Source organism: Luteibaculum oceani, assembly GCF_007995015.1.
In the GTDB taxonomy this organism is placed as follows: Bacteria; Bacteroidota; Bacteroidia; order Flavobacteriales_D; family Luteibaculaceae; genus Luteibaculum; species Luteibaculum oceani.
On record NZ_VORB01000001.1, the window covers coordinates 1 to 57671 of the forward strand.

47 protein-coding genes (1 of these 47 running past the window's edge) are annotated in these 57671 nt (G+C 40.2%); 10 read left to right on the forward strand and 37 right to left on the reverse strand.

The genetic code is table 11. The annotated features are described in order from the left end of the window. The first annotated feature begins 161 nt into the window (after nucleotides 1-161). Nucleotides 162-1868 carry a restriction endonuclease gene (locus tag FRX97_RS00005; RefSeq protein ID WP_147012085.1) on the forward strand — a complete coding sequence of 569 codons (1707 nt, stop codon included), beginning with the start codon at nucleotides 162-164 and terminating at the stop codon, nucleotides 1866-1868. A 24-nt stretch (nucleotides 1869-1892) separates the two neighbouring features. On the opposite strand, the gene FRX97_RS00010 is transcribed toward FRX97_RS00005, so the two are convergent. The 18 genes from FRX97_RS00010 to FRX97_RS00095 form a co-directional block, all read right to left on the reverse strand. Beyond that, nucleotides 1893-2135, reverse strand: coding sequence for a hypothetical protein (locus FRX97_RS00010; RefSeq protein ID WP_223266525.1), 243 nt, complete (start codon nucleotides 2133-2135; stop codon nucleotides 1893-1895). Nucleotides 2136-2151: 16 nt separating this feature from the next. After that, nucleotides 2152-2682 (reverse strand): DUF420 domain-containing protein, encoded by a 531-nt coding sequence (locus FRX97_RS00015; protein WP_147012089.1) that lies wholly within the window; start codon nucleotides 2680-2682, stop codon nucleotides 2152-2154. Then, a complete protein-coding gene (locus FRX97_RS00020) occupies nucleotides 2645-3304 on the reverse strand; it encodes an SCO family protein (RefSeq protein WP_170226950.1) in 660 nt (219 codons plus the stop codon). Before FRX97_RS00020 ends, FRX97_RS00015 begins: the two co-directional genes overlap by 38 nt. A 61-nt stretch (nucleotides 3305-3365) precedes the next feature. Further along, entirely contained in the window at nucleotides 3366-3740 is a 375-nt protein-coding gene (locus FRX97_RS00025) for a cytochrome C oxidase subunit IV family protein (protein ID WP_147012092.1), read from the reverse strand. Between the two features lie 22 nt (nucleotides 3741-3762). Beyond that, nucleotides 3763-4602, reverse strand: a complete 840-nt coding sequence (locus FRX97_RS00030) for a cytochrome c oxidase subunit 3 (protein ID WP_147012094.1) — start codon at nucleotides 4600-4602, stop codon at nucleotides 3763-3765. Between the two features lie 32 nt (nucleotides 4603-4634). Beyond that, nucleotides 4635-5357 (reverse strand): cytochrome c oxidase subunit 3, encoded by a 723-nt coding sequence (locus tag FRX97_RS00035; protein WP_147012096.1) that lies wholly within the window; start codon nucleotides 5355-5357, stop codon nucleotides 4635-4637. A gap of 9 nt (nucleotides 5358-5366) precedes the next feature. Continuing rightward, nucleotides 5367-6239, reverse strand: coding sequence for a heme o synthase (cyoE, locus tag FRX97_RS00040; RefSeq protein WP_147012098.1), 873 nt, complete (start codon nucleotides 6237-6239; stop codon nucleotides 5367-5369). Nucleotides 6240-6283: 44 nt separating this feature from the next. Further along, nucleotides 6284-7648, reverse strand: coding sequence for a capsule assembly Wzi family protein (locus FRX97_RS00045; RefSeq protein ID WP_147012100.1), 1365 nt, complete (start codon nucleotides 7646-7648; stop codon nucleotides 6284-6286). Between the two features lie 3 nt (nucleotides 7649-7651). Continuing rightward, nucleotides 7652-8656: an MraY family glycosyltransferase gene (locus FRX97_RS00050; protein ID WP_170226951.1), complete on the reverse strand. Its 1005-nt coding sequence runs from the start codon at nucleotides 8654-8656 to the stop codon at nucleotides 7652-7654. Between the two features lie 42 nt (nucleotides 8657-8698). After that, a complete protein-coding gene (locus tag FRX97_RS00055) occupies nucleotides 8699-10105 on the reverse strand; it encodes a hypothetical protein (protein WP_147012104.1) in 1407 nt (468 codons plus the stop codon). Continuing rightward, nucleotides 10074-11006: a GDP-L-fucose synthase gene (gene fcl, locus FRX97_RS00060; protein ID WP_147012106.1), complete on the reverse strand. Its 933-nt coding sequence runs from the start codon at nucleotides 11004-11006 to the stop codon at nucleotides 10074-10076. Before fcl ends, FRX97_RS00055 begins: the two co-directional genes overlap by 32 nt. Next, nucleotides 10999-12087 carry a GDP-mannose 4,6-dehydratase gene (gene gmd / locus FRX97_RS00065; RefSeq protein WP_147012108.1) on the reverse strand — a complete coding sequence of 363 codons (1089 nt, stop codon included), beginning with the start codon at nucleotides 12085-12087 and terminating at the stop codon, nucleotides 10999-11001. Before gmd ends, fcl begins: the two co-directional genes overlap by 8 nt. 157 nt (nucleotides 12088-12244) lie before the next feature. Next, nucleotides 12245-12913, reverse strand: a complete 669-nt coding sequence (locus FRX97_RS00070) for an energy transducer TonB (protein WP_147012110.1) — start codon at nucleotides 12911-12913, stop codon at nucleotides 12245-12247. Nucleotides 12914-12998: 85 nt separating this feature from the next. Beyond that, complete coding sequence (locus FRX97_RS00075; protein WP_170226952.1) at nucleotides 12999-13382, reverse strand: VanZ family protein; 384 nt, start codon at nucleotides 13380-13382, stop codon at nucleotides 12999-13001. Nucleotides 13383-13391: 9 nt separating this feature from the next. Beyond that, on the reverse strand, nucleotides 13392-13763 hold the full coding sequence (gcvH, locus tag FRX97_RS00080) for a glycine cleavage system protein GcvH (protein ID WP_147012115.1): 372 nt from the start codon (nucleotides 13761-13763) through the stop codon (nucleotides 13392-13394). A gap of 50 nt (nucleotides 13764-13813) precedes the next feature. After that, the gene (gene sov / locus FRX97_RS00085; RefSeq protein WP_170226953.1) at nucleotides 13814-20977 is read right to left on the reverse strand and encodes a T9SS outer membrane translocon Sov/SprA; all 7164 of its coding nucleotides are present in this window, start codon (nucleotides 20975-20977) and stop codon (nucleotides 13814-13816) included. Between the two features lie 42 nt (nucleotides 20978-21019). Then, the gene (ruvA, locus tag FRX97_RS00090; RefSeq protein WP_147012119.1) at nucleotides 21020-21598 is read right to left on the reverse strand and encodes a Holliday junction branch migration protein RuvA; all 579 of its coding nucleotides are present in this window, start codon (nucleotides 21596-21598) and stop codon (nucleotides 21020-21022) included. A 1-nt stretch (nucleotide 21599) separates the two neighbouring features. Further along, nucleotides 21600-23870 (reverse strand): NADP-dependent malic enzyme, encoded by a 2271-nt coding sequence (locus FRX97_RS00095; RefSeq protein WP_147012121.1) that lies wholly within the window; start codon nucleotides 23868-23870, stop codon nucleotides 21600-21602. Nucleotides 23871-23920: 50 nt separating this feature from the next. Here FRX97_RS00095 and FRX97_RS00100 point away from each other — a divergent pair, with 50 nt between their 5' ends. Further along, nucleotides 23921-24625: a Sir2 family NAD-dependent protein deacetylase gene (locus tag FRX97_RS00100; RefSeq protein WP_147012122.1), complete on the forward strand. Its 705-nt coding sequence runs from the start codon at nucleotides 23921-23923 to the stop codon at nucleotides 24623-24625. Then, nucleotides 24622-25230: an outer membrane beta-barrel protein gene (locus FRX97_RS00105; protein WP_147012124.1), complete on the forward strand. Its 609-nt coding sequence runs from the start codon at nucleotides 24622-24624 to the stop codon at nucleotides 25228-25230. The genes FRX97_RS00100 and FRX97_RS00105 overlap by 4 nt, the downstream gene beginning before the upstream one ends. Nucleotides 25231-25499: 269 nt before the next feature. Here FRX97_RS00105 and FRX97_RS00115 read toward each other — a convergent pair whose 3' ends face one another. Then, nucleotides 25500-26201, reverse strand: coding sequence for a T9SS type A sorting domain-containing protein (locus FRX97_RS00115; protein ID WP_147012128.1), 702 nt, complete (start codon nucleotides 26199-26201; stop codon nucleotides 25500-25502). A 354-nt stretch (nucleotides 26202-26555) separates the two neighbouring features. Between FRX97_RS00115 and FRX97_RS00120 the strand changes: the two genes are divergently transcribed. The 4 genes from FRX97_RS00120 (at nucleotide 26556) to FRX97_RS00135 (ending at nucleotide 31542) form a co-directional block, all read left to right on the forward strand. Continuing rightward, complete coding sequence (locus tag FRX97_RS00120) at nucleotides 26556-28466, forward strand: T9SS type A sorting domain-containing protein (protein WP_147012130.1); 1911 nt, start codon at nucleotides 26556-26558, stop codon at nucleotides 28464-28466. A 68-nt stretch (nucleotides 28467-28534) separates the two neighbouring features. Further along, nucleotides 28535-29035: a TlpA family protein disulfide reductase gene (locus FRX97_RS00125; protein ID WP_147012132.1), complete on the forward strand. Its 501-nt coding sequence runs from the start codon at nucleotides 28535-28537 to the stop codon at nucleotides 29033-29035. Next, nucleotides 29022-30662 (forward strand): DUF6029 family protein, encoded by a 1641-nt coding sequence (locus tag FRX97_RS00130; protein ID WP_147012134.1) that lies wholly within the window; start codon nucleotides 29022-29024, stop codon nucleotides 30660-30662. Before FRX97_RS00125 ends, FRX97_RS00130 begins: the two co-directional genes overlap by 14 nt. Nucleotides 30663-30672: 10 nt before the next feature. Further along, entirely contained in the window at nucleotides 30673-31542 is an 870-nt protein-coding gene (locus FRX97_RS00135; RefSeq protein WP_147012136.1) for an Omp28-related outer membrane protein, read from the forward strand. Between the two features lie 7 nt (nucleotides 31543-31549). Here FRX97_RS00135 and queG read toward each other — a convergent pair whose 3' ends face one another. From queG to FRX97_RS00190, 11 genes are read right to left on the reverse strand one after another with little or no spacing between them, the layout of a single operon-like run. After that, nucleotides 31550-32482, reverse strand: a complete 933-nt coding sequence (gene queG / locus FRX97_RS00140) for a tRNA epoxyqueuosine(34) reductase QueG (protein WP_147012138.1) — start codon at nucleotides 32480-32482, stop codon at nucleotides 31550-31552. Then, the gene (gene ruvB, locus FRX97_RS00145; protein WP_147012140.1) at nucleotides 32482-33507 is read right to left on the reverse strand and encodes a Holliday junction branch migration DNA helicase RuvB; all 1026 of its coding nucleotides are present in this window, start codon (nucleotides 33505-33507) and stop codon (nucleotides 32482-32484) included. Before ruvB ends, queG begins: the two co-directional genes overlap by 1 nt. Then, nucleotides 33491-34147 (reverse strand): hypothetical protein, encoded by a 657-nt coding sequence (locus tag FRX97_RS00150; RefSeq protein ID WP_147012142.1) that lies wholly within the window; start codon nucleotides 34145-34147, stop codon nucleotides 33491-33493. Before FRX97_RS00150 ends, ruvB begins: the two co-directional genes overlap by 17 nt. 13 nt (nucleotides 34148-34160) lie before the next feature. Continuing rightward, nucleotides 34161-35936 carry a cytochrome c oxidase subunit I gene (locus FRX97_RS00155; RefSeq protein WP_147012144.1) on the reverse strand — a complete coding sequence of 592 codons (1776 nt, stop codon included), beginning with the start codon at nucleotides 35934-35936 and terminating at the stop codon, nucleotides 34161-34163. Between the two features lie 3 nt (nucleotides 35937-35939). Further along, nucleotides 35940-37127 carry a cytochrome c oxidase subunit II gene (locus FRX97_RS00160; RefSeq protein ID WP_147012146.1) on the reverse strand — a complete coding sequence of 396 codons (1188 nt, stop codon included), beginning with the start codon at nucleotides 37125-37127 and terminating at the stop codon, nucleotides 35940-35942. Nucleotides 37128-37163: 36 nt separating this feature from the next. Next, the gene (locus FRX97_RS00165) at nucleotides 37164-38354 is read right to left on the reverse strand and encodes a quinol:cytochrome C oxidoreductase (protein WP_223266527.1); all 1191 of its coding nucleotides are present in this window, start codon (nucleotides 38352-38354) and stop codon (nucleotides 37164-37166) included. Between the two features lie 18 nt (nucleotides 38355-38372). Next, nucleotides 38373-39005 (reverse strand): c-type cytochrome, encoded by a 633-nt coding sequence (locus FRX97_RS00170; protein ID WP_147012148.1) that lies wholly within the window; start codon nucleotides 39003-39005, stop codon nucleotides 38373-38375. Nucleotides 39006-39024: 19 nt separating this feature from the next. After that, nucleotides 39025-39588 carry a DUF3341 domain-containing protein gene (locus FRX97_RS00175; RefSeq protein ID WP_147012150.1) on the reverse strand — a complete coding sequence of 188 codons (564 nt, stop codon included), beginning with the start codon at nucleotides 39586-39588 and terminating at the stop codon, nucleotides 39025-39027. 11 nt (nucleotides 39589-39599) lie between these two features. After that, nucleotides 39600-40976 carry an NrfD/PsrC family molybdoenzyme membrane anchor subunit gene (gene nrfD, locus FRX97_RS00180; protein WP_147012152.1) on the reverse strand — a complete coding sequence of 459 codons (1377 nt, stop codon included), beginning with the start codon at nucleotides 40974-40976 and terminating at the stop codon, nucleotides 39600-39602. Nucleotides 40977-40987: 11 nt separating this feature from the next. Further along, nucleotides 40988-44170: a TAT-variant-translocated molybdopterin oxidoreductase gene (locus FRX97_RS00185; RefSeq protein WP_223266528.1), complete on the reverse strand. Its 3183-nt coding sequence runs from the start codon at nucleotides 44168-44170 to the stop codon at nucleotides 40988-40990. A 30-nt stretch (nucleotides 44171-44200) separates the two neighbouring features. Further along, a complete protein-coding gene (locus FRX97_RS00190) occupies nucleotides 44201-45559 on the reverse strand; it encodes a c-type cytochrome (RefSeq protein ID WP_147012156.1) in 1359 nt (452 codons plus the stop codon). A 198-nt stretch (nucleotides 45560-45757) separates the two neighbouring features. On the opposite strand from FRX97_RS00190, the gene FRX97_RS00195 reads away from it, so the two are divergent. Beyond that, complete coding sequence (locus tag FRX97_RS00195) at nucleotides 45758-46213, forward strand: SPOR domain-containing protein (RefSeq protein WP_147012158.1); 456 nt, start codon at nucleotides 45758-45760, stop codon at nucleotides 46211-46213. A 226-nt stretch (nucleotides 46214-46439) separates the two neighbouring features. Here FRX97_RS00195 and infB read toward each other — a convergent pair whose 3' ends face one another. The 4 genes from infB to FRX97_RS00215 all read right to left on the reverse strand — a co-directional run bounded on the left by infB (nucleotide 46440) and on the right by FRX97_RS00215 (nucleotide 52921). Next, on the reverse strand, nucleotides 46440-49463 hold the full coding sequence (infB, locus tag FRX97_RS00200; protein ID WP_147012160.1) for a translation initiation factor IF-2: 3024 nt from the start codon (nucleotides 49461-49463) through the stop codon (nucleotides 46440-46442). Nucleotides 49464-49549: 86 nt separating this feature from the next. Then, nucleotides 49550-50779 carry a transcription termination factor NusA gene (gene nusA, locus FRX97_RS00205; protein WP_147012162.1) on the reverse strand — a complete coding sequence of 410 codons (1230 nt, stop codon included), beginning with the start codon at nucleotides 50777-50779 and terminating at the stop codon, nucleotides 49550-49552. An 11-nt stretch (nucleotides 50780-50790) separates the two neighbouring features. After that, nucleotides 50791-51255, reverse strand: coding sequence for a ribosome assembly cofactor RimP (gene rimP, locus FRX97_RS00210; RefSeq protein ID WP_147012164.1), 465 nt, complete (start codon nucleotides 51253-51255; stop codon nucleotides 50791-50793). A gap of 73 nt (nucleotides 51256-51328) precedes the next feature. Continuing rightward, a complete protein-coding gene (locus FRX97_RS00215) occupies nucleotides 51329-52921 on the reverse strand; it encodes a toxin-antitoxin system YwqK family antitoxin (RefSeq protein ID WP_170226954.1) in 1593 nt (530 codons plus the stop codon). A gap of 131 nt (nucleotides 52922-53052) precedes the next feature. Between FRX97_RS00215 and FRX97_RS00220 the strand changes: the two genes are divergently transcribed. Beyond that, nucleotides 53053-54897 carry a M61 family metallopeptidase gene (locus FRX97_RS00220; RefSeq protein WP_147012168.1) on the forward strand — a complete coding sequence of 615 codons (1845 nt, stop codon included), beginning with the start codon at nucleotides 53053-53055 and terminating at the stop codon, nucleotides 54895-54897. A 75-nt stretch (nucleotides 54898-54972) separates the two neighbouring features. Here the strand turns inward: FRX97_RS00220 and FRX97_RS00225 are convergent, their stop codons facing one another. Next, entirely contained in the window at nucleotides 54973-55779 is an 807-nt protein-coding gene (locus FRX97_RS00225) for a M48 family metalloprotease (protein ID WP_147012170.1), read from the reverse strand. Between the two features lie 154 nt (nucleotides 55780-55933). Between FRX97_RS00225 and FRX97_RS00230 the strand changes: the two genes are divergently transcribed. After that, nucleotides 55934-56482: a C40 family peptidase gene (locus FRX97_RS00230; RefSeq protein ID WP_147012172.1), complete on the forward strand. Its 549-nt coding sequence runs from the start codon at nucleotides 55934-55936 to the stop codon at nucleotides 56480-56482. Nucleotides 56483-56488: 6 nt separating this feature from the next. Here FRX97_RS00230 and FRX97_RS00235 read toward each other — a convergent pair whose 3' ends face one another. Together FRX97_RS00235 and FRX97_RS00240 are read right to left on the reverse strand one after the other, a co-directional pair. Continuing rightward, nucleotides 56489-57355 carry a hypothetical protein gene (locus FRX97_RS00235; RefSeq protein WP_147012174.1) on the reverse strand — a complete coding sequence of 289 codons (867 nt, stop codon included), beginning with the start codon at nucleotides 57353-57355 and terminating at the stop codon, nucleotides 56489-56491. Between the two features lie 68 nt (nucleotides 57356-57423). Next, nucleotides 57424-57671 carry the 3' end of a peptidoglycan DD-metalloendopeptidase family protein gene (locus FRX97_RS00240; RefSeq protein WP_147012176.1) on the reverse strand. The gene runs 1036 nt beyond the window's last position, so the window shows 248 of its 1284 coding nt (coding positions 1037-1284); the start codon falls outside the window, past its right edge; it ends in the stop codon at nucleotides 57424-57426.

Genomic DNA, 57671 nt, shown 5'->3' on the forward strand with positions numbered 1-57671 from the left:
TAGCGCTTCTATTGCTACCATTGCCTTAAATTTAGCTGTGAATTTCCTTTTTGTTCGTGCCATTTCTAACGGTTTTTTTAAATGTAAATAAACTTAACCGCTGGTCCACTTTTTAGGGAGTATTACATATATTATCCGAATCAGATTCGAATATCAAAAATGTGGATAGCAGAAATATTGCTAGAATATTTAACCTGGTACAAAACGAGTTTGCAGATTGCATTAAAGCTGAGTTTGTTCATACGACATCGCAATTAGACATACTTATTGATATTCTCATAAAAGATGGAAATTCAATCCTGAAAAGAGATTGGTTAAACAAGCTTTACGAAAAGGAATTGGATAGCCTACGACAAAAAACCAAAGAATTAAACAAGGAATTAATTTCAGAAAAACCAACTCTTGACGTAAGCCGAATTAGAGATTATAAAATTTACAAATCCTGTGTTCATGAGGCATATTTCAATGATGACGAAAATAATAGAGATGCCAAAATTACAGATGACGAACTATCCATTCTAGTTACCCTCACTAAGGCCCTGAACCTTTCCCAAGAGGAGGTGAAACTAATTAACTACCTAATTATCCCTCCAATAAAAAGTGATATTGACGAAGTAATCAACTTTCTGAAGAACATTGGAGTGATTTTTTACTCTAAAAAGATCAATACAGTTTATGTTGCTGATGAAATGGTTATGCTATTAAGGCGAATTCGCAAAAAAGATGTAGCGGACAAGTACTTTAAGCGAGTTCTAAGGCTTTTAAAAGACTCTCAAATCAATCAATTATGTAGGAATCACAATATCTCATATCGCGATATTGATACTGAAACTAAGATTAAACAGCTAATCAAAGAAGGTATCTCCTTCTCCGATGTGCTTTTTGATGAGATGTACAAACCAGGAACTACTTTAACTGAGAAAAAGAAGGTTCTAAATGAGTTATGGACCGACAAATTGAAGTTTGAGGGATCACTAAAAGGAAGTACCCTAGAGGAGAAAGTGGAAAACCTAATTAGTCATTTCAATGAATTGGAAAAAGACGAAAAGGTTGGAATTTCTATTGAAGGTTACGAAAGATTAATAACTGACCTAAAAAGTTTCAGCACTAGCTTTGATAGAGATATTCGTGCGGCATTTGAAATAGAAGATCGAATTGAAATCGAAAGTGATTTTCTATTGGACCTAAATATTAAGCCAAGAGATTTGCTGGACAACCTTTCTAAAGAAGATTTAAAGCGCTTCGCCGAAGGTGCAAATATCAAATCCAGGGGGGATATTGCCTTAAATATTCTGGAGGCATATACAGACATTGAAAATCTTTTTATTGAAAATTACACTCTTATAGGAACAAGAGATTTAGCAAGCCTAAAAGAAAATGGCATAAACATTAAGGAAAGTGAACTAGGGTTAAAATTTGAGGATATAACGGGTGAAATTTTTAAGCAGCTTGGATTTAATGTTGATTATGATCTTAAAAATCAAATAAGCACCAATAAGAACAAAATTGATCTGATTTTAAACTTGGGGAACCAAGACCTAATGATTGTGGAATGTAAGACATCAAAAGACAGTAGCTTTAATAAGTTTAGCACAGTCTCTAGACAAATCAAATCTTACATTAATACAGCAGAAAAATCAGGCTACAACGTGGTTAAGTCCCTATTGATTGCACCCGAATTTAGCGACGATTTCATTAACGAATGTGGTTTAGAATTTGAGATTAACCTATCCCTAATAACAGCAGAATCATTGTCAAAAATTCTGGAATATTTCAGAGAATCTAAGCACGAAAAACTTCCCTATCAACTATTTATGAAGGATGTCTTAATTAGAGAGGATAGAATTCAAAAAGCCCTAAAGAAATAAACTAGTTGGTGGGTAGTTAAAAGATTACCCGCCAATTACTCCCATATCCAACAAAAATCCCTTTATTCTATCTTTAAAAAAGTGCCAGAATAAAAAGCCCAATAATAGATAGGGGATGAACATGATGTAGATAATCCCTTTATTGATTCCTGCTCCAGTATTTAACTGGTTGGGATCTGCTTGGGAAGAAGATTCGGTAACCGCTTTACACATAGCACACTGCGCATTCGCTTCTTCTACAAAAAGCAGTAACAAGGCAATCGACACTATGTAAAAAGCGATTTTACGCATAGTAAGGCGATATCATCAGGTAAACAATAACTCCAGTTGCCGCAACGTAAATCCACAATGGAAATGCATAACGAACCAACTTTTTATGACGGGTTACCAGGTTATTAATACCATAGGCATAGCTAAATAGCACAAGGGGTATGATACCCACGCTTAGGACTATGTGAGAGATTAATACAAAGTAATAAATGGTTCTAATTGTACCTTCGCCACCGAAAGCTGTGGAGTCTGATGTTATGTGATAGGCCACGTAACACAACAAGAAGAACAGCGACAGTACCAATGAGAATTGAATGAACAGACGATGTAAATCTATGTTCTTCTTTTTTATAGCTACTAATGCCATTAGGAGTGTAACCACGGTTACCGCATTAATACCGGCATAAATTGGAGGTAAAAATGAAAGATCAACCCCGTCGATTTTAACTTTAAATAAAATGGCAACGGCCAGGGGAATGACTACAGAAACTGCTGTAATTAATTTCTTAGTCTGTGGACTTAGCTTTTCTTCGGTTGTATGCATCGATATCTTCCTCTTTAAGCAGGAGTTTTATTTCATCTCCCAAACGGTCAACCTCCTCGGAATTGGTTCCATCGTAAAAGCCTCTAATTCTACCCTTACGATCTACCAATACAAACTTTTCGCTATGTAAAAACCCACCTGGCGCCGAAACGTCTTCCTGGGCAGCCAATAAGTAACTGCTCGCGCCCAGCGTGTATATTTCGCTTTTATCACCAGTTAATAGTACGGTTCTATCGTCTTGTAAATGATACTTTTCTGCAAAAGCCAGAAGGACTTCTGAGCTATCGTGTTTTGGATCTACGCTATGAAGTAAAAACTTGATTTCATCAAAGGCCTCGTTATCCAATTTAAGTTGTAAACGCGCCATTTGTTGGGTCATCCTCGGACAAATAGAAGGACAACGGGTAAAAACAAACCCAGCCACGTATATGGTACTATCGATATCTTTTGAACCAAAAGCCCTGCCGTGTTCATCTATAAAGTTGAACTCCGCAATGCGGTGGTCCAGGGTATCGATAGTTCCCGTAGCCTCGTTATACACTTCTACCTTAGGACCAAAGACAGGTAACCTTTTAAAATTATGGGTTCCCATGTTGAGAAACCACAATAAAAAAACAGGCATGAGCAACATGAGTGCTATGCCTGTCCATTTTAAATATTTAGGTGCTGGTTTCAGAGCTTATCTAAAAGAATTTAACTAACATATCGTGCACGTAGCTAGACTCTGTTAGTGCAATGAAAATTAAATAACAGATAAATAAAGCGTATGGATAAAGAATTACGTTTCTCGCATTCTTTCTTTCATCACCAAGGTGCATGAAAGACATTACAATGTATCCTGCTTTTACCAAGGTTAGGATGATATAGAATAACTTAATCCAAAACCAAGTTGTATCTGATACTGTTCCTCTTCCGTAAAATACACCAACAAGAACTTCTACAGCAGTAATTACCGTTAATAACAAGGTAACTTTGATGATGTTCTTACGAATTTTTCTTCCCGCTTCTTCTCCGTGAACCTGATCGGGAGCGTATTCAATAATATCGTCTCTTTCCATTTCCTTAAATCAATGTTTGGGATTACAGTAGGTAGAAGAAGGTAAATACAAATACCCACACTAAATCTACAAAGTGCCAGTAAAGACCAACTTTCTCAACCATTTCGAAGTGACCTCTAGAGTCGTAAACGCCTCTTGCCACTTGAATAAGAACCAATAGGTTTATCACTACTCCAGAGAATACGTGGAAACCGTGGAAACCAGTGATAAAGAAGAAAAAGTTTGCATATAACTGAGGTCCGTATTCGTTTTCTTTAAGGTTAGCACCTTGAACGTGCTTGTACATGGTAGAAAGTGCTTGATCTTTCTCTGTTCCGCTTAATACGGTTCCGTCTTCTAATACAAGATCCGCTTCGGCATAAAGCTCCTCGGTGCTATGGAAATGGTGTCCGTGCGTTTCGAAGGTTGCTTTTTCTCCGTTTTCAAGAAGAACATACCCACTAGAACCGTGGATAAAGTGAGACCACTCCCAAGCCTGAGACCCTAAGAAGAAGAATCCACCAACTACAGTTGCTGCCAACCACTTGATAACACCTTTTTTATCTAGTCTATGACCCGCTTCTACTGCTAACACCATGGTTACCGAAGAAACAATAAGTAAAAAGGTCATTAATGCCACATAAGCCAAAGGCAAATAAGCATCTGTACCTGGGAAAGAGTGGAATACATCTTCCGCTATAGGCCATTCGCCTGTATACTTGTGTCTTGCATATCCGTATGCTACTAGTAATCCTCCAAAGGTTAGTGCATCGGAAACTAAAAAGAACCACATCATGAGCTTTCCGTAGCTCATAGAAAATGGTGACATTTTACCGCCCCATAAGGTGGCTGTGTCTATCTGCTGTTTAGCATGTCCTGCCATAAACCGCTCCTCGCTTTAAAAGTTGTGCAATTTTAATGAATAAAAAGTAAAAACAGGAACAAATATAGCCACAAGCCGTCTAGAAAATGCCAATATGTTCCACAAAGTTCTAAGCGTAAAGTATTTCCGCCCTGATATTTCCCTTTTTTAGATTCAATATAAACAACCAACAAGTAGATTAATCCCCCTAATAAATGCAGTAAATGCACCGCACTAAGAATGAAAATGTAGCTACTTGCGCTGTTGCGAGAACCCAAAATCTTATCTTTTAATGGGTTTTCGTAGTACTTATCATCTGGGCTGTAAAATTCTCCATCTACCTCAACCAGCTTTTGCCCTTTGTAAATAAAAGTGTAATCCTCGCCGTGGGTACCTTTTAAATCGTTAAGGCTCCCAATAAAATAACTCCCCTTCTCGGTGAGTTGATTCCAGCTTTCGAATTGAATTAAAGCAAATGCTATCCCCAGTAACAGGGTAACCATCACCAAAGCCGTTGGGTTTTGATTGTTTCTGGCTTTTTGTAGCGCTTTCCAAATGGTAAAGCTACTTAGTAATAAGACTGCTGAAGAAATATAAAATCCGCTTGGAAGGGTAATATCTACCCAAAATCCATCGGCTTGCGAAACGATGTAAGCTGAGGTTAATCCCCCAAACAACATCACTATGCTGAATATACCTATGTATAACAACATTTTCTTTGAACGCGCTTTAACCTCGGGGCTATCGGCATTGGTTTGATTTTCTATCTGACTCATAAAATGATTTTAGATTTTATCTACCACTATGGCTATTAGCGCCACCGGCAAATAGAAGAAACTGCTAAACATTACTTTCCTTGCCATAGAAACCGACAATCCAGTGTAAAGTTTTCCGCTGTAATACGCTATAGGCAATGCCGCGATAGCTGCAATTATCCCTCCATATAATCCAGAGAAATTGAATGCATATGGCAACAATCCACATGGAATTAAAAACAACGAATACATATAGATCTGGAATGCACTAGATTGATCTCTACCTCCAGCAGATGGTAATAATTTAAACCCACCCAAGCTATAATCGTCTTCTAATACCCATGCAATAGCCCAAAAGTGAGGGAACTGCCAAATAAATTGTATGATAAACAAAATACCGCCTCCTAAACCAAAGCTATTAGCCGCTGCTACCCAACCTAATAGGGGCGGAATTGCACCCGGAAAAGCTCCGATAAACACGGCGAATGGTGTTTTAGATTTTAAGGGCGTGTATATAAAGGCGTAAGAAACTAATGCCGATAAACTAAGTAAAGCGGTTAACCAGCCAAACGCGAAATAAAGTGTCCCTAAACCAAGAATGGCAGTAATAACACACAGAACCCATGCCTGGTTGGGTGTCATTTTCCCAGCGGGCAATGGACGTTCTTTGGTTCGCGACATTTTCTTATCGCTCTCTATTTCAATAATCTGATTAATTCCGTTACTAGCCCCAGTCACTAACATACCCCCAATTAGCAGCCAAAGTAGATTTAGCCACTCCTTTCCTTCCGGCATATGATGGAACATATATCCAAATAAGGCGGAAAAAATCACCAAGGAGGATAATCGGAGCTTAAAAAGCGCCGGTAGTGAGGAAAACGGATTGTGTTTCTTTTCTACCACGTGGGAAATTTGTGCAAAAATAGAGCTTTAGTCGGGTTAGAAAATTAGTATTGATAGTAATTCTTAAAGATCCCTCTTCTAATTCCTACTTCTAACCAATAATCATTGTCATTTTTATAGCCAGTTCGCGAAGAAAAAGCCAACTGTAACCAGTATGGATTACCATTTACCTCAACCTTTCGATCTAACCAAAAAGAATAAAAAAGGTAGTTGTCCGGAATTTCTACCGCCTGATATCCGTAATCCGACTTTCTGTTGTTGCTGCTGCTATATATATCTCCACCATCTTGTGCCAGCCTGCTGCCAAGTTCTATGGCCGACAGATGAAAACCATACTTAAAAGATTGATTTTCAACCTGACCCCGCAAAATGGATTCGGAAAAATTATTTCCAAGAGGATGACCAATAGCCCGCCCCCTATGATGCCAACCTTGAGCCACAAAATTATGTCCAAAAGTAAAAGGACGAGTTCGGTTGTGCTCCAATCTAAGCTTTAAGGTACCGTTTCCTATTACAAACGACTTTTCCAATCCTAATTGTAAAGACCATTTATTGGCCCACCAACCATCGCCAGCTTTTAACTCTCTCAGAAGAAACTCATCGAAAATCAACTTTCCGTAAGCGGTAAAGCCGTTCTTGTTTAATTGTAATTCTCCTCCCAGCAAGGCGTTATCCGAAGATCCAGATTGAAATTCAACCGGCCTATATGGAACAAAGGGTATTAGATACTGAGCTTCAATATATCTCTGGTTGGATGAATCGTTGGCCGCCCATGTTATGGCCTCGAAAACAGCGATGCGCAACCAATGATTCTGATACCCAAACTTATGGTGCACTATGCCCTTATGCTTACTGTAAAACTCATTATCGGGATACTCACCCTTTGGATTCTGCGCAATTTGATATCGATAATTGAAAAAGAATTTTTTGCCTGTCCAGCTAAAACCCAAAAATGGAATGGGAGCAGATAAAGAATTATGTAAAAGTCCTCTATACCCAATATCTTCACTAAAGGTTGCTTTTCCTGTGGCCAAAACACTGCGATCAGATAACTTATAGCTTAAAACATAATTTCCAGCTAATAGTGGTCCGCTTTCTCCTACATAATTTAGTGGTGCGCCGCTTTTGCGCAGCAAAATTTGGTCTTCACCAAAGTTCCCCATAAATAACTGGGGTTGCAATAAGAATTGAAGACGGTTAACCTGAAACCTGGCCTGATAGCGAAATTCGACATAGCCATTTAACAGATTCTTTTGCTTGGAAGCATTGAGTGAATTAATTCCCCTTAGCTGCATGGAAAACCCAGCACTTACATCCTTAATGGAATCAATTTTGTTGATGGAAATAGACTGGGCAAATATTTGAGAAAAACTCAATGCTAAGCCTAATATCAACAAGGAAATTCTCATCGATTAACGCAATCTTTTAATCCAAACCAGTGCTTGCAATAAAAGGGCAGCCGAAAATAACATGGCCACAAAATACCAGGTTACAGGTAGTTGATCCCAAACCAAATTCAATAGAATTACTGCAATACAATAGCCGTATAAAATTACAGCTACAGGACCATGACGCCTTTTATTATCGTCGATTAAGATGTGATGCACGTGATTCTTATCCGGGGAAAATGGGGAAACTCCATTTAAGGCTCGAATTGCAAAAACTCTTAGCGTGTCTATGAGTGGATAAGACAAAATAGACATTGCCAAAACAGGCTTGGAAACGGGTCTTAAAAACTCCCAATCTGGTTGGGTAGGGTAATTTATAAGCTTCATTGCCAAAATGGCCAAAACGAAACCAATAACCAAACTCCCAGAGTCGCCCATAAATATTTTGGCTGGAGAAAAATTAAAGACTAAGAAGCCACTAAGCGCACCCGCTAATGATATAGCTAGGGTAGTCCAAAACAGGTCGCCACACTGATAGAAGTAAAAAGCAAAAAACAAGGAGGCCAAACACCCAATACCTGCTGCCAAACCATCTATACCGTCTATTAAATTCATTGAATTTATTATGACGATATAAGTAAAAATACTGAGGCTGTACGAAACGATATCGGGTAATTGATGTAGCCCAAATATCCCCCCCATACTTACTATTCTAATATCAGCTAGATAAACCAGAATGTACCCAACAATAAGATGAGCAATCAGCTTTTTAAGTGCGGATAAGCCAGTTATATCGTCTTTTAACCCAACGTAAAAGAGGATAAGCAAACAGCAAATGAGGTATCTAAATTCGTTACCCGTGTTAACATCAGTAACTGGGGCGAACAAGCAAAATGTAATTAAAAAACAAGCGAATATCGAAACACCACCAATGGTTGGAGTAGAATACACATGTACCTTCCTTTTTCGATCCGGAACATCCACCAGGTGCTTAATTTTCGCCACCTTAATGACAACCGGTGTTGCCACCAGCATTAAAATTATTCCGCAAAAAAACACTTCGAACATACACTAAAAATCTAGGCGACGACCAAACAAATGGGTAGCCAATCTAACATAAATATTTCGGTCTAAACCGCTAACTGCGTAGCCACATTGAATTTTTAAGTGATAACTGGGGTTTATCACATACCCCAATCCAAAATCGCCTACTAATCTAGTGTTTCGCGTACCGCTTGGTGCCTTGTATACAGAGTATATTACCCCTGTTCCGTGAAGGAAAAATCGCTTGTAACTCGCCTCACTTTCCAAAAGGGTCTGCTGATCTCCCATATCTCCATTTGCCGGAAATATTCCAGAATACTCGCTTAACAGAGCAACATCCGAGAACCATAATTTTTCTGCCCTAAATCGCAGTCCAAATTCCCGTTGTAAATTAAATTCTCCTCCTAGCTGAAATTGGCCATTTTCAGTAAAAAAATCCACAAATGCTGTTCCGTAAAATTTAAGGTAGTTATTGGGTTTAAAGAGTATATCCAATGTAACCGAGTTACTTTCCACTCTTTCATCTGGTTTATCATCTTTTATGTGACGTGCCAAAACTCCCAAAAGCGGAATCGGATTATAGTCGTACCAAGTGGCTGGATTTTCCTTCGAATCCATCAACAACCCTTCGTCTTTATGCGACCTGCTATATCTCAACTCCCCAAGTCCTACACTTAACTTTTTAGATACATCATAGATAATACTAGATTTAACTCCCCTATTTTGCTGAAACTGAGCTTCCGCACTTGCTGTTTTCTTTATGCGTTCGGAACTGCTTAAACGAAACCACACATTTTCTAAGCGCAGTTTATTTTGGTATAGATTGATGGAAGATTGGAGAAAAGGGTAAGAGGCAAAATTTCTTCCGAACACCAGATTTCTGTATCCCGCACCCTGAATAACCTTACCGTAACCACCTTTTAAGTGCCATCCTTCAGTAGGATTCAGAGCTATAGTTCCTCCTGCGTTATTGGCATCGAAACCGTTTTCTTTAAAACGCTTCCAACGACTGTACTCCGGAATAGCGCCATGACTTTCGTAGAATTCAGATAAAAAGGATGGAGGATGAACTGTTTGCATCTCCAAAATATAGGCCTCAATCTCAAGGTTATTGCCAAATACTCCTACGTAAGCTCCTCGCCCATTGCGCCACCAATAATCTCCATTAAACTTCGAGTTTCTTCCAACTATTTGGTCTAAAAGGGGCGTTATAACGATATCCGTCTTGTCATCCCTTACAGATACTAGGGGTTCGGTTACAAGCCGCTGAAGAAAATTCCGTGAATCTATATTTGTATCCAAGCGGATAATAGGCGATTGATCCAATTTAATGTCGCCACCTCTTACTTGTGCCTTTGCTTCAATGGATAAAAGGGAAATAAAGAGAAGGGTTATTATGGATTTATGCAGAATATTTTGACGTAAACTCTTCATAAACAGATTTTATTCCCTCTTGGAGAGAAATTTTTGCTTTCCAGCCCAAGTTATTAATACGTGTAACATCCATCAATTTTCTTGGTGTACCGTCGGGCTTACTCGTGTCATGTACAATTTCACCTTCAAAGCCAACGATGTCTTTTATCAACTCGGCAAGCTCCAGAATAGATAAGTCTTCTCCTACTCCAACATTCAAGAACTGGGAATCATTATAATTATCCATTAGGAACAAACAAGCCTCCGCCAGATCATCTACGTGCAAGAACTCTCGTTTTGGAGAGCCCGTACCCCAAAGGGTAACGCTTTTACTACCGTTCAACTTAGCCTCGTGAAACTTTCTGATTAAGGCCGGCAGTACATGCGAATTTTGAGGGTCGTAATTATCATTTGGACCGTACAAATTGGTCGGCATGGCAGAAATAAAATTGCAGTTGTACTGGTTTCTATACTCTTCGCACAACTTTATTCCCGCAATTTTTGCAATGGCGTAAGGTTCATTTGTTGGCTCCAGGTATCCGCTAAGCAAATACTCCTCTTTTAAAGGCTGTGGAGCAAGCTTTGGGTAGATACAAGATGAGCCTAAAAAGAGTAGTTTTTCAGATTTAAAATCATGTGCGGCCTTTATGATGTTGGAGGCAATCAGCAAATTATCATACAGGAAGTCGGCACGATAAGTGTTGTTTGCAACTATCCCCCCAACCTTAGCAGCAGCTAGAAAAACAATCTCTGGTTTTTCGGATTCAAAAAAAGTGTTTACAGCAGACTGGTTGCGTAAATCCAGCTCAGAACTGGTTTTATACACCAGATTGCTATAGCCTTCTTGCTTCAATTTTCGAACGATGGCAGACCCCACCATCCCCCTATGTCCGGCTACATAGATTTTGGCGGCTTTATTCATGATAGTTCATCACTTTATGGCCACCTTTTAGCAGGTATTTATCTCTTTGGAATAAGCTAAGATCGGCCTGAACCATATCTTTAACAAGGCCTTCTAAATCATATTTTGGTTCCCAGCCCAATTCTTTTTTCGCCTTACTAGCGTCTCCTACTAATAAATCTACTTCTGCAGGTCGGTGGTAGCGTTCATCTATTTCAACTAAAACATTTCCAGTTGCTTTATCTAGACCTTTTTCGTCGACTCCGCTTCCTTTCCACTCCAACTCTATTCCAACCTCCTTAAAAGCAAGGTTAACAAAGTGTCTAACCTCGTAGGTTTTTCCTGTTGCCAATACAAAGTCATCAGCGGTTTCTTGCTGCAGCATGCGCCACATACCTTCAACGTAGTCCTTGGCGTGTCCCCAATCGCGTTTAGCATCGAGATTTCCTAAGTACAGTTTATCCTGAAGTCCGAGTTTAATTTTAGCAACTGCTCTTGTTATTTTTCTTGTAACAAAAGTCTCCCCCCTAAGTGGTGATTCGTGGTTAAATAGTATTCCGTTGCATGCGTACATTCCGTAGGCTTCACGGTAATTTTTGGTAATCCAAAAGGCATATAACTTAGCCACCCCGTATGGAGATCTAGGGTAAAATGGCGTGGTCTCTTTTTGAGGAATCTCCTGTACCAACCCGTAAAGTTCCGATGTAGAAGCTTGATAGAATTTTGTTTTCTTTTCCAGGCCACAAATCCTAATTGCCTCTAACAAGCGCAAAGTACCCACTCCATCAGCGTTTGCTGTATACTCTGGCATTTCAAAAGAAACTTGTACGTGCGATTGAGCTGCTAGGTTATATATTTCATCAGGTTGCACCTCCTGCACAATACGAATAAGATTAGTGGAGTCGGTTAAGTCTGAGTAGTGTAACTTAAATCGAATATTTTTTTCGTGAGGATCCTGGTATAAGTGATCTATTCTATCGGTATTAAAAAGAGATGCTCTCCTTTTTAAACCATGCACTTCATATCCTTTTTCTAGTAGGAGTTCTGCTAAATAAGCACCATCCTGTCCAGTGATTCCTGTAATTAAAGCTACCTTCTTCATTTCTTATACGGGTAAGGCCACAAACTTAGGTTTTTAAGATAGTTTTAGAAAGTAAATTTTATCCTCAAAGCCAGTAAATGAGCGGCAAAAAACAATCATGCAAAAAAAAACCACCTAGCCGATGCTAGGTGGTTGTACAATTATAAATATCCGACAATTACCTAAGGGTAAACCTTACTGGTAAGTTGTACTGAACTTTCACTTTTTTACCACGCTGCTCACCTGGTGTCCATTTTGGCATAGAGCGAACAACTCTTAACGCTTCTTCGTCGCATCCTCCGCCAATTCCGCGTAGAACTCTAGCGTCTGAAACAGAACCATCTTTCTCAACTACGAAGGTTACGAACACTACCCCTTGGATACCTGCATCTTGTGCCATGGTTGGGTACTTAATGTTCTTTCCTAAGTATTTAAAAAGCTCTGCATCTCCACCAGGGAATTGAGGCATTTGCTCAACAATGGTAAAAATCTCTTCTTCTTCTACTTCTTCTGCCGGCATCTCAACGATTTCAACGTCGGTGTCTTCATCAACCTCAAGGTCCATAACCTCAAGTTCTTCTTCAACATCCTCCTCATCGTCTACAATTTCGATAACAGTTGTAGGTTGTGGTGGTGGAGGTGGTGGAGGTGGCTGCACTTGTGCAATAGGCACAATTTCCTCCTCGATAAGATCTAATTGTAATTCACCTAAGGAAGATATTTCCTTATCGTAGGTGGTATACTCAAATGCCAATAGCACCAAGGCCAAGGCAAAGACTAACCCCACGAATAAAAATCCGCTGCGTTTGTTTTCTAGGTTAGCTTCTGGGTTTTTCTTTAACTCCATATTGTGCAGTTTGCCTCAAAAATAGAGGATTTGTTTAATCTAAACGAAATTCCGAGGCGTTTATTTTTTGCTTTTTTCTAATTCCCTATAAATAGAATAATCGCTTTCCGTATAGAACCCGAAATCCTGTTAATCCAGCCAAAATTCCAGACATGTTGGCTAAAATATCCATCCATTCAAAATTTCTATCCACCACCCAATTCTGTAAAATCTCGGTAAGACACGAAAATGTAATTACCAAAACGAGTGAAAAAACTATGGGGTGGTATCGAAATCCGCCGTGTATGTATTCCTTTTTAACTCCAATTATGGTAACCAGGGTAAAAATAAAATACAAGGTAAAGTGGATGACCTTATCCATGCTAAACTCTCCCAGGTTATTTTCTGGAAACCAAGAAGAGGGGATTAATCCAAGGACCAGGATAATTAGTCCCCAAATTATACTCACCACATGGAAACGGAATACCAAAACGGAATCTTACAGAATAGCCTTGTAGTCGTCTGCAGATAATAGACTATCTACATTTGTATCGGCCATCTTAATCTTTATCATCCATCCTTTACCGTATGGATCTTCATTTACCAACTCAGGATTATCTTCTAACTCCTCGTTAAATTCCATTACCTCACCGGTAAGTGGCATAAACAAGTCAGAAACAGTTTTAACAGCCTCTACCGACCCAAAAACTTCTCCCTCTTCAACGTCATCACCTACGGTGTCTACGTCTACAAAAACAATATCTCCTAGCTCTCCCTGAGCAAAATCGGTGATACCTACCGTTGCAATATCTCCTTCTATTTTAACCCACTCGTGGTCTTTGGTGTACTTTAAATCTGCTGGAATATTCATGATTTAATTCTCGTTTGTCGCCAAAAATAATCAAATAGCTAAGTCGACCATTACGGTGCTAAAGAATATCTAAAACTTAAACCTGCTCGCGTATTAAATGTTGGGAATGGGATGGATAAAACGGGCTTAGTTACACTGCGATCGTAATATGCTCTAATGGTAATTTGAGAGTTCACCACATAATCTGCATTGCAACGTATCGAAATGCTTAATCTACCATCCGTAGGATCATTAACCCCCTCATTAATTTTTCTAATAACGGTAACGTTTCTGGCAATTGATATTTGGGCGTTTGCGTTTATATCACTCTTCAAATCTTTATTCCCTATTTGGAAAGGGAATTTCACGTCCTTAAACCTGTACCCTATACCAATATCAAAGCCAAGACTCTTTACCTCCGTTATCTGCTGGTTGGTTAAACTCAATGCTACCTGACGATCTTTATTAACATTAAGCTTGGTGCTTAAACTGTTTTTCCAACTCACGTTAAATCCAACTAGCGGTGCCAAACTTTCTTGAATTGCAACTGTTGTTATTTGCCTTTCGGGAATAAAGTCGTTGTTGTCTCCACTTCTTGCCGCATTACCGTTATTATCTGTACTCTGCAGGTTGGTGGTATAACTAGCTCTCGCCGACGCTTTGTAAGCGTGATTTACCGAAACGTTTCTAAACAATTTTCGCATGGCGGGAACTTTCCCCAGTCCGGTATAAGTTAAATTCCAACTTGGCGCGGGGGTTTGACCAAAAATATCCAGTGAAACAGAATTTGCAGATTTACCAGTGTACGCCGCCATAAAAGAGGGAATTAATACATGTTGCGAGCTTCCACTGTAACCATCGTAATATCCAGACTGCAATACGCCAGAACTGTTGTCATCTTCTTCTCCTAAACGTCTAGAAATTTCTCTTCTATTTTCTAGGAGCTCATCAAATAATGGGTTGGTAAAATTATCTGGATCATCTGGTGTGAAGGCGGTTTTAAGCATGTTTATAGACATACTAACCGAACCTTGCTCTACCGGGCTTTGCAACTCCCAAGCATCGGGATTGAATAACAATTGGCCAAACTGATTGGTATCTCCATTGTGCCTGAAAAACCCATTGCTAGAAACCGTTAAGTCTTTATTCCAACTTAAATCGATACGCATATCCTTAACCGGTTCTAGATTCAACCTAAGATTATACGTTTCATTTTCGGTGGTGGTGTAAGGCTGGAAAAGCTCTGGTTCTGCTACTAACCATCCTTCTTGGGCCGCCATAAATGGGAAGTCTTCATTTTGCTGCCCGAAAACAAAGCCAAACCCTGGTGCATTAAACCCAGGGTCCATCCCCATAATACTGGTCCTCTTTGCATATCCCGGCAACATCATACCCTGGTTTTTGGTGTAGGTAAACGTTGCCGTTTTAGCCGACATCAATAGACTTAGGAACTGTTCTGCGGGGTTTAAGGCGTTTGGATCCTTTTTCTTCTTTTTATCGGTAGTATCCGATTTATTAGGTTGAATTTTATTAAGGTTGTTTAAAGAACTTACTGCGCTGCTTCTTGAGCGTGAACGCCTAGCTCTATTTTTCTTGGCAGTTAACTCCCTTAAGAATTTAACCTTGTTGTATAAGCGAGCAAAGGTGGCTTGTCCATTAATAGATTTGGTATTGCTATTTTGTAGGGTATGCCCCAAACTATCTTGAGAAAACGGTGCTCGCTGCCAATCGTAAGTTCCATTGTATCCCAAATTGGCGTCTAACCAATCTAAAGCGGGAATTTTACTTAAGGGGATGTTGTAATTCAATCCAACCGTTTGCGTAAAGTGCGTGGTTTCACCAAATTCTCGAATACTCGCTCTAACGCTATCTACAAAGACCTTGTACTCGTCTTCGAACTGCTTGCTAACCCTTCCAGCAGGTTCCCCAATTACCGCCTCATTATTAGCGTTGTACGTTAACTTTAACGACTTGGTTAAATCGTATTTTAAATCGTAAACCCTATTCCAGTTAAAGGTTTTAGTATAGTTTGGAGTCGGAGGCAATTCGAACTCTGTATTGGAGCGGATTACCTGCTGAGTATATGACCTGTTTACAGTAGTACTGAAGGCAATATTTCTTGGAGATAAGTAAAAGTTAAAGTCTCTAATGGGCGCAAAGTATTTCCCTTCTTGCAGCCACTCTACCTTTTCGAAGGGTTTTATGCTTTTTGGAATATGATTAAACCCATAGGTCAAACCTCCTCGATAGGTTTTATTAATCTTATTCTCGGTATTAAAATCTCTGAAGTAGGTTTCGTTGTAGGCATAACTTAACGACAAGTTTTCTACATCGTAAATCTTGGGTTTCTTTTCTGGATTAGTTCTTTCCTTTCTAACCCCTGTGAAGTTTATAGATCTCCTTATGGTTTTAGTTTGCGTTCTTCTTAAACGCTTTTCCTTGGCATCTTTGGATAATCCATCTGTTGCCTGATCAAACTCTAAGTCTGGAGATAGCGGATCGTAGCGAGGATTCACGGTTTGTTCTGAAACTCCCATGTACATTGGAATTTTTATTCCCGATTCCTCGGGTAAAAATTTCCCTAATTCCAAATTGGTACTGGCATCGTAGCCTTTTCGGGTTTCTTGTTGCCTTTCGTTTACCTTTTTCTCAATAGACCCAAAGCCAGGGGTACTGATATTACCCGCCACGGCAACGGTACCAAAATCGGCGAGATCGGCATTTAATCTACCTACGGCAGCCCATCCCCCTTCATTGGTAAAATCGGTTAAACGCAACTCGTTTACCCAAACCTCTACCGATCTTAATCGACCGTCATCGTTGTTCCAAATATTCTTCTCTCGATACGGATTTCGAATCCCTATCATCAAGGTTGTTACATCACTTAAAACAGGGTTCCCCTTAATGGTCACTCTATTTTTACCTATGGTTTTAGAATACTCTATTATGGCAGGATTACCGCCATTATTTCGTTCGATTTTCAAATTCTGCAGATCCTCGAACTCGATAACCATGTTGTTCGCCTCTGGCCAAACACGGTTTGGATCCGTTACTATCCCCCCCGAAATATCGGTTGGGGTGAGCGGCATTTCGTACTCGTAGTAGTTATTTTCAAAATCCGATCCCAAACGAACAAAAACAGTGATATCTCCATAATTCAGAGGTAAGCTCTCGGAGATATTTTCTCCGTGAACGTACATTTGAATTTTCTTGTATTGTCTAACATCGAACTGGGTATTTTTAAATCCAGCCTTTGCCTCCCCGTCGTTTAAGTTCTGAGAACGCAAAACCAATGCTTGCTCGTTTAGTTCCCGCGCGTTGGTTGTAGATACATCTCGCTCCCTTGCTATCCCTGGAGGCAGCACATAATTTACCGGCTCACGTTGAGAGTTTTCCTCAATATTCACAGCCGCAATATCGAAGCTACTGGTAACCGCCGGAAGCGGTGCATCTGGATCCAGTAATGCCTTTTGGTACTTACGCCATTCTCCTCGCACCAACTCCAATCTTGCAAACCTTAAATTTGCCTGCTCAGACCACCCCTTCATGAACATTCTGATAAAACGGATGGCTCTTAAATCTTGAATTCCACCAATAGTTGCTTCTGGAGCGCGAACGGGTACTTTAAACTGGTACCATTTTACTGGTTTCTCGGCTCCATTGGGGAGTTCGGGAACCGCCTCAACAACGTTGGTAATGAAATTCTGTCCAACAACCATATCCTCAGGTCTTAGAGAAACTCGGTATTGGAAATAACTTTCCGATTCTGATAAGTTGTTATCCAGGTTAACGTCCTCTGTAGTTGGAATTGCAGTAGCCGAAGTTGGATAGTTTTCCGGACTATCTTGAGTGGTAGGCGAGTTACCTTCTACTCCATTGTATCTTTTATAGCGCTCTATAATATCGAGACTAGCATCATCGTAATCTGTACCTCGATAATAATGGTAATTATCATTCGCAGGGTCATTCACAATCGCATTATACGCTTCGGGACTAACCCTTGGACGGATGGCATCCAAAAATGGTTTAAAGAAAGTACGCTCAGCTAAATCCGGTAATCCATCCATACCCACATCCTGGGTTTTGGTAGAATTATCGGAGTTATCAAAGGCGTTAACTATACTTTGTTTTTTGGGTATCAATCCCCAAACGGTAGTATCCAATTGCGCATCGATGTCCGATGGATTTTTAGGAAGACCATTCTCAAAACTCTTTCTCGAATCCTTTAAGATATCCTCCGAAATATTCCCTAGGTTAAAATACAGATCACCACCAGTAGTATTTTTAGAATCCTCGTTAAAGGGATCCATTAACCAGAACTGAATGAACTCAACGTTGTTTTGTTCGAAATTGGAAGTAGAAATTCTTTTCATAATCCCCCCCCAAGATTCCTCCGGATTACTCAGGCTACCGTCTGGCTCTAGGTTGGGGTTAAAGTTATAGGGACCTCTTTCTTTCGGGAAGAAGTTTAAATCAAAAACGGCAATGTTTGCAGGAGTTTGAGGCGCTAATTGGCGGTTGGGAAATACTTCCTGTTCCAGTACCTGACGCTGAAAATGGTTAGAACGAATATCGTCGTCTATATTATCAGGGGTTAGATTATCGTTTCTAAAGAATAACGGATCAATAACGTGCCACGCCAATTGTGCTCTGTCGTACCCATATTCCAGATTATTGGTTTTCCCACCATTGGGAAATAAAGTTGGCTGCCCTTGCGGTGCAGAAGCTAAACTCCAGCCGTTCGCAGATCTTAAATCAATGGTAGATTGTGAACCTTCGAAATCATCGATGTAGGCATTTCCACCTTGACCAATTGCTCTGGAGTGCCCTGGTATTAACTGAGCAAATTCCCCGTTGAAACTAATATTCGACTTCTCCTTAGTGCTAATAAATGGAAGTCCATCCACCAACTTTGTTAGGAAGGGAGCCTCTTTTTGGAAAGCAACATCAAACCCATAAATGGTATTGTTAATGGGTTCATCGCCAAAATTAACTTTTGGAGTGATGGGTCGTTCGCTAAGATTTAAAATGGTTGCACCAATGTTTATGTCTTTGCTAACTCGATAATCGAAACGTCCTCCAATAAGGGTTTTCTGTTGTACCGAGAACAATGAGTTAGACTCCAAACTGATTTTGATGGGGGTTTGCGACTCCAGTAACCCTTGATTTATAATGGTTACCCTACCCAAATTGTAATCTACGGTATAATCGACATTTTCTTTAAGTACCACCCCACCAGCAGAAACCACCACTGAACCTTCGGGTATGTTTAAAGCGTTAAGCGAAATTTCCGATCCCGAGGCAGACTTGTATTCTCCCGCCATACTAAATCGGTTTTTCTCTGGAATTTGTTGCGCAGCAATAACCGTGGAATCGTAAAGCTCCTTGAAAACGACATTTGCAATGGTATCGGGCGGAACCCCAGCAGCAATAAGCTGTTTCTCTAGAAACTCACCAAAGGGTTCAACAGAGGTTAAGTATATCCTACCATTTCTGGCATTTATAGTTCCTCCGTTAGTTGCAGCACCATCCACAAAGTCAAAAACTCCATCAGGATTTGAGGCACCCACAGCATCTAAACGATCTAAGCCCACCACCTGAAGCAAAGGTTTGTCTTCCACCCCTTTTAATGGCAAATAATTAATGTTCACCCCTATTTCTGGGCTGTTGTACAGCACATTTAAGGTAAAGTCTTGCTTATTTACTTGGTAGGCGTTTATCGAGTAAACGTTTTTCATCATCAGATCCCAAAGGGGAATACGAGGGTTGATGATGGTAGGCTTAATAAGTTTTAGCAACAGCGCTTTAGGTGGATTTACCCCATCAGTAGAAAGCTGTCCTACCTGGTAGGTTTCTCCATTTAAAGTATACTCAAATGCAACTGCCAATACTTCGTCGTTGTTAAGAGGCTGGGAATTAAGCGTAATAAAACCTAGTCTTGGGTTTAAGCTAAAATCGCTGTCTCTTAATTTCCTAGCACTTTCCAGTTTCTCGAAATGGACGGCAGAAACATAACCCTTTGCCTCTAAAGCACTGGCAGCATTACTAAAACCTGTTATATCAGGATCCTGCGAAATATCCGCATATATGCTGTTGTGGTTATTGTATGGGTGACGCCCTGGGTCGTTATCTGTAAAGGTAAAGGGAGGATTATAATTTGGAGTCTGGTATGCCTGATCTTCCCCTAAATCGGAAATGGCTACAATATTCCTAGTATCCTCAGTGGTATTATTGTAATTGGTTACCCAAACCTCTATCCTCGTAATGTTTATACCCGAATTCACATTCGGTAGACTCGCCAGCGCCTTGTCGTACTGATTCCTAAAGTAGTTCGATAGAAAGAAGTGCTTGTTCGCTTCGTACTCGTCTGCCTTTATTTCAAATTTGGAAGTTTGAGCTCCTCCCGAAACTTCAATTTCAGATCTTTTTCCCTTTTGTTGGGAGAAAACAGTGGTGGCTGTTAATCTTCCAAATTGGAGCTGCGTTTTAATACCAAATAAACTCTGGCTACCGGTAATAAGGCTATTGTTAAGCGGAAGGGAAACGTTACCTGCCTCAATTTTCTTTATAATATCGTCTTCTTCACCCGAGTAATCCAATTTCATTTGGTTATCGAATTCAAAAGTCGCTTCGGTGTTGTAGTTGGTTCCTAATTTTAATTTTTCCCCAATTTGCCCAACTACGTTAAGGTTAATGCGCTGATTAAATTCTGGGGTAATTATCCTTCTTTGTCTTTCGGCAAGGGCTGGATTTTCAGTTCGGCTTACATTAACTCCAAAATCCACCTCGAGTTGTCCTTGAGGCCGGATATCAATACGGTTTCCCCCAAAGATTCTATCAAAGGATTCGCTTTCTACTTCGAAACCAAACAAAGGTTTCTCGGCTCTTGCGCCCCCTTCAGACCCAAGGGCATCGGCCTGTTGTTTAGATTGCCAGTACTGTTTTATGGATTGCTCTAGATCGTAGCTTAAATATTCTTCTACAGTAAAGGTGCGAGGATAACGAACATACTTTCCACCTATCATTTTGTACACGGTGTAGCGCCCCGTTTTAGGGTCGTATTTTACCTGTGTTCCAAAATTGGATGGGTTATTTAGATTAAAAGGAGAGGAATATTCACCTCCAGCTTGAAAATCGTCGCGAAGAGGAAAGGGAAGGTTTACGCGAGGGGAATCGGCCTGCTGTTGCTGAAATGCAAAAAGGGAGTTTATCCCTATGCAGAACAAAAAAGCCAAAAGACAACAAGACCGAATAAATCTCAGCGAACTCAACACCTACTAATACAACATTTTAAGGGCGGCTTTTATTGCACTTTCCACACTTTCGGGTTTGCTTTCCGCCACTTTATCCAACACCTTTTGCGCTTTGGTTTTATCAAATCCCAAAACTAACAAGCCCGATAACGCTTCATTTATCAAAGTATTGCCCGAAACGGATGAAATTCCACCCATTTCTACGTCTTTAATTTTATCCTTTAATTCTAAAATTATTCGCTGTGCAGACTTGGCTCCTATTCCCTTGATTTTCTTGAAGGTATTAACATCCTCGGATGCTATGGCTACTTTAATTTCTTGGGCCGACAAAGATGACAAAATTAGTCGAGCTGTAGAAGCTCCCACCCCAGAGATTCCAATTAACAAGCGGAACATATCCAGCTCTTCCAAAGTAGAGAACCCAAATAGGCTGTGTGCATCCTCCTTTATTTGAAGGTGGGTATAAATTCTGTATTTCCCGCTTTCTGGAATATCCTGAAAAGTATTCAGGGAAATATGAATCCAATACCCCACACCATTTACATCGAGTAATAAATGGGTTGGAGATTTCTCTTCTATGGTACCTTGTAAAAAATGTATCATCCTATTTCCGGGTTTCGCAGTCTAAAACAGCGATGGCTGCCATGTTAATTATTTCCTTTACCGAACAACCCAGGGTTAATACATGGAAAGGTTTATTCATTCCCATTAGCACAGGGCCAAGTGTTTCTGCACCTCCCATTTCATCCATTAATTTATAGGCAATATTTCCTGCAGATAAATTGGGGAAAATCAAGGTATTCGTTCTTTGGTCTAAAAGTTTTGAGAAGGGGAATTTCTCATTCATCAAATCATTGTTGATGGCAAAATTCGCCTGGATTTCCCCATCCACAATTAAATCTGGGTGCTCTTCTTGAAGTATTTTATTCGCTGCACGCATTTTTTCGGCGTCGGGACCAGGTGCCGAACCGAAATTGGAATACGAAAGCAATGCAATGCGAGGCTCTATACCGAATTTCTTAACCGTTTTAGCCGTTAACAGCGTAATCTCTACAATCTCCTCAACAGTTGGATTTAAGTTTACCGTAGTATCCGCGAAAAAGTAGGGTCTGTCTTTGGTAAGCATTACATACATTCCCGCCACTTTTTTAATTCCCGGCTCGGTTCCCACACATCTCAGTGCAGGACGCAATACCTCTCCATAAGAGCGGGTAATTCCACTTAAAAAGGCATCCGCCTTACCCGTCTCTACCAGCATAGATCCAAAATAATTTCGCTCGCGCATCATTTTTTCGGCTTCCCAAAGGGTTACCCCTTTGCGCTGACGCTTGGCAAAGTATTTCTTACCAAAATCCTTTCTCAACTCCGCAGCCGAATCATCACGTGGATCCATTATTTCACATCCGGATAAATCCAGATGATGCTCCTGTTCTAAAGATCTAATCTCATCTTCCTTACCCAATAAAATAGGTATGGCTAAATTTTCCTCAACACATTGTTGGGCTGCCTTTAGAATGTAGTAGTTATCGGCCTCTGCAAAAACTAAGCGCTTCTTTTTAATTTGCTTAGCATTCTCAAAAATATTTCTGGTAAAGCGCTTTTCTAAACCTAAGCGCGACATCAATTTTTTCTCGTAGGCTTTCCAGTCGGTAATGGGGTGTTTAGCAACTCCCGAATCCATTGCCGCCTTTGCTACAGCCATAGATACCTCAGTTATTAATCTAGGATCTAGAGGTTTAGGAATTATGCTTTCTCTACCGAAGGTTAGGGTTTTTAATCCATAGGCTTGTGCCACCTCATCGGGAACCGTCTTTTTTGCCAGCTTTGCCAGAGCGTGTACGGCAGCCAATTTCATTTCCTCATTAATATCGGTAGCCCTTACATCTAGCGCACCTCTGAATATGTATGGAAACCCAAGTACGTTATTAACCTGGTTGGGATGATCGCTTCGACCCGTTGCCATAATCACATCTGGCCGTGTTTCTATGGCTGTTTGGTATGGAATTTCGGGATCGGGATTAGCACAGGCAAAAACAATTGGGTTCTTGGCCATGCTTTTTAGCATTTCAGGAGTAACGATATTCCCAATACTCAATCCCAAAAACACATCTGCACCTTTCATGGCATCAGCTAAATCCTCATAGCTATTTGGATTAGCAAATTGTCTTTTTCTTTCGTCGAGATCATCTCTATCGGTGGTTATTGCGCCTTTGGAGTCGAACATAACTATGTGCTCTTGCTTTACTCCCAGGGCTTGGTACAATTTTCCACAGGAAATAGCTGCAGCTCCTGCACCGGAAACCACCACTCTAACTTCCTCTATTTTTTTCTCTGCTAGTTCAAGTGCATTTAATAATGCTGCTGCCGAGATAATGGCTGTACCGTGTTGGTCGTCGTGCATAATTGGAATATCCAATTCCGCTTTTAAACGACGTTCTATTTCAAAAGCTTCTGGAGCCTTAATGTCCTCTAAATTTATTCCCCCAAAAGTTGGAGCGATAGCCTTAACAGCATTAACAAAACCGTCTATATCTGTAGCATCAACCTCTATATCAAAAACGTCTATATCAGAAAAGACCTTAAACAAAAGTCCCTTTCCTTCCATTACTGGCTTAGATGCCTCAGGCCCAATATTCCCCAATCCGAGGACTGCAGTACCATTAGAAATTACTGCAACTAAATTCCCTTTTCCAGTGTAGTTATAGACTTTATCGGTGTCTTCTGCAATTACTTTACAGGGCTCTGCCACCCCAGGAGAATAGGCTAATGATAAATCACGTTGTGTTTGATAGGGTTTGGTTGGAACCACTTCTATTTTACCGGGCTTTCCCTTTTCGTGGTAATCCAGTGCTTCCTGACGCTTTGATTTAGCCATAAACTTATATTTGGCGCAAAGGTAATAGAACCATTAAAGTGGACTACCCCATGAGCAAAAAGAAACTCGCCGTATTAACTGGAGCTGGAATTAGCGCCGAAAGCGGATTAAAGACCTTTAGAGATGGCGATGGCCTTTGGGAAAATCACTCTGTTTACGATGTGGCTACCCCAGAAGCATGGCAGCGAAATCCGAATCTTGTATTACGTTTTTATGAGGCGCGTTGGAAGCAAATGAAAACAGTGCAGCCCAATGCCGCCCACCAGGGTTTAAAAACGTTGGAAACTGATTTTCAAGTAGAAATTATCACCCAAAATATAGACGACCTTCATGAGCGTGCCAGCAGTAACCACATCCTTCACCTACACGGTGAAATAAACAAGGTTTGCTCGGATAAAAACCCCTTTAAGCCATTGAAATTACCCAACCCCGAAAAATACATAACACTTGATGACAGGGCAGCGGACGGAGGAAAATTAAGACCATATGTAGTTTGGTTTGGAGAACCCGTTCCCGCAATGGAACAAGCTGCAGAAATCGTTATTTCGGCCGACGCATTAGTGATTATTGGGACAAGCCTACAAGTATATCCAGCCGCTGGCCTTGTTAACTATTTACATCCTTCCAAACCCATTTTTATTTTAGACCCCAACCCCATGGCCGAATTATCGGTTGCAAACCCCATATACAGCATAGCCAAAAAAGCGGGTGAAGCTTTTGAGGAACTTAAAACACTAATTGATAGAAATTTATGATTAGAATCCTAACAACAGCTACTTTACTTCTCTTAACTGGGGTAATATTTGGACAGAAATATAGGTTTACACCAGAATTTAGCTTTGGCCTAGTCGCTGCTCAAGTAGATGGAGATGCCATTGGCGGATACGACAAACCTGGTTTAGCAATTAGTTATGGTGTTAATAAATTATTGGACCGCAAGTGGAATTTCAATTTTGCCCTACAATTTGCCCAGAAGGGGAGTCTAAAAAGACCAAATACTCAGCAGGGAGATTATACTAAATACGGCATAAACACCATGTATATTGAAAGTCCGTTTCGTATAGAATACCTAGCTAAACCTTTATCCATCTTTATTGGAAGCAGTATTGGCGGTTTAATTTATGCCAGAGAGTACGACCAAAATGGTACAATAGATGGCAATCCAGAATTTAACCGAATTGAATTGGCTGGGTTTATGGGAATTAAATACTTTTTCAATCGAAAACTATTTGTTGAGCTCAGCGCAGGTAATTCGTTGCTCCCCATACGAAACTTTAGGGATGGCCCCTCTTGGTTTAGAAATAACGGACAATACAACCGATGGCTGCTTAGCAAAATAGGATTCAATATTCGCCGTTAGCTAATTGAAACCAGATTAATAAGACATGTTAGATTTAATTAAAAAAGTGCTCCAACAGGTAAGCTTCGATCCAAAGCTATTTGAAAAAGAGCTTAAAAAAGGAATAAGCCGATTGAAGCAAAAAAATGAGATTCAACAATTGCGGCAATGGTGCCACGAAAAATTTCACCATCAATACGGTGGGATAATTAACAACTGCTTTGCCCTAGGGTAAATAAAAAAGGGGATGATCGCTGATCATCCCCTTTTTTATTTCAGTAATGGCTTTATTAGAAAATAGAAACCTTGCTAATGTTTAGCACTTCACCATTCTCATTTAATAGGTTCACTAAGTGAATTCCTTTTGTAAATCTTTGTGTTGGTACAATTAGAACTCCATCGTCTAAACGTACATCATCCATAAATACAACCTTACCAGTTATATCTCTAATTTCAATGCTTCCTGCACCTTCTAAGTTAGAAAGCGCAAGTGTAAGCTGCTCATTTGCTGCGCTATAGGCTACTTTCACCTGGTTTTTAGCAAGTTCTTTAATTCCTACTGTAGCTTCGGTTGCATCAAAAATGATAGTTAACCTCTGGTTATCCGACGTGTCATTTGCATTAGTAAATATATAGTCGATTTCGGTAACACCTGGTCTTTCTTCGGGGTTGTAATAAGCAGTAAAGGTTTCATCAACTCCCTGTGGATCAATAATAACACTAGCCTCTGGGTTACTTTGGTTAGCGTTGGCTGGGTAACAATTAACCCCCCAACAGAAATAATTAATACTTCCAAATACCTCTTTAACCAACTCTCTTCTCATGTCAACTTCAGCGGTGTTATTTGCATCGTTATATACTTTAACGTAAACACCTCTTTCGTATTCAGTGTAACCCATTTTAACGGTTACTTCTGTTTTTTCTAAACGTATTTGAGAAAATGAGGTAAGGGTAATTGCTAAGGATACTAGTAAAAGGGTAAAGTGTTTCATACTCCTGTTTGTTTTATTTGAGATTCAAAATTATAGAAATAATGGGCTTTTGCGGATGGTTTTGAGTGTTCAGAATAATCTACCAAAACGGTGGTGTTTACAATTTTGAGGTAGAAAAATTATTCCAAATTTAATTTGGAGATTATAATTGAAATTCCCGCAATTCATTGTTGACAAAGGAATTAAAGATTTCTTTACCTAGGGTTAAATTTTCGACGAACGGGAGCTAACCGTCAGTCAGCGGCCTAAACCTTCTCTATAAAACACCAAGAATTGTACTAATCTTTCCAATTAGATGATTTGGCAAAACCCTTTAGTTGCCGCAATTTAGTGTCGCAAAAAATTAAAGATCCTATGAAAAGACTATTACTCTTGTTACTAGCCTCAGTTTTCACCGGCGGATTATTCGCTCAAACGGTGATTTATACTGAGACTTTTGCCAACGGTGCTCCAGACTGGACCATCGAAAATCTGGGGAACAGCCCAGAGCAATTCCAGATTGTTACATTAAACAACACTTCTCTGTTCACCTCAGGAGCAGATGGAAGTTTATATGCTAACGGATATAATACCGGAGCAGGAACCACCCATCAAGGGCATACCACTATCACTTCTCCAGGTTTCGACTGTTCTTCTTACGATAAAGTAATGATGACTTTTGAACAGCTATTTAGCCACATCCAAAGTAACTCTACTTGTAAGGTGTTAGCTTCTAACGATAGCACCACTTGGACTACGGTTTATTCTAACACTGGTGAAATAACCGACCCTATTTTAACTTACGTTGATCTTACTGCAGTTGCGGCAAACCAACCAAAGGTTTACTTGAAATTCGAATTTACTTCTACGGGAGATAGATATTGGATAGTTGATGACGTTACTGTTTTCAATCCAGTAGCAATTAACCTTAACACTAACTACTCTGACATTGTTAGAACGCTAGGTGGTATTAAAGTTATTACTTACTCTCCTGCCTTTGGTAGATATGGAATGAGAATTAATGTACAAAACACTGGTGGTGATGTGATTACCGACATTGAAGTTGATTACGACGTTAACGGTGGTACTACTGAGTCTTACTCTTTTACAGGATTAAACATTGCACCAGCGGAATCTGATGACATTATTATTCCAAACATTGTACAACCTTCAGGAGCAAGCTTCTTTAGAGTAACTGCTAACATTAAATCTGTTAACGGAGTATCGTACTCGGCAGATACACAAATGGCAGATGCTATTTTCTACAAAGATGGCGAGTCTAGCCCAAGAACTCCGGTAATTGAGGTATTTACTAGCTCAACTTGTGGACCATGTCTTCCTGGTAACACCCAAATCCATAGTGTTATGGATCCAAAAGATCCTAAAGAGTACGTTATGATTAAGTACCAACAGGATTTCCCAGGAACAGGTGATCCATACTGTACTGATGAAGCGGTTTCAAGAAGAGGATTCTACGGAGTTAACTCTATTCCTAACACAGCGATTGATGGTGGATGGAACCAAAACCCTAATGGTGGAGCATTCAACAATACGGTTTACAACGATCACAAGGACATTCCTAGTGTAGTTGTGGTTTCTGGAACTTATAATGTTGATCCAGCTACTAAAACTGTTACATATTCTGTAGATGTAACTCCTGACTTTGACATTCCTGCGGGGGCGTTAAACGTTAACATTCAAATTATAGAAGGAAAAACAGATAACAACGTTAAAAGCAACGGTGAAACTGAATTCCACCAGGTAATGAAGAAGATGTTGACAGGTGTTCTCGGTCAACCACTTCCTGATTTAAAAGCTGGTGTTGCTACTAACATTTCCGGTTCTTACACTTTCCAAGGTAACTACCGTTTACCTAACAATGCAGGTGACAGAATTGATCACGAAATTGAGCACACTGTTGAGGAGTTCGAAGATCTATACGTTGTTGCATTCGTTCAGCACATGGGAAGCAAAAAGATTATTGGTGGTGGAAACACTTCTAAATCTACTTCTATCGAAGAAAAAGAAAGCGTAGTTGCAGAATTAACTGCTTCTCCTAACCCATTCAACAACGTTCTTAACCTAAACATCGATGCTATCAGAAATGCTTCTGCTAACGTGGTAGTTATGGATGTAACTGGCAAGGTTGTTGCTTCTGAATTAGTAGAGGTTAATGCTGGATCTCAAGAAGTTTCTTTAGACCTATCTAACGTTAATGCTGGTGTTTATACCGTAGCGGTAAACGTGAACGGAAGCGCTAAGCAAGTTAAGGTTGTGAAGCTGTAAACCAGAAATTCTTGTTATTTTCACTTTTCAAAAGCCCTCTCCGGAGGGCTTTTTTAAATTATAAAACCATGAAATACCTAGTAACTTTACTTTCAATTTGTTTCTCTGTAGCCCTTATGGCTCAATCTACCGACTTACCATCGGTTACCGTTAAAACACTAGCGGGAAAATCCTTTAACAGCGCTGATATCGATAATGATGGTAAACCCATTATCATCAATTTTTGGGCAACTTGGTGTGGACCTTGTAAAAAGGAATTAAATACCATCCACGATCTTTATCCAGATTGGCAAGATGAAACAGGTGTTGTTATTTACGCGGTTTCTATCGACGATTCTAGAAACGTAGCAAAAGTTGGTCCTTATGCAAACAGTAGAGCCTGGGAATACGAAATTCTATTGGACTCCAATGGGGATCTTGCTCGTGCTATGAATGTTACCAACCCTCCTCATACCTTTGTTCTAGACGGAAATAAGAAAATCGTATGGCAGCACAATGGATACGCTGCTGGTGACGAGGAAGAATTGTACGACGTAATCACAAAAGTAGCTAACGGTGAAGATCTGTAAATACGCAGCCCCTTTTATTCTCCTTTTTATATCCTTCAATCTTAGTGCTCAGGTGGGAGGAAAGTTCAGCGGAAACTTCGAGTTTAACGGCCAATACTATGTGGAAGACACATTAATTGATGCCATTCAGCCCGATGAAAAAATGCTGAGCAACGCTTTCTTAAACCTATTGTACAGCAACGATAAAATTAGTGCGGGAATTAGATACGAGGCCTATCAAAATCCCCTACTCGGATTTCCAACTGGGTACACTGGACAAGGAATTCCATATCGCTTTGTATCCTACCGAGATGATAATTACTCGGTAACCGTTGGGAATTTTTACGAGCAATTCGGAAGTGGATTAGTTCTGAGAGCATACAATTCCCCAGGATTAGGATACGATAATGCCTTTGATGGGATTCGTTTAACCTACAAGCCTCACAAGGCTATCAACATTAAAGCCCTTTGGGGTAAACAAAGAATTTTCTTCGACAATGGCCCTGGAATTGTAAGGGGCTTGGATACAGAAGTGAGCTTATCCGACCTATTAAAACCTGATGGATCTTACGAGCATTCGGTTATTGTGGGTGGATCTGTAGTTAGTAAATATCAGGAAGATAACCGCCCCGATTTAAATCTTCCGGAAAATGTGGCTGCATTCAGCGGAAGAGTGCAATACGCAAACACCAAGGGGATTAATGTTCAGGCAGAATATGCCTACAAAGCAAATGACCCATCCTTTGATAATAGATACATCTATCACAATGGTAAGGCACTTTTAGCCAGCGCGTCATATTCTACAAAGGGATTTGGACTTACATACGGTATTAAAGCCGTAGATAATATGTCATTTAGATCGGATAGAAATGCACAAAGCAATAATCTATTCATTAATTATATACCTGCCCTTAACCGCCAGCATACCTACAACTTAGCGGCAAGCTTTTATCCATATGCGGTTCAACCCAATGGTGAGTTTGGTGATCAAATAGAACTGCTTTATACCTTCCAAAGAGGTACCCTGCTGGGTGGGAAATACGGGACTTATTTAAGCGTAAACTACAGTCGAGTTAAGGAACTAGAAAAAGTTGGTATTCCCGATTCTTTGGACGAAAAACTACAAGGGTATGAACGCACGGTGTTTAAACCAGGTAAGCGAGAATATTTTCAGGACTTAAACATTGAGTTGCGTAAGAAATTAAATAAGGAATGGTCCTTTGTATATAACTACGTGAATCTGTTTTACAACATGTCGGTTGTACAAGGGCTTGAAGGGTCGAAAGATGTCAGAGCCTCAATACATATAGCGGATGTAACCTATAAGCTTGCTAGAAAAAAAGCACTTCGACTGGAGATGCAGCACATGGCAACCGAGCAAGATCAAGGAGACTGGGCTTCGGCGATTTTAGAATATACCATTTCGCCACACTGGTTTTTCTCCGTATTTGATCAATACAACTACGGAAATCCAGAAGAGGCCCGACGCGTACATTATTTCGTTGGTTCAATAGGATATATCAAGGATGCTTTCAGAATTACTGCCAACCTAGGTAAGCAGCGTGCTGGAATATTCTGTGTAGGTGGTGTTTGTAGAAATGTACCTGCATCAAGCGGTTTTTCGTTAACTGTAAGTGGAACTTTTTAGGAGATAAGTGATGAAGAAATTATTTGGATTACTGTGTTGTGCAGCATTATTTGCTTGCGATAAAATAGACAACCCCATCCCCGAGCAAGTTCAGTTAACAGCTTGCGAAGTAGAATTTCCCGATTTAGTACCCTTTACAACCCGACGCGTTTTGATAGAGGATTACACGGGCCACAAATGTGGAAACTGCCCCGCCGCTGCGCTGGAGGCCAAACGCATAGAGCAAAAATATCCAAACGACGTTGTGGTTATGGGTGTACATGCTGGATTCTTCGCTGAATATAGATCCAGTGGAAAATATTCTACCGATTTCACTTGCGAGGCCAGCGAAAAGTGGGACTTAGATTTTGGAATCTCTGCCGTTGGAAATCCGAACGGAATGGTAAACAGGTTGGACAATGGAGGTAATAAAGTGGTCGCATATCCAGATTGGGAGTCTAAAGCCACCCAGTTTATTGGTCGTTTGGCCGATTTAGAACTTAACGTTGCCGCTAAAATTAACGACGACAAAATCTGTGGTCAGGCTTTTATTCAGCCTCTTACAAAACTAGATTCCAATCTGGCGATTAACATCGTGTTACTAGAAGACAGCATTGTAGATTGGCAAAAGAACTACAAAAACACAGGAGGAGACCCAAACCTTCCAGACGGTGATGTGCCAGACTACGTGCACAATCACGTCCTTAGAAAATCATTTAACGGACCATACGGAACCCTGCTTACGGGAATTTCTAAGGTGCCCACGGATAGTATTTTTCCAATTGGAATTGAAACGCAAATCGATAGCACCTGGAGAAAATCTAAGCTAAGTGTTGTGGCATTTGTGTACGATATCAACTCTAAAGAAGTACTACAAGTAGCCAAAGCAAAGGCTAAATAATAGCGGACTAACTATTCTTAAGAAACCCAATATTGCGTTTTATACCGCGATATTGGGTTCTTTTTATTGCAGACCCTTTGAAAAGCTCTTCAAAGAGTTCTTCCGTCATTTCTTCCCACCCCCTATCGGATATTTGGATTCTTTCCTTATTTGCCCGTAAATCCTCTGTTTTATGGGGGGTTGAAAATCGATTCCATGGGCACACATCCTGACAAACATCGCAACCAAAAGCCCAATCGTCCATTTTCCCTTTAAAATTATTGGGGATATTCTCTTTTAGCTCTATTGTGAGATAGGAAATACATTTAGAACCATCAATCTGATAAGGTTGAATTAAAGCATCAGTTGGACAAGCATCAATACATTTGGTACAGGTACCACAATAATCTTTAATGGGGCCATCTGGTTCCAAATCCAGATCTAAAATTAATTCGGCGATAAAGAAAAAAGACCCACTTCCCTTATTGATTAAGTTGGTGTTCTTTCCTATCCATCCCAATCCAGATTTCTTTGCCCATGCCTTATCCATTACCGGAGCAGAATCGACAAAAATTCGTCCGCCGACCTCCCCTATTTGTTCGGTAATGGCATGGAGAAAATGTTTGAGTTTCTTTTTAATCACCTTGTGGTAATCCCTACCATAGGCATATTTAGAAATCTTGTATTTACTGTCTTCTCGCTGCTTTTCTGATGGGTAATAATTAAGCAGCAAGCTAATCACAGATTTGGCACCTGGAACAAGAATCCGCGGATCTATGCGCTTATCGAAGTTCCTTTCCATGTACGACATATCGCCATGAAACCCCTTTTTAAGCCAAAGCTCAAGACCCTTAGCCTCTTCCTGCAATTGTTCTGCTTTGGAAATACCACAAAAATCAAAACCTAAATCGGCGGCTATTTGCTTTACGGTTTGGGTTCGAGTGGATTTTAATAGGTCCATTAGAATAGCTTAAATTCATCTGGCCCACCAGGAAGTTTCCCGAAATGTTTAAAGCACTTTTCCGTTACTTTTCTACCACGAGGGGTACGGATTAAGAAGCCTTCTTGGATTAAAAAGGGTTCGTACACTTCTTCAATTGTTCCCGCTTGTTCCCCCACCGCTGTAGCGATGGTAGTTAAACCAACAGGCCCACCCTTAAATTTATCTATTATGGCCTCAAGGATTTTACAATCCATTTCATCCAAGCCATAGTGATCCACATTTAATGCGTTTAATGCGTGGGTCGTAATCGCCAAATCGATACGCCCGCTGCCTTTTACCTGCGCAAAATCTCTAACCCGACGAAGTAATGCATTGGCTATCCTGGGAGTTCCACGAGACCTTCCTGCTATTTCTTGAGATGCTTCTGGACTGATAGGAATATTTAAAATGTCTGCAGATCTTGTTACAATGCCCGAAAGTATTTCTGGCTGGTAGTACTGTAATCGAGAGTTAATTCCAAACCTGGCTCTTAACGGCGCAGTTAATAATCCTGATCTTGTTGTGGCTCCAACAAGAGTAAAGGGATTAAGCGTAATCTGAACACTTCTTGCGGAAGGACCCGCATCGATCATCAAATCGATTTTGAAATCCTCCATCGCTGAATATAAATATTCCTCCACAACCGGATTCAGACGGTGAATTTCATCTATGAAAAGAATATCATTTTCTTGCAAATTGGTCAATAATCCAGCCAAATCTCCTGGCTTATCTAAAACCGGACCGGAGGTTATTTTTAAATCAGCTCCCATCTCATTTGCAATGATGTTTGCCAACGTAGTTTTACCTAAACCGGGGGGACCGTGTAATAAAACATGGTCTAGTGATTCTCCTCGATGTTTTGCGGCCTCAACAAACACCTTAAGATTATCCAAAACTTGCCTCTGACCACTGAAATCCTCAAATGATTGGGGTCGAAGTACTCTATCGACATCTCTTTCGCCTGCTAAGGCATCGTCATCTCTAAAATCAAAATCCTCCAAGATCCGTCTGGTTTAATTTGGATAATATCTCCTCGAAATTGAGGTTGAATTTAAGGCTATATATGGGCGAATTAAAATTTAAGCCAAAACTTCTATTTCCAAAAAGCAAAACTCGATAACCCAAGCCCGTACCTATTGAAAATATTTTTGTTGGGTGATAGTTTACAACCATTACCGCCTCATAAATCATTAGGAAATTATGTTCTCCGGTGCTTTCTCCTGTTATTTTACTACTGATATCACCAATTCCCATCTGCAAAGGATAGGAGGCTGTAAAACGGCCTTTATTAAAGAATAAGTACTCTAGGAAAACAGAACCATAATCTAAGTAGACTTCTTCGTTTATAGAATTCGCCGCGAGCGGAGCACTTTTACCAAGTCTGTTGGTGTGATATCCAACCCCCAGTTGCAACCTTTTCCCAAAATTAGCACCAACCTGTATTCCTTGAATCTTTACCTGAGTGTTAGCAATGAAGGAATTCTTCCCATCTAGGCGCAACAAAAATTTGGGTTCATTCTCATTGATTTCAGACTTCAACAATTTTCCCACCTGGCCATAGCTAATAGAAGCCGTTCCGATAAGGACAAACCCCAACAAAAAAATCCGCTGAAGCAAAGCAGCAGCGGATTTTTTACTATTCATTGAAACAATATTTCTAATGATCCTCTTCACCTTCTTTTAATGGAACGGTCTGAGGCATATAATCTTGTTCTTCGTAACGGCTATAGTCGTAAGCCCAACGGTGTACAGTTGGAAGTTCACCTTCCCAGTTTCCGTGAATGTGCTCCACTGGTGTAGTCCACTCAAGTGTATTAGACTTCCATGGGTTTTGAACTGACTTCTGTCCTTTGAAAATGCTATAGAAGAAGTTAAATAAGAAAATCCCTTGAGCAGCTGCACCAATTATTGCGAAAACACTAATTAGCACGTTCAAATCAACAACTTGATCAAACATAGCAAACTCAGAGTACTCGTAGTAACGTCTTGGAGCACCGGCCAAACCTAGGTAGTGCATAGGGAAGAATACCCCGTAAGCACTTACAATAGTAATCCAGAAATGCGCGTAACCAAGCTTAGTGTTAAGCATTCTTCCATACATTTTCGGGAACCAGTGGTAAACACCTGCGAACATTCCAAAGATGGCAGATAGACCCATTACAATGTGGAAGTGAGCTACAACAAAGTAAGTATCGTGAACGGTGATATCTAATGTGGAATCCGCCAGGATAATACCCGTAACACCACCAGTTACGAAAGACGATACCAACCCAATAGAGAACAACATTGCTGGGGTATACACGATGTTACCCTTCCATAACGTGGTAATGTAGTTAAATGCCTTAACCGCGGATGGAATAGCAATAAGAAGTGTTGTAAATACGAATACAGACCCTAGGAATGGATTCATCCCGGTAACAAACATGTGGTGACCCCATACGATAAACGAAAGGAATCCAATTGCCAAGATAGAACCAATCATTGCACGGTATCCAAAAATTGGCTTCCTAGAGTTTGTTGCAATAATTTCTGAAGTAATACCCAATGCAGGAAGCATTACGATGTATACCTCTGGGTGACCTAAGAACCAGAATAAGTGCTGGAATAGGATAGGCGATCCACCAGTAGCATCTAAAGCTTCACCAGCAATATAAATATCTGATAAGTAGAATGCCGTACCAAAAGAACGGTCCATGATTAGAAGTAACGCTGCTGAGAATAATACTGGGAAAGATAATACCCCAAGTACAGCAGTGATGAAGAATGCCCAAATAGTAAGTGGCAATCTTGTCATCTTCATTCCCTTAGTTCTAAGGTTTAGGATGGTAACGATATAGTTAAGACCACCTAGAAGAGACGAAGCAATGAAAATTGCCATCGAAACTAACCAAAGGGTCATACCAAGACCAGAACCAGGAACTGCCTGTGGAAGAGCTGATAGAGGAGGATAGATTGTCCAACCTGCTGCTGCTGGTCCACTTTCTACGAATAATGAAATGATCATTACTACAGAAGAAATGAAGAAGAACCAGTAGGAAAGCATGTTAAGGAATCCACTAGCCATATCTCTTGCTCCAATTTGTAACGGAATAAGTAGGTTAGAGAAGGTTCCTGATAATCCTCCAGTTAATACAAAGAATACCATAATAGTACCGTGCATTGTAACCAATGCCAAATACATATTACGATCTAATATTCCATCTGGAGCCCATTTGTCTCCTAGGAAAGTATTAAGGATACCAAAAGATTCTCCTGGCCATCCTAATTGAAGTCTAAAGAACACAGACATCATCATGGCTACAATAGCCATAACAATTGCAGTTACTAAGAACTGGCGCCCGATCATTTTATGATCCTGGCTAAATACCCACTTCGTTAGAAACGTTTCTTCGTGGTGATGTGCGTGACCTGCTGTATGTACTGTACCAGCCATTGATTACTTTTTTAAATTTTCTGCTAAACCTTCTTCTTGATCATTTAAACCGTAGGCTTCGGCAAATGTTTTTTGACCTTCTAACCAACGCTTATAATCTTCTTCAGATTCTACGATAATGTCCATTTTCATGTTGTAATGGGCAGAACCACAAATCTTGTTACAAAGAAGCGTGTAGTTAAAATTCTCATCTCCTAGCATGGTTCTCATGCTGTCGGTAGTAATGGTAGGAGTAAACTTAAAGGTAGTTGTCATTCCTGGAACCGTGTTCATTTGAGCACGGAAATGTGGCATATAAGCCGAGTGGATAACATCCTGTGAACGGAAAGTAAAACGAACTTCTTTACCCACTGGTAAATGAAACTCAGCTTTTACGATTCTGTCATCGTAACCTTGTTTCATCTGCTCGTCACTTATTTTTAAACCATTGATTCTAGCGCGTTGTGCATAAAGTCTACGCGTAGCAACTCTAACGCTTTCTTCAACCGCATCAGACATTACTTCCTCTTCCAAACGAGTTTCATTCGCTTTAATTTGCTCATCAATTTCAGCAAGCTTAGTATCGATAGACTCATTGGTTATAATTCCTAGTGGATTCGTACCAGAAATAAAGTTGAAAGAAGTGCTTCCCAATTGGTTATCTGCTCCTCCGTATCTAGCAGTCCAGTCGAATTGCTTAGAGTATAACTCAATATTGATGGCGTCTTCGCTAGCTTCGTCGGTAATATCATCCCAAGCTACTAACCCGGTAATGATAATAATAGCTAGCACTACAGTTGGAACTACGGTCCAAAATAACTCTAACCTATTGTCGTGTGGGAAGAAAACTGCTTTTCTACCTGGCTTAGAGTAATACTTGTAGCAGAACCAAAAAAGAAGTGTATTCACTACAAAGAAAACCGCTGAAACCAACACAAGGTTAAGTGTCATTAGGTTATCGATGGTAACTCCGTGCTCCGAAGCTGATGGAGGAAGCATTTTATCCCAGTATGCAATGGTTAACCAAATAAACATACCGTAAAAAGCTACCATAAAAACCATCCACAAATTTGCGTTCAGCTTATTATTAGCATCGCTAATTACTTCTTCGCGTTGTTGCTTGAGCTTTCTTCCTAGTTCGTAAATTCGAGTTAGCTGGGCAATTGCAACTACCACTAAAACTAACACGATAAAAAGCATCAAATTGCTCATTTGTCTATTGTTTTTCTAATTCTATTAACTCCCTAATTAAATGTGCATGTGCTTAGACTCATCTAAGAATGGATGGTTCTTAGGTAAGAATGAAGCTTTGGTAAACGCATTTAATGTCAGATAAATAAATAATCCCAAAAATCCTAAGAATGTTCCCGCCTCAAAAAGACCATAATGCCAGTGGTGCGTTGCACCTGGAATTACAAGTAGGTAAACATCGAACCAGTGCCCAAGGAAAATGATAGATCCTACTAAAAGAAGGATGCTATTTGTTCTCTTGGCGTTTCTAGACATTAACATCACCATTGGAAGAATGAAGTTAACTCCTACCATTAGGAAATAAGGAACTTTAAAGTGCTCGATACGCTCCACAAAGTAGGTTACCTCTTCAGGAATATCAGAGTACCAAATCAACATAAACTGGCTAAACCATAGATATGTCCATAAGAAGCTAAGTGCAAACATCCACTTACCTAAATCGTGAATATGGTTTTCGTTTACATATGGAAGGTATCCTTTACCCTTTAACCATCTGATTAAAAGGATAGCAGTAATCATTGTGGAAACCCACATTCCAGAGAAAGTGTACCAACCATACATGGTAGAGAACCAGTGCGTATCAATGGACATTAACCAGTCCCAAGATAGAGTTGATGAGAATACAGCAAAGAATACTAAGAATAAAGCACCTCTTTTGTATAAGAATTTGTGGATTTCAGTACCCCCTACCTGATCCTCCTCCAGAGATTTCTTGCGGAATAATCTTGCAAAGAATACAAATGTACCGATGTAAACAAGGGTTCTAATCCAGAAGAAAGGTTTGTTTAGGTATGCTGCTTTACCAGCGATGATAGCATCGTAATGTTCAGAAGTTGGATCGAACACATGTGAATCCATCCAGTGATAGATGTGGTGCCCGCCGAAAGTTCCAACTAGAAGAACAAAAATTAAGATTCCGCCGAATACGGGGATACTTGAATAAATTCCTTCGAATATACGCTTAACCAATACAGTCCAACCTGTTTCGGTAGCGTATTGGAGTGCATAAAAGAATAAAGCTCCTAATCCAATAGCTAAAAAGAAAAAGCTATTTACCAAGATGTTAGACCAGAAGTGGTTGTGATGATCCGAGTGGTCTGTGAAAAATCCAACCAGAATAGATATAATTCCGATTGCCATTAACACAAACGTAGATCGTTTCGCCTTTTTAGAAAATACAAATTCCATTTCGGATACTTTATCTTATTAAATATTCTCAGCAGTTGCAGCAGCCTCTTCCTTCACTAAGTCGGGATTAGTACCGTTATTTTGCAATGCCTTTACATACTGAATTACTAACCAACGCTCTTTCTTATTAAGCTGAGAAGCGTGAGATCCCATCTGCCCTTTACCGTAGGTAATGGTGTGGAACATTTTACCTTCCTCAAGATTTTTAAGCGGCCCGTTGTACGCTGGAGGAGGTGGATATCCACCATTGGTAACTACACCACCGTCTCCGCCACCTTTTTCTCCGTGACAGTGCTGACAAAATTTGGTGTAGATATCTTTTCCTTTCGCTAAGGAAGCTTCGGTAGTCTTAAGAGGAGATTTTAATTCCGCACCTGCCTTCTCATAACCCTCTGTAGTGTTAGGGTATGGGTAGGGGAAGTTTATCCAAGCGTCGCTAGATGAACCTGTATTAGGGATAGTACCCTCAACTGGTTTTCTAACCGATAGCTCATCAAGGTTTTCGTAGTCTACGTATGCCTCAACAGCCGGAGAGCGGTACATATCTGGCATGTACTCAACTCCTGGACTCTGCTCATTTGTAGAACAAGAAGTCGCTGCAAATGCAAGAGCAGGAAGCGCTACTATATATTTAAATGATTTCATTTTCATATCTCGATGCTCTTCTTTCTTAGTATTTATCTTCTTCAGCTACTTCGTAATCCTTTTCTTCCAATTCGAATGGATTGGTAGCAGAGACCCACTCAGATAATTCAGAAGCAGAAACCTGATGGTTGTCCTCCGTTCTGATTTCCATTACAAACTTATCGTCTGTGGTACGTGGATCTGGGTTACGAGCTGGTGCAAATGGCACTGTTTTACATCTTAATAAGTATGTAATGGCCATACCGTGAGCTGCACATAAAACGGTGAACTCAAAGGTAATAGGCACAAATGCCGGTAGGTTTTCTATTAGTGAGAAACTTGGTTTACCACCAATGTTCATTGGCCAATCTACAATCATAAAATAACGCATTGCAACGATAGCAAGTGTCATTCCGATTAAACCATAGATAAAGGCCATATCACCTAAACGGGTTGGTTTTACACCGATAATAGGATCGATTCCGTGGATAGGGAATGGAGAGAATACATCTCTAACTCTAACTCCCTTGTCAACTAATGACTTCGCACTGTTCATTAATGCTCCATCATCGTCGTACATCGCGTATATTACTTTTTCGTTTTTTGCCATGTCTTTAAACCTTAGTGAGATTCATCGTTTTTATACGCCTCTCCAGATGATTTTAAGATTGTTTTTAGCTCGTTAAGTGCTAACACTGGGAAATATCTTGCAAACAATAAGAAGAATGTAAAGAATAACCCAAGCGTTCCAATGAATACCCCTATATCAATAAATGTAGGGTAGAACATTGTCCAAGAAGATGGAAGGTAATCTCTGTGTAACGAGGTAACGATAATTACAAATCTCTCGAACCACATCCCGATGTTTACTACAATCGAAAGGATGAAAGTTGCAAATAAGTTGGTTCTAATTTTCTTGAACCAGAACAACTGAGGAGAGATAACGTTACAAGTCATCATACACCAGTATGCCCAAGCATAAGGTCCTGAGAAACGGTTAATGAATGCGTAAGATTCGTATTCAACACCGGAGTACCAAGAAACAAATAGCTCTGTTAAGTATGCAACCCCAACGATAGATCCTGTTACAATAATTACAATGTTCATGTACTCAACATGCTTAATTGTAATGTATGGCTCAAGGTGCATAGCCTTTCTCATGATTAACAATAGGGTAAGTACCATTGCAAATCCAGAGAATACCGCTCCTGATACGAAGTAAGGAGGGAAAATAGTGGTGTGCCAACCAGGGATAACCGAGGTAGCAAAGTCCATAGATACAATAGAGTGAACCGAGAATACAAGTGGAGTTGCAAGACCTGCTAAAACCAAAGATACTTCCTCGAAGCGATTCCAGTGTTTTGCGTTACCACTCCATCCGAAAGAAAGCATTCCATAAACCTTCTTTTTAATTGGATCGGTTACTTTATCTCTAATCGTTGCGAAATCAGGAATTAATCCAATGTACCAGAATACTAGGGATACAGAGAAATAAGTAGAAATCGCAAATACGTCCCATAGAAGTGGAGAGTTAAAGTTCACCCACAGTGATCCGAATTGGTTTGGTAGAGGTAATACCCAGTATGCCATCCAAATACGTCCCATGTGAATTCCAGGGAAAAGGGCTGCCATCATTACCGCGAAGATGGTCATCGCTTCTGCAGAACGGTTAATTGCCATTCTCCATTTCTGACGGAAAAGTAAAAGTACGGCAGAAATAAGTGTTCCTGCGTGTCCAATACCTACCCACCATACGAAGTTGGTGATATCCCAAGCCCAACCTACTGTTTTGTTAAGCCCCCATACACCGATACCGGTTCCGATAAGGTAAAGGATACATCCTATACCCCAAAGACCAACAATAGCGGCAATGGATAATAATATGTACCAAGGACGAGGAGCTTTATCCTCAATTGGTTTTACCACATCCTCGGTAATGTCATGATAGGTCTTGTGACCTAAAATTAACGGTTCTCTTATCGCTGCTTCTTTATGCATCTGAATCCTGTTTAAGCTTCGCTATGCTGCTCAGCGTTTCTAACTTTAACTTGATAGTAGATATTTGGACGAGTACCAACTTCTTCTAGCACGTTGTATGCACGGTTACCATCAGCAAGTTTTCTTACTCTTGAGTTCTTATCATTAAGATCTCCAAATACAATTGCATCTGTAGGACAAGCCTCAGCACAAGCCGACTGAACTTCTCCATCCTTAACTGGTCTTCCTGCTTTCTTAGCATCTAATTTACCAGCTTGGATACGCTGAACACAAAGGCTACACTTCTCCATAACCCCTCTAGAACGAACAGTTACGTCTGGGTTTAATACCATACGGCCCATTTCGTCTTGTGCAGGGTTAACCTCTGTAAATTTCTTGTATGCTTTGTAGTTAAACCAGTTGAAACGACGTACTTTATAAGGACAGTTGTTAGCACAGTAACGTGTACCAATACAACGGTTATAAGTCATCTGATTTAACCCTTCGTTACTATGTGTAGTTGCAGCTACTGGACAAACTGTCTCACAAGGTGCGTGATTACAGTGCTGACACATCATTGGCATGTGAACTACCGAAGGATTCTGTTCTGGAATTTCCATTGCTCCGTAGCTGAAATCTCCACCTTCTTCCCTTACTTTCTCCTCAGCGGAAGAGAAGTAACGGTCGATACGCATCCAGTGCATATCACGGCTTCTACGAATTTCATCTTTACCTACTACAGGAACGTTATTCTCTGAGTGACAAGCGGTAATACATGATCCACAACCAATACAAGTTGAAAGATCAATACTCATACCCCAACGGTGTCCAACACCTTCAACTGGGTGAGCATCCCAAAGATCGACCTCAGATACAGGCACTTTTTCCATTCCATTTTCAGTATGGATAGGAAGGGTGTGTCCATGGTTGTAATCGTGTTTATGTCCGTGTTGGAAAACTCCAAGTGTAGTTTCCTTTACTACAGACTCTCTTCCCATTACGGTATGGTGCGTTTGAGTACATGCCAAAGGATATTCTTCTCCAGTAGCAGCCACGGTAGCTCCAAATGCAGCATCGATATGAGTTGCACCGAAGGCAGCAGCCATTTGAACAACACGCTTTCCGATAGCAACTTTGTTACCGTTTTCTCCCTCTACGTATCCACCATACTCTCCAGTTTGGAAAGCAGATTTACCAATGTTTTCACCATTTGCTCCACGACCATATCCTAATGCGATACCGATAGTACCTGGAGTTTGTCCTGGTTGTGGGAAAACAGGAAGTTTTAATTCATTTCCATTAACCGAAACGGTTACTAGACTCGCTGGTAATTCTTGACCAATTTCCCCATTTAATCCCATTTGCTCAACATCAGAAGGAGCCATGGTTACGTAGTTATCCCACGTTACTTTAGAAATTGGATCTGGCATCTCTTGTAGCCATGGGTTAGCAGCCTGAGCTCCTGAACCAATACCAACCTTGTGGTAGAATTTAACTTCTATTCCATCCACTGGTTTGGCTAACTTAGAAATTGCACTTGCAGTTGCGCTAGCATCGAAATCAGTCCAAGAAAGACTTTCAGACTTAACCGCTCCTTTGGCAACACCATCGTGAAGACTTTGGTGCCAGAAATCTGCAGCTAAACCAATTTTACCAGTTGCAGCGAAAATATTCTCTTGCCAGTTCTTTTTCATGTATGCATGGAAAGAATCCGCAGACCCCATCCAAGCTAATAAACTCTCTTCGAACTGACGTGTCTTATATAATGGATTAATTGCCGGTTGAGTTAAACTTAATTCGCCAACTCTTGCTTCGGCATCCTTCCAAGACTCTAAATAGTTATGGTCCGGTGCAATTGCAGTACAATTTGCGGCCGTTTCATCAGCGTACTCAGCAATAGCAACTGAGAAAGCTACTTTTTTCAATCCAGCTAGGAATTTATCCCCGTTAGCTAAATAGTATGCAGGGTTAGTTCCTGCGATTATAACCGCACCATAAGCACCTGAATTCATATCAGCAATAAGTTGCGAAACCTCGCTATCCATTTGCTGCCCCAGGTTAATTGGTTGGTTAGTATCTAGAGTAGAACCATAGTTACCCAATAATTTATTGGTGGCAACTACTAATTCTTGTACTTCTTTCAGTTTAGATCCAGAAACAAAAAGAGAAGCCCCTTTTGCAGACCATAAATCCTCGGCTACCTTTTTAGTTTTTGCAGCCCAATCTCCTGTACTAACAGAAACAGAGCTTGCTCCAGCCTTAGCAGCGATGTGATTATAAATTGCAGCTACCACTAACCCCTCTTCAGAAGGCTTCATCATCATTCTAACATCTGCGTTAGAACCAGATAAAGACATGGTGGTTTCAATTTGATAGTGCTTTGATAAACCAGACTCTGGATTTCTCAATTCAGCATAACCCTTTGTAAAGGCAGCTGGATAAACCCAATCGTTTAGGAAGTCTGCATTAACGGCAACTAAAGTTTTTGCCTTTGCAAAGTCGTAGAAAGGAATAATAGCCTTCCCAGTGTGGCTTTCATGTGCTTCTCTTATGGCAGAGAATGAATTTGCATCGATAGTTACATGGTTAAAGCTCTCGCCTTCACCGTTGTATTTCGCAGCAAATTCTGCAACAAGCTTGTTTGCACTTGGGCTAATGATGGAATTGCTAACTAAAGCAACTTTCTTCCCAGCAGAAACAGCCTTCTCTAGCTCACCCACAACTTTAGCATCTAACTGCCCCCAGGTTGTTGCCTCACCTTTTAACTGTGGCTGTTGAACTCTTGCTGTATTGTAAAGATTTAAAACAGAAGCGTTAATTCTTGCATTAACCGCCCCTTTTGTAAATCCATTTTTATTCCCCTTGATGTGAATTGGTCTACCCTCACGAGTTTTAACCATTACGTTTGCAAAATCAAATCCGTCGTAAAAAGAAGACGCATAGAAATTTGCTACACCCGGAGTAATGTCCTCTGGTTTGTTAACGTAAGGAATAGACTTAATTACAGGAGCCTCACATGCTGCAACAGTTGCCGCTGTGATAGAGAATCCCATGAATTTGAGGAAATCTCTTCTTGAAGTTGAAGAAGAAGATTGCTCTTGGTTCGATAAGAATTCCTCTACAGGAACTTCCTCACTGAATTCCTTATTGGCTTTTACTTGAAAAGCTTCAGTTTGATGAAGCTCTTCTAAACCTTTCCAGTATTTTTTATTCATCGATGCCATAGGCCTTAGTTCGAACAATGATTAATAGTGACACTTAGCACATTCAATACCACCTAATTCGCTGGCAGTAATTTGCTCATCACCATTTAAATATTTCTTAAGTTCTTCTGGAGTTAATCTGTTATGAATTTCGTCGTAATAGCCGTTATCAGCCATTTTAACCTCGGTTTCTCTGTGACAGTTAATACACCATCCCATAGTAAGTGGAGCATGTTGTTGTGCAACATCCATCTTCTCCACTTCACCGTGACATTCTTGACACTCTATCTCACCAACTACTACGTGCTGAGAGTGATTGAAGTAAACGTGATCTGGAAGGTTGTGCACTTTCACCCACTTGATAGGCTGTGTCTCACCTGTATATGACCTAGTTTCTTTATCCCAACCAACAGCAGCATAAATTTTGTTGATTTCTTTTTCACCAGTAATCTTCCCTTTAGCAACCGCTGTATGACAGTTCATACAAATGTTCGCTGTAGGAATTCCTGCGTGTTTAGATTTCTCTGCCGAGTTATGACAGTAAACACAGTTAATCTGATTCTGACCAGCGTGTACTTTATGGCTAAACCAAATTGGTTGTTCTGGCTTATACCCTTCGTAAACACCAACACCAGAAAGACCATACCACCCTTCTCTCAAGACCGCTACAAGAGCAACCACGATTAAGAAGATAACTAGTAATTGATTTTTTCTTACCCACAATCTAAATGCGTCGGCATAGGTATTTGGACCGTCGTATTCCTTACCTGCTTCGCGAGCAACTGCCATTGCCATCGCTCTCCTTGCACCTGCAAGCGAGAAAATAGCAATAACCAGAATTAATGCTAACAATGCAGTTAATACGTACCAGGTAGTATCGGTATCTGCCGAAGTAGCCTCTCCACCTTCAGCCTCTACTGGCCCAGCAGCTGCTACCGGAGGTTGATACGCCTCTACATAATCAAGAATAGCGTCGATCTCCTCGTTGTTAACCGCTTGCGCTGGCATAACCCCGGAAGATTTCCAATTCTTGTACAACTCATTCGCATAAGCGTCGCCAGAGTTCAATACCTTTTGAGGATTCTTGATCCACTGATACAACAACTCTTCGCGCCCTGCCCAACGCTCTCTCGCACCTTTTAGTCCCGGACCCGTTAAAGGTTCTTCTGTAGGTCTGTGACAAGAAGCACAGTTTCCTTTAAACAAAATTTCCCCGTTCGGTTGCGCTAAAAGTGATGCAGAGGAAAAAAGAAGGGCTGTAAAAACTAGCAATAGACGTAGCTTGCTTCCTGAAATGACCCTACTCAAACTCACCATATAATTTGGATTAAGCGGATTTCTAATCCTCGATTTCGTGTCGGCAAATTTAATAGAAAGTGCCTTTCTGCTTACTTTATTCATAGGATTTTGAGATGGGTTAGTCAATTTATAATCTTTCTAAATTAATGTTAAGCTAGTCTAATCTTCCACTACTGAACCCCGTTCAGCGTTCCACATAAACCACTTACACCATACTCATAACCAATTTTTGATAATTTGGTTTGCTGTGTAAGTGGTTCTTTAAATGCACTTTGTACTTTTGTTTTGAACTTTTGATTTATGGCAATCCGTATCCTATCTATTCTTGTTTTTGCAGTTGGTTTTTCATTTTCTTCTTGGGGGCAAAGTCCTGTGCAAAAGAGATGGACAATCGACGATGCTATAGGATCGAAATACCAGCCAATGACCGGTAATGTTCAATTAATCATAGAACCCAGTGTTTCTTCTTTAATAGAGCGTTTTCAAAGCAGCAAAGCAGCGGACCCAAGGATTGACGGTTACCGAGTTCAACTGTATTTTGGGACAAGGGAAAAGGCCACCGAAACTAAAACTGAGTTTTTAAAGAAATTTCCTACAGTAAAATCCTATATCACTTGGCTTGAGCCCAACTTTAGAGTTCGAGTTGGGAACTTTAGGACACAACTAGAAGCGGAATCCTTTCTTCAAAGAATTAAGCGGTATTTCCCAACTGCTTATGTAGTATCTGAGCGTATTGATTTACCAGATATTAAGTAATCCAAACTAGAATTTTTAGGCTTGATTAAACGATACCTTTATGGTATTAAGACACCATTCTTGAAACCGTATTAGCTTACTTTGCGCGAAAGGATATTCGACTCAAGTAGCACCCTCCCCTATTTGAACACACCTAGTGACCAGATATCACTAGGTCAGGAATTATCATAAACAAAAAAGGGTTGCCAAAATTGACAACCCTTTTTCCTAATATGCTTTATGTTCGTTACAGCTTTTTAGCAACCTCGACTTGTTCGAAGCTTTCAACTATATCGCCCACCTTAATATCGTTGAACTTATCGATGTTAAGACCACACTCCATACCACGTGGTACTTCTTTAGCATCGTCTTGGAATCGCTTAAGAGAACCAAGGTTTCCTTCGTAAATCACAATTCCATCTCTAATTATGCGGCACTTATTATTTCTAACAATCTTACCTTCTTGAACGAAACATCCGGCAACAACACCCACTTTAGAGATTCTAAAGGTTTCTCTAATTTCTGCAGTACCAACAATTCTTTCTTCAATATCAGGAGACAACATTCCTTCCATCGCATCCTTAATTTCTGCAATGGCATCATAGATAATGCTGTACATTCTGATTTCGATTTCTTCCTTCTCCGCCAATTTCTTAGCCGATGCGTTAGGTCTAACTTGGAAACCAACGATAATCGCATCAGAAGCAGAAGCAAGAAGTACATCAGAATCGGAGATTGGTCCAACTGCTTTGTGAATAATATTTACTTGAATATTCTCATTTGATAACTTCAATAATGCATCTGAAAGGGCCTCGATAGAACCATCCACATCCCCTTTAACGATAAGGTTAAGTTCCTTAAAGTCTCCAAGTGCAAGACGTCTTCCGATTTCATCAAGGGTAACGTGTTTCTGAGCACGGATACCTTGTTCTCTCTGAAGTTGTTGACGTTTAGCCGCAATTTGTTTCGCTTCTCTTTCGTCTTCAACAATATGGAAACGGTCTCCAGCATTTACTGAACCGTTAAGACCGAGCACTGAAACGGGATCTGAAGGACCAGCTACTGAAACCTCTTGTCCACGTTCGTTGTGCATTGCTTTAATTCTACCATACTGAGATCCAGCAAGGATAAAGTCTCCAACTTTCATTGAACCAGATTCCACAAGCATCGTTACAACGTAACCTTTTCCTTTGTCAAGTGAAGATTCGATAACTGAACCTGCAGCTCTTTTATCTGGATCTGCCTTAAGTTCAAGTAATTCCGCCTCTAGAAGTACTTTATCTAGTAATTCTTCGATACCAGTACCTTGCTTAGCAGAAATTTCTTGGCATTGGAACTTACCACCCCAGTCCTCAACAAGGATATTCATCTGAGCTAGTTCTTCCCTAACTTTATCTGGATTAGCACCTGGCTTATCAATCTTGTTGATTGCAAAGATCATAGGAACCTCAGCCGCCTGCGCGTGATTGATTGCTTCCTTAGTTTGTGGCATCACAGCATCATCCGCTGCTACAACAATAATTGCAACGTCAGTCACCTTTGCACCACGGGCACGCATGGCGGTAAACGCTTCGTGACCAGGAGTATCAAGGAAAGTAATTTCCTTTTCGTTGTGGGCAAGTTGTACTTTGTATGCACCAATGTGCTGGGTAATTCCACCCGCCTCACCAGCAATTACGTTCGCAGAACGGATGTAATCAAGAAGCGAAGTTTTACCGTGATCTACGTGACCCATCACCGTTACAATTGGTGAACGAGGTTGTAGGTTATCCGGGTTATCCTCTTCTTCTAATACGGTTTCAGTTTCCTCTGCATCCACAAACTCAACTTTGTAACCGAACTCCTCACAAATTAAAGTAAGGGTTTCAGCATCGAGTCTTTGGTTAATAGCAGCAATGATCCCCAAGGTCATACAAGCAGAAATTACCTGTGTAACGGGAACATCCATCATGGAAGCAATTTCACCTACTGTTACAAATTCTGTAACCTTAAGAATTTTTTGTTCCGCTTGCTTTTTAGCTGCTTCTTCCTCCATTTTTTGAGAAATAGCATCTCTTTTTGCTCTCCGGAATTTTGCTCCTTTATTCTTCCCTCCACCAGAACTTAATCTAGCTAGGGTTTCCTTAATTTCTTTTTGGATTTGCTCTTCGGTAAGCTCTGGTTTCGGCTCTCTCGCCTTACCGCGTTGTCCACCTCTTTGGTTTCCACCTTGTCCACCTCTACCTCTTTGTTGGTTTTGGTCTGGTTGGTTAATACGCTTGCGCTTACGCTTTTTATTACCAGCCTTGTCCTCAGAAGAAGCCACCTTTTTAACATCGGCCTTTTTCTTCTCAGGTTTAGTAGGAAGCTCCATTTTACCTAAGACAGTTGGACCCGATAATTTTTGAACCTTAGCTCTAATTACGTCGTCCTCCTTTTTAGCAGGGGTTTCCTCCTTTTTCTTGGATTCAGCCTCAGCAGCTTTTTGCTTAGCTTCTTCGGCCTCTTTTACCTTGCGTTCCGCCTCTTTCTTAGCTTGAGCCTCTTTAAATGCTTTTTCTCCAGCCTTCTTTTCTTTGAGAATTTCTTCTCTACTTTTCTTAGAAGGACGTGTTTTCGTATTGAGATTAGCAAGATCTAATTTCCCTACAACGCGAGGACCAGATCCATCATCTGCCACCTCCTCATTGCTTTCTGGAGCTTGCTTTTCCTCTGCTGCTGCTTCTGCAGGGGCTTCAGCCTCTGCTTCAACTTCTGGCTCTTTTTCTACTTCGGCTGCTTTAGGTACAGATTTAGCTTCTTCAACCTTTTCTTCAACCTTTTCAACCTCTACTTTAGGCTCTTCTTTAGCGACTTCAGGTTCTGCTTTTGCAACTGGCTCTTCCTTTGCTGGTTCCTCAGTGCTTTCAACAGTTTCCTGCACAACCTCAGCTTTTTCCTCAGTTGTTTCCTCCGATGGGTTATCTGCTTTTTCAGCTTTAGCATCATCGGTTGATTCCGCCTCTGTTTCTGCCTCAGGTTCTGGCTTAGATTTTTCTTCCATGTAATCTAAGGCCACCGTTTCCTTTGGCTGGCGAGCAATAGTCTCTTGTTTAGACGCTTGCTTCACCAATAAATCCGGCATAAACTCTTTAAGCACCATTTCATAGTGCTCCGGATCAAGCTTAGTATTGGGTTTAGCATCGATCTCCACTCCCTTTTTTCCAAGGAAGTCTACGACGGTAGATAGAGATACGTTGCAATCCTTAGCTACCTTACTTAATCTCGCCGGTTTTACTTTAGTTTCAGACATATAAATTTTGTCTCCTATCTTTTACTAATTCAGGTCTGCGCTTAGAAAGGGCATCCTAATCTAATACGCAATTAAGCAATTTTATCTTATTTGAACTCTTCTTCAAGAATTCTGAAAACCTCCATAACCGTTTCCTCTTCCAGATCGGTTCTTTTAACGAGGTCTTCAACAGATAGCTCTAAAACACTTTTTGCAGTATCGCATCCTACTGCCTTTAATTCGTCTAAGATCCACCCGTCAATTTCATCTGCAAATTCTTCTAGATCAACGTCTTCGTTGTCATCGTTTTCACGATACACATCAATTTGGTAACCCGTTAATTTAGAAGCCAGACGAATGTTGTGTCCACCTTTACCAATAGCAAGTGAAACTTGATCTGGTGAAAGGAAAACATCAGCTGTTTTATCTTCTTCGTTTACCGTTATACTAGAAATCTTAGCGGGGCTAAGCGCTCTAGTAATATAAAGGCTAACGTTATTTGTATAATTAATTACATCAATATTCTCGTTATGTAATTCGCGAACGATACCGTGAATACGCTGTCCCTTCATACCTACACAGGCACCAACAGGATCAATTCTATCATCGTAGGATTCTACAGCTACCTTAGCTCTTTCTCCTGGCTCACGAACGATATTTTTGATGGTAATTAATCCATCCATAACCTCTGGTACCTCTTGTTCAAACAGACGCTCAAGGAAATCTGGGGCTGTTCTAGATAGAATTACACGGAGGTTATTGTTTCTCATTTCAACCTTAGCAACAACCGCTCTAATGGTATCGCCTTTCTTGAAATAATCTTTTTGGATTTGCTCCGATTTTGGAAGGATAAGCTCTACTCCGTCATCATCTAAAAGTAGCACCTCTCTTTTCCAAACTTGATAAACTTCACCTGCAACAATTTCTCCAACTCTTTCAGAATAGTGCTGGTAGATATCGTCTTTTTCAAGGTCCATAATCCTCGCCACTAAATTTTGTCTTAGTGAGAGAATATTTCTTCTTCCAAATTTTTCGATATCGATAGGTTCAGAAACTTCTTCGCCTACCTCGAAATCTTCTTCGATTTTTATCGCTTCAGAATATGCGATTTGCGTATTCTCATCTTCCACAGCACCATCTTCAACGATTTCACGGTTTCTCCAAATTTCTAGATCACCGCGATCACTGTTAATGATGATATCAAAGTTGTCATCCGACCCATACTTCTTTTTAAGCATAGATCTAAAAACATCCTCAAGTAAAGCTTGTAGCTTTTCTTTGTTTATGTTCTTGTTGTCCTTGAAATCCGCAAAGGATTCAACCAAATTTAAGCTCATGGTCCTTCCTATTAAAAACTTAGCTTAACAAAAGCTTTTCCTATTTCTTTAAACTCGAAAACACTCGTTGTGGTTACCCACTCCTTCTTTTTTGTGCCCTCTATTTTTTTTCTTTCCGTTTTCTCAATGGTAATTCCAGTTTCCGATACCTCCTTAAGGGTGCCTACACGTTTCTCGCCATTGCTTAAAACTAGCTCTACTTCTCTTCCAATATTTTTATGATATTGTTGAGGCACCTTAAATGGCTGATCCAAACCAGGTGATGTAACTTCAAGTGCGTAATCTTCAACATCGCGATCGAAAACGGCCTCTACCGCTCTATTGATTTTTACACAATGTTCTATCTTAAACCCCTCTAAACTATCTACCTCTATCTTAAAGTTATTCCCATTACCTGCATGCATATCTACCAGGTACAGGTTGTATTCCTCTAATGTCGGCTGTATAACTTTTTTGATTGCCTCTAGGCTTATCATAAACCGGTATAATAAAAAGAGGGGAACCGGTCCCCTCTTTTAATTTGCTGCAAATATACAAATAATCTTTGTTTTATTTTTCAGTCAAAATTTCTCGGTTAATTAACTTACCATCTTTGTACTCCATCTTCGAGGTAGCCTTTCCCTTTTCGTAAATTAAGACCTCGCCATCCAGTTTGTTGTTTTGGAATTCTTTTTTCGAGGTTATTACCCCCTTAGCGTTATACTCCTTACTTACACCATTTAGTTCCCCATTCTTAAATGACTGCTCCATAACTAAGGTTCCGTGGGGTGCATAATACTTCCAAGTACCCGTTTTTAAATCCTCCTTGTATGCTCCCTCGGTTAAAAGGTTACCAGATTTTTCATCGTAGGTTTTCCAAACTCCTTCCTTTTTTCCAGACTTAAAATTTCCTTCCTCTAAAAGCTTACCGTTTTCTGAATATCGTTTCCATGGTCCGTTTTTAACTCCTTCTGCCCAGGTGCTTTCGTAGCGCTTTTTGCCATTATCATGAAATCCTTCCCAGCTACCCGTGATTATTCCTTTACTAAAAGAGCCCTTATCTTTTAATTGGCCATTTTCGAACCAAGATTCCCACATACCATCTTCGGTTCCTGCAGTGTAGTCACCCTCCTGAAATTTATTGCCATTTTCGTACCAGTACGTCCAAGTTCCAGACTTTTCATCTACTAGGTAATCGCCTTCCATTTCCTTCTGACCATCTTTAAAGTAATACACCCATGTGCCTTCCTTTAATCCAACTTCGAAACTTCCGGTAGAAGAAATCTGCCCGTTAGGGTAAAAATACTCCCACTTCCCATGGCGTTCGTCGTTGAGAAAGCTCCCTTTCATTTCGATTTTTCCATTCGGGTAATTCCAAGTCCAAAGTCCAGTTTTTGAGCCATTGTCATACTCACCTTTAAAATTCATAACGTTTGGCTTAAAATACTCAAGGCACACTCCGTGTAGCACCCCGTTTTTATAGCCATACTTGCTTTTAACGGTTTTATCCGAGAAATAAGCAATCCACTCACCATGCTTTTTCCCTTCATTGTACATTCCTTTTATATGCACATCCCCATTGGGGTAGTACTGCATATAATCGCCATGCTCAATTCCATTTTTGTAGCCAATAAGTTCGAAAACTGCACCATCCGCTGTGTAATCCTTGTGAATTCCACTTCCCGAAACAACCAAAGGTTTACCATCGGGGGTAAAACTCTTTACCATCTTAGCCGACTTATTACCCGCCTCGTATTTCCCAATTTTTCGTAGTTGACCATTGGGATAGAAATATTCCCAGGCCCCAATTTTTTCGTTGTTATCGAAGAATCCAGATGAGGCTATTTGACCATCCTTGTAAAAAGACTTAAACAAACTGTCCTGAGAACCGTAATAAAAATACCCAATGGACTTTAGTTCCTTATTAGGATAAAAGTTCTTAGCCTCTCCATTAAGAATCCCCATGTGGTAATTTAACTCCTCGCGGGGCACCCCCTCTTTATAGAAATAAACCCACTTCCCATGCTTTTCACCCTTTAGGTACTGGCCTTTAGACTTGGGAATTTTTTTATCGTAATTCCAGTAGTCTATATAGGATTGCGTTTGTGCAAAAACCGAGCTTGTAAGGATAAATAATGAGAGAAAACCGAGAAAATTTTTCATGGTGGATTTTAAATTCATTTCCAATCAGGCCTGCAATTTAACCGAAAATCCATGAGATACTTCTTTTGTATTATCTCTACTTGGAAATGGGATAAGGAAAAAGGAATTTAGCACCCGTTAAATAAACACTCATGAAAAAACTGATTTTCCTATTTAGTTTATGTGCTATGTGTCTTAGTTCCTTTTCTCAGGGAGTTGAGAAGTATAGAGTTAAACTGGATTTAAGCAATGTGGTAAACGACGAATTAGAGGTAGAAATTACGGTTCCTAAAGTTACCAAGGACGTGGTAGAGTTTCAAATGCCTAAAATCGTTCCGGGAACCTACTCCATTTCTGATTTTGGAAGATTTATTACCCGCCTAGATGCCTATGACACCACCGGAAACCCTATAGCGATTAAAAAACTAGGGGTTAACCGTTGGGAAATTAGAAACGCACAACGACTGAAGACTTTCCGTTACAGAATTGAAGATAGCTTTGACACCAAATTGGACAATGTAATTTTTGAGCCTGCAGGAACCAATTTCGAAGAGGGCAAAAACTTTGTTCTCAACAACTTTGGTATCATCGGATACCTAAGTGACATGAAAAACTATCCCTACGAAGTAGAGATTAGAAAGCCGAAAAAACTTTACGGAGCTTCTTCGCTTCCCCAAAAGATGATATCTCCAGACAAGGACATCTGGCTAGCTAAAGATTATTTTCACCTGCACGACAATCCAATAATGTATTGCGAACCAGATACGGCTACCATTCCGGTTGGTAATTGCGAAGTATTAATTTCTGTTTACTCGCCTAACAAGATTCTAACCGCTGATGCTGTAAAGGAAAACGTTGGAGCGACATTAGAGGCGCAGAGAAAATATTTAGGTGGCATACTTCCAGTAGACAAGTATGCAATCTTAATTTACCTTTTTGATGGAGCTTCACTCAGCGGTTCGGCAGGAGCCTTAGAACACAGCACATCAACGGTATTTAGTTTCCCGGAAGGAGATCCCGAACAGTTAGCATCTAGCATTAGAGATGTAACCGCTCATGAGTTTTTTCATATAGTTACTCCCCTTAATATCCACTCTGAACAAATTCATAACTACAATTTTATTGAGCCGAAGATGTCTAAACATCTATGGATGTACGAGGGTTGTACCGAATACGCTGCGCAACATGTGCAAGTAAAGTATGACTTAATGTCTGAGGAGGATTTTCTTGATGTAATGCGTCAAAAAATGCTAGTTGCATCGGTTTATAACGACACCCTTCCTTTTACAAAAATGAGTAAACACGTACTGGATAAGTACGAAAATCAATACGGAAATGTATACCAAAAGGGTGCTTTAATTGGGATGTGTCTGGACATATTACTTTTAGAAAAATCTAATGGTGAAATGGACCTTCAGCAATTAATGCGAACACTTGCCAAGGAGTATGGAGCTCATAAACCTTTTGAGGATGAGAAGCTTTTTGAAATTATTGGAGAAAAAACTTACCCAGAAATTCAAGCTTTCTTAGAAACATACGTGGGTGGACCTGCACAACTTCCATTTGCTGAAATTCTAAATAAAGTTGGGGTAGAATATGCTGCCGAAAAAGAAGTGTCTAAAATAACTTTTGGCGGTATTTCTCTAGGTTACAACATTGAAAAGCAACTTATTCAAGTTAACGGATTGGACAACGCGAATGATTTCGCTAAAAAGATTGGTTTCAAAACAGGAGATCTTCTTTATAAACTAAACGGAGAAGAACTTACGCCTACTGCTTTCCAGGATGTATACAATCGCTTTGTTAAAGAAACCCAGGAAGGTGATAAAATAGAGATCACGGTGTTAAGAAAGAAAAAAGATGACTTTAAGGAAAAAACCTTGAAAGCTAAAGCTCAGAAGGTAAACACCATGGAAAGGCATTATGTAAAAATGATGGAAAATCCATCCGAGGAACAACTGAAACTAAGAAAAGCTTGGTTAACCGCTAAAGAATAAATACCCAAACTGAAAATAAAAAAGGGAGCCTCATGGAGTGCTCCCTTTTTTATTGCTTAAAACTAACGTTACTAATTATGGTAATGAATTAATAAATGCGGCGTACTCCTGATCGTAAGTTGCAGTGCCCTCACAACCCAACTCTTGCCTTTTGGCTCTTATATCCTCCACGCGATTCTCTGGGTTAGGGTGAGTGGAAAGGAACTCTGGTTGCCCTCCGGCTTGCTGCTCTGCGATTAACTTGGCAAAGAATTCCGCTGCCCCGTCGGCTTGATAATCTGTTGGACACATGTAGCGTACCGAAAAATCATCCGCCTGCGCCTCATCATTTCTATTAAACTTTAGAAAAAGTAACTTGGCTGAAATTTCGGCCAATAATCCCGGGTTATTTCCCAACACGATCCCCAATAAAGCCGAAATTCCATACTGTTGTGTAAGTTGAGATGTAGAATGACGCAAATCGGCATGCGCCATTTCGTGACCCAGCACTCCAGCTAATTCGTATTCGGCATCCAAGTACTTTATTAAACCGGTGTATATGTATATATATCCACCTGGAGTACAAAAGGCGTTCAGGGTTTCATCATCTCGAATGATTTTTACTTCCCAGTCAAATTCATCCTTGTACGTTACTTGACCACTATTTAGTAGTTTATCACGCATATTTTCCAAATAGCTGTATGCTTGTGGATATGCGTTTTTGCTCAGAACTGGGTATTCGTTGGGGCTTGCCAAAATCGTTGAATCCATTTGGGCGCCAAAACGTTTATCGTCTTCTATAGAGAATAGGTTAAAACCCGGTGATCCTCCATCTTTTTTCTTACAGGCACCAAGGGTTAATAATGCAATGAAAATGAGAGTTATGCTTTGTTTTAATTTCATATCTGTATGGGTTTGGGCTAAATTTAAAGTTATTGCTTCTTAAAAAAATTAAACCTAATTAAAATGTGGATGCTAGCTATAATACGTCAGCATTTCCAGCTAATTTTCAACACAATTAAAAGTTATTTTTACCTCTTAGTTTCCTAACTACTGCATGACCACCGACAAAAAAATTATCAGAGGAATATTTCTAAAGAGGTTATCACTTCTTTGTTTAGCCATTTTTCTGGTGCTAATAAGTCAGAAAATGATTGGTCAGGAGGGGTATGAATTAAGCTTAGAGGAGGCAATAGATCAACATCCTAGGCAAATACTAACTAAGTATTTATTGGATACGAGTAACACTTTTATTGGAGTTCCATATCGATATGGGGCCGACGGACCCAATCATTTCGATTGCAGCGGATTTGTCCGTTATGTTTTTCAATCAATTTCACTAGATCTACCGAGGAGTTCTGGGATGATTGCCAACACTGGGAAATCCATAAGCCGCGAAAAAATATCGGTGGGAGATTTAATCATATTCGCTGGAAGGAATAAAACTACCAAAACGCCTGGACATGTAGGCATAGTCTCGGAAATTCGCAAAAATCAAATCATTTTCATCCATGCATCCACCAGTTCGGGTGTACGAACCGATAGTCTTTATGGACATCCCTATTTTGAAGATCGAATTTTAGATTTTCGCACCTGGGAATGGTAACAAAAACTAGTCCTTTTTGTCTTTTTCTTTTCCCTTTTCTTTTTCTGGATCCTTTAGATATTTAGAAGCGATAATCTCTTTTTTGGCTTCTTTTTCTTGACGCTTACGTTCCTTTTCGGCTTCTTTTTGCTCCTGCTTAATTTGTTTTTCTATTTCCTTAAGCGACATTTCGGATTCCACATCCAAAATAGTACTCACTTTTTCACCGTCTTTATTAAAGTACTCGGTTCTACCGGGAATTAGTACGTTTAGGAACAATTGCGTTTGATTAAAACCCCATGTTGGATCGGCATCATCCGCCTTTCTATCATGCGGACCAAAAAGCTTCTCGGCGCTTTTAAAAAATTCAATCGCATTTTTCCTGTTTTGAGGGTTAATGCTGGTATCTGCCAATGCTTGTACACCTTTTACGTAGTAATACCTTGGATTTAGCTGATCTAGGTAGAATGCATTACTCATTAACTCCTTGTAGCGGAAGATGAATTTGTTCTCGCGCTCGTCTCTGTTTATTTCAATTTTTTTGAAAAGTAAAAGAGCTTCTAGGATATCCAGTTCTGGGTGGGTTCGCTTTATAAGTCTTGCTCGGTCTACGTATCCCAAAGCGATATTAATTGCTTGATCGCGATTCGATTTTTCGAAACTGTATTCTGCCTTTTTAAGGTTACCATAAGCCAGCCAATAATAGCTTCTCCAGTCGGTACCGTGCTCTGAAATCATCGATTTGTAATCCTTTAGGATATTTCCAATGGTTTCGGAAGAGGCACAAGTATCTATGCGCGTTAGCATTTCTTTAACCTTATCACCTAAATCATTTCCTGCATAAGCAGAAGACACAAGGGTAAACAGGCAAAAAAGCGTGAGGATTCGCTTCATGAATCAAAAAATTTTGGACAAATATAACAGGGCTTTTGGAGGGGATGAAAACCTCCCATAATTAAAACTTAAGCATCTTGAAATCCAGACAAGTACTGCTTTAAAACCCTAACGGAATCTTGAAAAACTGGTAGGTCTGTGGCGGGAATTGGATCTGCCGGACTAAATTTCTCCCTAAGGTGGTCTACTTGTTTCCCGTATTTCCACAATCTTAAGCAAACATGCGGTCCGGTAGCTAAACCTGTAGCTCCTACGTAGCCAATGATTTGACCTTGTTTAACTCGAACTCCAGCCTTAATTCCACTACCGTATTTTG

Excerpts from the sequence above, each read along its gene's own strand:
- FRX97_RS00120 (WP_147012130.1), top strand. The coding sequence starts at position 26,556 with ATGAAAAGACTATTACTCTTGTTACTAGCCTCAGTTTTCACCGGCGGA.
- FRX97_RS00170 (WP_147012148.1), bottom strand. The coding sequence starts at position 39,005 with ATGAAAATGAAATCATTTAAATATATAGTAGCGCTTCCTGCTCTTGCA.
- FRX97_RS00055 (WP_147012104.1), bottom strand. The coding sequence starts at position 10,105 with ATGAAGAGTTTACGTCAAAATATTCTGCATAAATCCATAATAACCCTT.
- nusA (WP_147012162.1), bottom strand. The coding sequence starts at position 50,779 with ATGAGCTTAAATTTGGTTGAATCCTTTGCGGATTTCAAGGACAACAAG.
- FRX97_RS00070 (WP_147012110.1), bottom strand. The coding sequence starts at position 12,913 with ATGGAGTTAAAGAAAAACCCAGAAGCTAACCTAGAAAACAAACGCAGC.
- FRX97_RS00160 (WP_147012146.1), bottom strand. The coding sequence starts at position 37,127 with ATGAGCAATTTGATGCTTTTTATCGTGTTAGTTTTAGTGGTAGTTGCA.
- FRX97_RS00045 (WP_147012100.1), bottom strand. The coding sequence starts at position 7,648 with ATGAGAATTTCCTTGTTGATATTAGGCTTAGCATTGAGTTTTTCTCAA.
- FRX97_RS00150 (WP_147012142.1), bottom strand. The coding sequence starts at position 34,147 with ATGAATAGTAAAAAATCCGCTGCTGCTTTGCTTCAGCGGATTTTTTTG.
- FRX97_RS00235 (WP_147012174.1), bottom strand. The coding sequence starts at position 57,355 with ATGAAGCGAATCCTCACGCTTTTTTGCCTGTTTACCCTTGTGTCTTCT.
- queG (WP_147012138.1), bottom strand. The coding sequence starts at position 32,482 with ATGGACCTATTAAAATCCACTCGAACCCAAACCGTAAAGCAAATAGCC.
- FRX97_RS00020 (WP_170226950.1), bottom strand. The coding sequence starts at position 3,304 with ATGCCTGTTTTTTTATTGTGGTTTCTCAACATGGGAACCCATAATTTT.
- FRX97_RS00030 (WP_147012094.1), bottom strand. The coding sequence starts at position 4,602 with ATGGCAGGACATGCTAAACAGCAGATAGACACAGCCACCTTATGGGGC.
- FRX97_RS00220 (WP_147012168.1), top strand. The coding sequence starts at position 53,053 with ATGAAAAAACTGATTTTCCTATTTAGTTTATGTGCTATGTGTCTTAGT.
- infB (WP_147012160.1), bottom strand. The coding sequence starts at position 49,463 with ATGTCTGAAACTAAAGTAAAACCGGCGAGATTAAGTAAGGTAGCTAAG.
- ruvA (WP_147012119.1), bottom strand. The coding sequence starts at position 21,598 with ATGATACATTTTTTACAAGGTACCATAGAAGAGAAATCTCCAACCCAT.
- FRX97_RS00105 (WP_147012124.1), top strand. The coding sequence starts at position 24,622 with ATGATTAGAATCCTAACAACAGCTACTTTACTTCTCTTAACTGGGGTA.
- FRX97_RS00215 (WP_170226954.1), bottom strand. The coding sequence starts at position 52,921 with ATGAAAAATTTTCTCGGTTTTCTCTCATTATTTATCCTTACAAGCTCG.
- FRX97_RS00190 (WP_147012156.1), bottom strand. The coding sequence starts at position 45,559 with ATGAATAAAGTAAGCAGAAAGGCACTTTCTATTAAATTTGCCGACACG.
- FRX97_RS00025 (WP_147012092.1), bottom strand. The coding sequence starts at position 3,740 with ATGGAAAGAGACGATATTATTGAATACGCTCCCGATCAGGTTCACGGA.
- nrfD (WP_147012152.1), bottom strand. The coding sequence starts at position 40,976 with ATGCATAAAGAAGCAGCGATAAGAGAACCGTTAATTTTAGGTCACAAG.
- FRX97_RS00225 (WP_147012170.1), bottom strand. The coding sequence starts at position 55,779 with ATGAAATTAAAACAAAGCATAACTCTCATTTTCATTGCATTATTAACC.
- fcl (WP_147012106.1), bottom strand. The coding sequence starts at position 11,006 with ATGAATAAAGCCGCCAAAATCTATGTAGCCGGACATAGGGGGATGGTG.
- rimP (WP_147012164.1), bottom strand. The coding sequence starts at position 51,255 with ATGATAAGCCTAGAGGCAATCAAAAAAGTTATACAGCCGACATTAGAG.
- gmd (WP_147012108.1), bottom strand. The coding sequence starts at position 12,087 with ATGAAGAAGGTAGCTTTAATTACAGGAATCACTGGACAGGATGGTGCT.
- FRX97_RS00095 (WP_147012121.1), bottom strand. The coding sequence starts at position 23,870 with ATGGCTAAATCAAAGCGTCAGGAAGCACTGGATTACCACGAAAAGGGA.
- FRX97_RS00100 (WP_147012122.1), top strand. The coding sequence starts at position 23,921 with ATGAGCAAAAAGAAACTCGCCGTATTAACTGGAGCTGGAATTAGCGCC.
- FRX97_RS00185 (WP_223266528.1), bottom strand. The coding sequence starts at position 44,170 with ATGAATAAAAAATACTGGAAAGGTTTAGAAGAGCTTCATCAAACTGAA.
- FRX97_RS00035 (WP_147012096.1), bottom strand. The coding sequence starts at position 5,357 with ATGAGTCAGATAGAAAATCAAACCAATGCCGATAGCCCCGAGGTTAAA.
- FRX97_RS00195 (WP_147012158.1), top strand. The coding sequence starts at position 45,758 with ATGGCAATCCGTATCCTATCTATTCTTGTTTTTGCAGTTGGTTTTTCA.
- FRX97_RS00135 (WP_147012136.1), top strand. The coding sequence starts at position 30,673 with ATGAAGAAATTATTTGGATTACTGTGTTGTGCAGCATTATTTGCTTGC.
- FRX97_RS00125 (WP_147012132.1), top strand. The coding sequence starts at position 28,535 with ATGAAATACCTAGTAACTTTACTTTCAATTTGTTTCTCTGTAGCCCTT.
- FRX97_RS00015 (WP_147012089.1), bottom strand. The coding sequence starts at position 2,682 with ATGCATACAACCGAAGAAAAGCTAAGTCCACAGACTAAGAAATTAATT.
- FRX97_RS00155 (WP_147012144.1), bottom strand. The coding sequence starts at position 35,936 with ATGGCTGGTACAGTACATACAGCAGGTCACGCACATCACCACGAAGAA.
- FRX97_RS00175 (WP_147012150.1), bottom strand. The coding sequence starts at position 39,588 with ATGGCAAAAAACGAAAAAGTAATATACGCGATGTACGACGATGATGGA.
- FRX97_RS00230 (WP_147012172.1), top strand. The coding sequence starts at position 55,934 with ATGACCACCGACAAAAAAATTATCAGAGGAATATTTCTAAAGAGGTTA.
- FRX97_RS00165 (WP_223266527.1), bottom strand. The coding sequence starts at position 38,354 with ATGGAATTTGTATTTTCTAAAAAGGCGAAACGATCTACGTTTGTGTTA.
- FRX97_RS00115 (WP_147012128.1), bottom strand. The coding sequence starts at position 26,201 with ATGAAACACTTTACCCTTTTACTAGTATCCTTAGCAATTACCCTTACC.
- gcvH (WP_147012115.1), bottom strand. The coding sequence starts at position 13,763 with ATGAATATTCCAGCAGATTTAAAGTACACCAAAGACCACGAGTGGGTT.